The sequence below is a fragment of the Pseudomonas sp. B21-017 genome, from assembly GCF_024749245.1.
Lineage (GTDB): Bacteria > Pseudomonadota > Gammaproteobacteria > Pseudomonadales > Pseudomonadaceae > Aquipseudomonas.
Genome location: NZ_CP087194.1, coordinates 5,756,162 through 5,812,425 on the forward strand (window position 1 = coordinate 5,756,162; position 56,264 = coordinate 5,812,425).

Here is a 56,264-nt window from a genome sequence, read left to right on the forward strand (position 1 = left end):
GCGTGTTCCAGGAAGAAATCTTCGGCCCGGTGGTGAGCATCACCACCTTCAAGGACGAAGCCGAGGCCCTGGCCATCGCCAACGACACCGAGTTCGGCCTGGGTGCCGGCCTCTGGACCCGCGACATCAACCGCGCCTACCGCGTGGGCCGCGCCATCAAGGCCGGTCGCGTGTGGACCAACTGCTACCACCTGTACCCGGCACACGCCGCGTTCGGTGGTTACAAAAAGTCCGGCGTCGGCCGTGAAACCCACAAAATGATGCTCGATCACTATCAGCAGACCAAAAACCTGCTGGTGAGCTACGACATCAACCCGTTGGGCTTCTTCTAAAAACCGGGGGCGATACAGGTATTTCTGTGTCGCCCTTCAGAAGGCCATCGCGGGCAAGCCCGCGATGGTGCCCTTAAACGCCTCCTTCATCGCTCTGCCGGTCTGGCATTGGCTTTGCATTCCCGCTCTACACACTGAATGCCATACCCGAAAGTCCAACAAATCAAACAATAAAAAAGACAGAGAGGACTTATGACTTCTACTACGCAGAGAGGACCTATGACTTCTACTACACAGCTCAAACCCACACTCGGCACCCTGCATCTATGGGGCATTGCCGTCGGCCTGGTGATTTCCGGCGAGTATTTCGGCTGGAGTTATGGCTGGGGCACCGCAGGTACCCTGGGTTTTCTCGTCACCGCATTGATGGTGGCGACGATGTACACCTGCTTCATTTTCAGTTTCACCGAATTGACCACCGCCATTCCCCACGCTGGCGGGCCGTTTGCCTACAGCCGCCGAGCCTTCGGCGAGCGAGGCGGACTGATCGCCGGCATCGCCACCCTGATCGAATTCGTCTTTGCGCCACCGGCAATTGCCATGGCCATCGGCGCCTACCTCAATGTGCAATACCCGGAACTGGACCCGAAGATCGCCGCTGTTGGCGCCTATTTCGTGTTCATGACCCTGAATATCCTCGGCGTGAGCATCGCGGCCACCTTCGAACTGGTGGTCACTGTGCTTGCCGTCGCCGAATTGCTGGTGTTCATGGGTGTGGTCGCACCGGGCTTCAGCTTCAGTAACTTCGTGCTCAACGGCTGGTCAGGCGCCAACGAATTCAGCATGGCCTCGATTCCCGGCATCTTTGCGGCCATCCCGTTCGCGATCTGGTTTTTCCTCGCCATTGAAGGCGCAGCCATGGCCGCCGAAGAGGCCAAGGACCCGAAACGCACGATTCCCAAGGCTTACGTCAGCGGCATTCTGACCCTGGTGTTCCTCGCCATCGGCGTGATGGTCATGGCCGGCGGTGTCGGCGACTGGCGCCAACTGTCGAACATCAACGACCCGCTGCCTCAGGCGATGAAAGCCGTGGTCGGCAACAACTCGAGCTGGATGCACATGTTGGTGTGGATCGGTCTGTTTGGCCTGGTGGCGAGCTTCCACGGGATCATTCTGGGTTATTCGCGGCAGTTCTTCGCCCTGGCTCGCGCCGGTTACCTGCCGGCTTCCCTGGCCAAACTGTCGCGCTTCCAGACCCCGCACCGGGCGATCCTGGCGGGCGGAGTGATCGGCATCGCGGCGATCTACAGCGACGGCCTGGTCAACCTGCAAGGCATGACGCTGACGGCTGCAATGATCACCATGTCGGTATTCGGCGCCATCGTGATGTACATCATCAGTATGCTGAGCCTGTTCAAACTGCGTAAAACCGAACCCAACCTGGAGCGCACCTTCCGCGCGCCGGGCTACCCGATCGTACCGGGGATCGCGCTGTTTCTGGCGGTGGTGTGCCTGGTGGCGATGGCCTGGTTCAACGCGCTGATCGGCTGTGTGTTCCTCGGTTTCATGGTGGCCGGTTACCTGTATTTCCAACTGACCGCCAAGCAACGCGCCGATGCGCCGGCAGATTCGATGCTCGAAGGCGTCTGAAATGCACCGGCGCCGGGCTGACTCCCGGCGCCTGCCCTATTGAAGTGCACCAGAACCCGCTCCCACAGGGGTTTTAGTGGTGCATTTGAGATATTTATTGAATCAGGAGGACACCGTCCCATGGCCGTATTTGCCCATACCGTCGGCGCCCAGACCTACCGCTTCGACAGCCTCAAGGAGGTCATGGCCAAAGCCAGCCCGGCGCGCTCCGGGGACTTTCTGGCCGGCGTTGCAGCCCTCAACGATGGCGAGCGGGTGGCCGCGCAGATGGCCCTGGCCGACACCCCGCTGGCCCACTTCCTGGAGGAAGTGCTGATTCCTTACGAGGCCGATGAGGTCACCCGACTGATCATCGACACTCACGACAAACAGGCTTTTAAAGCGGTCAGCCACCTCACCGTCGGCGGTTTCCGCGACTGGCTGCTCAGTGAAGCCGCCGATGAACAAAGCCTGCGCGCCCTCGCCCCCGGCCTGACCCCGGAAATGGTCGCCGCCGTGTCGAAGATCATGCGCGTGCAGGATCTGGTGCTGGTGGCGCAGAAAATCCGCGTGGTCACCAAGTTCCGCGGCACCCTGGGCCTGCGCGGCCGGCTCTCGACGCGCCTGCAACCCAATCACCCCACCGACGAACCGGCCGGCATCGCCGCCAGCATTCTCGACGGCCTGCTGTACGGCAACGGCGACGCGATGATCGGCATCAACCCGGCCACCGACAGCATCGCTTCGATCTGCGCCATTCTGGAAATGCTCGACGCGATCATCCAGCGCTACGACATTCCGACACAGGCCTGCGTGCTGACCCACGTCACCACCTCCATCGAGGCGGTCAATCGCGGGGTTCCGCTGGACCTGGTGTTCCAGTCAATTGCCGGCACCGAAGCGGCCAACGCCAGTTTCGGCATCAACCTCAACGTTTTACAGGAAGGCTACGACGCGGGCTTGAGCCTGAATCGCGGCACATTGGGCCAAAACCTGATGTATTTCGAGACCGGCCAAGGCAGTGCCTTGTCGGCCAACGCCCACCACGGCATCGATCAACAGACCTGTGAAACCCGCGCCTACGCCGTGGCACGGCATTTCAAACCGTTTCTGGTGAACACCGTCGTAGGCTTCATCGGCCCGGAATACCTCTATAACGGTAAACAGATCATCCGCGCCGGGCTCGAAGACCACTTCTGCGGCAAGCTGCTGGGCGTACCCATGGGCTGCGATATCTGTTACACCAACCATGCCGAAGCCGACCAGGACGACATGGACACTCTGCTGACCTTGCTGGGCGTAGCCGGGATCAACTTCATCATGGGCATCCCCGGCTCCGACGACATCATGCTCAATTACCAGACCACCTCGTTCCACGACGCCCTCTACGCCCGGCAAACCCTGGGCCTGAAACCGGCGCCGGAGTTTGAGCAGTGGCTGGCGAACATGGGCATCTTCACCCAGGCGGACGGCAAAATTCACTTCGGCAACAGCCTGCCACCGGCGTTCCGCCAGGCATTGGCGCAACTGGGATGAGTGTTTATATGGATAAGCCCCCCGTCGATCCGCAAAATCCGTTGCTGGAACTGCGTCGCCTGACCCCGGCGCGCATTGCACTGGGTCGCACCGGCACCAGTATGCCGACCCGCGCGCAGCTGGATTTCCAGTACGCCCATGCCCAAGCCCGGGATGCGGTGCACCTGCCATTCGATCACTCGGCGCTCAGTTCGCAACTGACCGAGCGTGGGCGTGAGAGTTTGCTGCTGCACAGTGCCGCCACGGATCGGAACAGCTATTTGCAGCGCCCCGATTTGGGGCGCAAGTTGAGTGATGAGTCAGCGCAGACTCTGCGTGATTACTCGCGAGCCCATCCAGGCGGGGTGGATCTGGCTGTTGTGGTGGCCGATGGTCTCTCGGCACTGGCCGTTCATCGCCACACCTTGCCGTTTCTGGCACGCATGGAAGAACAGACAGCTATCGAAGGCTGGTCCCTGTCGCCGGTGATTCTGGTGGAACAAGGCCGGGTTGCGGTGGCTGACGAGATTGGCGAGCTGCTGGGCGCAAAAATGGTGGTCATTCTGATCGGGGAACGCCCTGGATTAAGCTCTCCAGACAGCCTGGGGCTGTATTTCACCTATAATCCCAAGGTCGGACTGACGGATGCCTACCGCAACTGCATCTCGAATGTCCGGCTCGAAGGCTTGAGTTACGGCATGGCGGCACACCGTTTGCTGTATTTGATGCGCGAAGCCTGTCGGCGGCAGTTATCGGGGGTCAGTCTGAAGGACGAAGCCCAGATTCAGACGCTGGAGTCGGACACAGGAGCAGGTTTGAAAGGTAATTTCCTACTCAGTCCGTCGGATGCCTGAACCGTTTCCGCATTGCGTTTCTATTCTGGTTTGAGGCAGGATCGATGCACGGCCGCCAAGGGTTTCCTGTCGCCGTCACCACGTAAGACAGCCACTTGAAGACGAGACCTACCATGCGGATTATTCAAGCGACCCTCGAACACCTGGACCTGCTGACCCCGTTGTTCGTCAAATATCGCGAGTTTTACGGTTCCCTGCCGTATCCGGACTCGTCCCGAGCGTTCCTCGAAAAGCGCCTGCGGCGCAAAGAGTCGGTGATCTACCTGGCCCTGGCCGATGACGACAACAACAAACTGCTGGGTTTCTGTCAGTTGTACCCGAGCTTTTCGTCTCTTTCGCTCAAACGCGTATGGATCCTCAACGACATCTACGTCGCCGAAGACGCCCGACGCCAGTTGGTGGCCGACAACCTGATCCGCACCGCGAAGAAAATGGCCAAGGAAACCAATGCCGTGCGCATGCGCGTTTCCACCAGCAGCAACAACGAAGTCGCGCAGAAAACCTACGAATCCATCGGATTCAGGGAAGACACCGAGTTCAAGAACTACGTGTTGCCGATCAGTGACGAACTTTAAGGCCCCCAAAAAGATCGCAGCCTTCTGTAGGCGCTACCGAAGGCTGCGATCTTTTCCGACAAACCTCGTAACACATCGACATTCCTCGCTACAAACTCGACGCGTTTTTCACTTTTCCCCCCGTATAATGCCCACACCTCACGACTCGTAAGAAAAATCACACCCCGCTGTAGTCTTACGCGAAGCTATCCGCACAGGCCTGCTGAGTCGGGCCATCACCACAGGTGCTTTCCATGGATTTCAACCCGATCGACGTTATTCTGCATCTCGATGTTTACCTCGAGATGCTGGTGAACAACTACGGAGCATGGATCTACGCCATCCTGTTCATGGTGATCTTCTGCGAAACCGGACTGGTGGTGATGCCGTTCCTGCCGGGCGATTCCCTGTTGTTCATCGCGGGCGCCGTGGCGGCCGGTGGCGGCATGGATCCGGTACTGCTGGGCGGTCTGCTGATGCTGGCGGCGATCCTCGGCGACAGCACCAACTACGTGATCGGCCGCACCGTCGGCGAACGGCTGTTCAGTAACCCGAACTCGAAAATCTTCCGCCGCGATTACCTGCAACAAACCCACGACTTCTACGACAAACATGGCGGCAAAACCGTGACCCTGGCGCGCTTCATGCCAATCATCCGTACCTTTGCCCCGTTCGTCGCCGGCGTTGGCAAAATGCCTTACCCGCGTTTCTTTGCCTTCAGCGTTTTCGGCACCATCCTCTGGGTGGGTGGCCTGGTAACCCTCGGTTACTTCTTCGGCAACGTACCGTTCATCAAGAAAAACCTGTCGCTGCTGGTGGTGGGTATCATCCTGGTGTCGCTGCTACCGATGATCATTGGCGTGATCCGCAGCCGTCTCGCTAATGCTGCATCCAAAGCCGAACCCCGCTGACTGACGATGTGGTCCCTTAGCGCCTGGCGACGCCGGCGCACCCTGGCCAGGCATCCGATTGCCGACGACATGTGGCAACGGGTGCGCCATCACCTGAGCTTCCTCGATGGCATCAGCGCGGCCGAAGACCAGTGGCTGCGCGAAGCCAGCGTGCTGTTCCTGCAAGACAAACACCTGACCGCCCTGCCCGGCGTCGAACTCCACCAGGAGCAGCGCCTGCTGCTCGCCGCCCAGGCCCAATTACCGCTCATGCATTTGGGTGATCTGAACTGGTATCAGGGCTTTCACGAAGTCATCCTCTACCCCGACGACTTCCTCAGCCCCCAGCGCCATCGCGATGCCAGCGGCGTAGAACACGAATGGGATGGTGAACACAGCGGCGAAGCCTGGCAGCAAGGCCCGATCATCCTCGCCTGGCCCGGCGTGATGGCCAGCGGTGGCTGGGAAGGCTACAACCTGGTGATCCACGAACTCGCGCACAAGCTCGACATGCTCAACGGCAACGCCAATGGCCTGCCACCGCTGCACGCCGACATGCGCGTCAGCGACTGGGCCAAGGTCATGCAGGAAGCCTATGACGACCTCGACCGGCAACTGGAGCGCAACCCGGACGCTGAAACCGCCATCGACCCGTACGCCGCGGAAAACCCCGCCGAGTTCTTCGCGGTCACCAGCGAATACTTCTTCAGCGCCCCGGATCTGCTGCACGAGGCTTATCCACAGGTCTACGAGCAGTTGAAGTTGTTTTACCGTCAGGATCCGCTGGCCCGTCTACGGCAACTTCTGGCCGAAGACCCGGTCTATCAGGCACGCGACTAAGGTCTCTACGACCCTTAGGTGCATGGCATCAACGGCGGAATATGCCTATAATCGCCGCCACTTTTTGGTCAATCCGGCCAAGTATTTTTGGTCAACTAACGGGGGCACCGCCCAATGAGCTACAGCAAGATTCCGGCTGGCAAAGACCTGCCGAACGACATCTACGTCGCGATCGAGATCCCGGCCAACCACGCGCCGATCAAATACGAAATCGACAAAGACAGCGATTGCCTGTTCGTTGACCGTTTCATGGCCACCCCAATGTTCTACCCGGCCAACTACGGTTACATCCCGAACACCCTGGCTGACGACGGTGATCCCCTCGACGTGCTGGTCGTGACTCCTTACCCGGTTGCTCCAGGTTCGGTGATCCGCGCGCGTCCAGTCGGCATCCTGAACATGACCGACGACGGCGGCGGCGATGCCAAAGTCATCGCAGTCCCACACGACAAGCTGTCCCAGCTGTACGTGGACGTAAAGGAATACACCGACCTGCCAGCCCTGCTGATCCAGCAGATCGAGCACTTCTTCGCGAACTACAAAGACCTCGAAAAAGGCAAATGGGTGAAAATCGAAGGCTGGGACGGCGCAGACGCCGCCCGCGCCGCGATCACCAAGTCGGTCGCTGCCTACAAAGGCTGAGAAGCAACGGTTAGTTTCTAGCCTCACGCTTCAAGAAAAACCCCGGTTGATCCGGGGTTTTTTGTGCCTGCCTGGAACGCTTTTAACAATGAGTTTTGAGCATTTCGGCCTGGGTGTTTGCCTGTTTATTTTTTACGAAAAGCGTCTTACATCCGGTCTTAAATTTCCCTCGAAATTTGAACGGGTCGTTTATTCAAACCCCCATCCTGCGCCCGTAGACTCGTGTTTATGAAAAAGAACACTAGCGGCCCACGGTTCAGAGCGCTCCTCGAAGCAGCCAACATCACAACGACAGGATTTGCCGCTTTCTTCGACACGGAAGCGCAAAACATCCATAACTGGTACACCCGTGGTGTGCCCGCTTATCGCATGGAAGAAGTCTCCCGACTTCTGTCTGTAAACAGTGACTGGCTGAAAACCGGCGAAGGCCCGAAAGAGTCCTCGCGCCTGCGTGTGCTCGACGAGTCCGGCAACACCTTCGACGCCCAAGCCATCCGGGGCATCTACACGGTGATCGAACCCATCGACGTCGAACTGCCCTTCTTCAAAGAGATCGCCACCGCCCCAGGCTCCAACAAAACCCACGTCGTCGAGGACCCCGGCCAATCCATCCGCCTGCCCCACAGCTACCTCGACTCCCTGGAAATCAAACATGCCAATGCCATCTGCACCCATATGATCGGCAACAGCATGGCCGAAAAGATTGAAGACGGTTCTACCCTCGCCATTGATCGCGGGCTTACGCAGATTATCGATGGCGAGATTTATGCGATCGAGCATGACGGCATGTTGCGAATCAAATACCTGCACCGGATGCCGGGAAATGCGCTGCGGTTGCGCAGCCACAATCGTGCCGAGTATCCGGATGAGATCTTCAACGCCGAGCAGATCGACAAGCAGAACATCAGGGTATTGGGATGGGTGTTCTGGTGGTCGACGCTCAACAAACGCAGACCGTCCGTACCGTTCCTGTAAATACGAAGCCCTGCAGCCTCAGCGCAAAGCTCTACCCCGCACGCCAAGCTGGGAATTCCTCAAAAAAATCAGTATGCTGCGCCCCACATTTGCGCATCGACCCTTTCCAAGGCTCAGATCGCACCGACAAGGCAGATCACTTTCTCGCCAAGTCCCACAGCCGGACGCAAGATCCGGGTGTACGTTTTGAAGGCTGGCGCGGTTTACCAAAAATAAACCAAGCCAGTCCCCGAGAAGCCGGCCACAAGCCGGCTTTTTAATGCCCGGAATAATCCCGCGCCCTCCTCCTCGAACCAACCTCAGCCGCCTCATCAAGCGCCGCACTCCTTGTAGCAGCTGGCGAAGCCTGCGTCCGGCCACGAAGCAGTCGTAAAATCAGGCAACCGGTTCTTTCAGGAAGACCGTGTACAGCGGATATGCGAGGACTTCGGTCGAGCGCGACCCCGGCTCGAACGCAGCCTCGCAGGCTCGGCAGCTGCTACGGATTGGATAAAGGCCTCAGCAGTGCCGAGACGATTTCCCCTCACGGATAACTAAACCCCTTAACCAACGTCAACTCCCCCACCGCCCGCATCGGCACCAGGAACGTCTCCATTTTTTCATCAGGCGTCCCCTCCTCCGTAATCACCGTCACTTGCGCGGTGGTCAGCGGCTGAACCGCATCCTCCTGCCCTTCGTCATCACCGCGATACCCACCACCGTAGTAGTTCACGTACACCAGGTACTGCCCCTTGATCGGCGCCGGCATGGCGAAGATTTCCGGGCCGTAGCCAGTGGTCACGTCCACATCCAGCGCCGCACCATTGGGCGCGACACGGTCGCCGTACCAGATGTGTGCGCCATCGGGGGTGATGAGGTGCAAGTCCAGGTCCGTGCCGTCGCTGTCCCAGGCCAGCAGCACGCGCAATTTGGCTGGGGTGGCGCCGCCGTTGGCATTGAGGAACTGCGTGCGGTGGCGTTGTTGGCCATCGGGGCTGCGGACTTCAACGCTGTTGCTGCCTTTGGGGAATGAGAACGGGCGGTCGAAGTGACCGGCGGGATCGATCTTCAGTGGCATGCTGACGCCGTTGACGATCAGCTTGCCGGGCTCATTGCTCTTGGGGGTGGATTGGATCTGGCCGGTAATGCGCGCCGTGTTGGCCTGGCCCACCGGGGTGTTGACCGACGAGGCCGGGTAATTGACCGTCTGACGAAAGCTTTCGCCTTCGCCTTCAGGGGCGCCGGTACGCCAGCCGCCAATGGGCGTATCAAGTTTGACGGCGGCAAATGTCGCTGGCAGTACGCAAAAAGCGCAAAGCAACAGCAAGACCTGTGGATAACGGAGTTTCATGGCCTATTCCAGCAAGAGGTGACGGGCGAGCCCTTCGATGTAGGTTTCATCCTGGCCGTTAGGGTGTGCTTCGAAGGCCAGGTGCAGGTATTCGTGGGTCAGGTCGAGGCGGTCTTGCAACGACAGCACGCCGCGTACGTAGATGCGCTGGCGTTCGCGGTCGACAAACGGACGACCAAAGGCCAGGCGGCAGACCGCAAAGGTGCTGACTTCGTTGTAGCCGACTTCGCTTTCGAGTCGTTGGCGCCAGCCGCGGCGCTGGTTTTGCAGCCAGTCTTGCGCGGCGGGCAGCGCTTCGCAGGAGGCGACCGGGTTGTCCCAGCGACTGAGGCTGGCGCGCGGGTAGGCATGCAGCAGGATGGCGTCGTAGCGTTGGCCGGCATTGGCTTGTTCGACGGCTTGCTGCCAGGAGAGTTTGTCCGGCCCCGGTTGGTCAGAGTGATAGGTGACGTTGCTGCCTGCGAGAACCAGATCGCTGGTCCACGAGGCGATATTGCGCGACTCAGTGGCGGCCGGACGTGGCGCGACGCGCTGTCGACTGCTGCTGTCATCGATGCTCAAGCAGTCGCCGTTGCGAGTAGCGTTTTGCAGCAGGTAGGTGCGGATCGCAACGGCCAAGGCTTTGGCCGCCTCGACGGGTTCAGGCCTGGCTTCGCGCTGCAGGACCCGGGCGACGTATTCTTCACGATCGAGGCGGGCGATGAGTTTGTCTTTGAGCAAGAACAACTCGCCGTCGCTGTGGATATCGAGTTGATTGCCGTTGGCGAACTCGACGCGGTAGTCGCCTTGCAAAGGGCCGGGCGCTATAACGCGATCCCCCGACAACACGCGTTTCAGTGGATAACGCGCGAACAGACCGACCTCAACGCACTTCCCTGCCTCGGCTGGCCACGACGAGGGCAGCACCGTCGCCAGCGACTGACCATAATGGCGCAACACCATTTGGCTGGTGCCACGCCCACCGGCCCAGATCGGCGTGCCGTCTACCGTCCAGCCCGCGAATCCGCCTTGGCGCGACGAAGGATCCTGATCCCCCAGCCAGCTCCAGGTTTTCACCCGCAACCGACCACCGAGTTCACCCACGACATTGCCATCCGCGGCATTGAGCACCACATCGAGCAACACCCTTCGCGCCTGATCCTGCGCCGGCATCACGGCCAACACCTTCAACAACTCCGCCACCGAAACCCGGGTCTGCGGTTGCAACGACGGCAAATCCAGCAACCATTTCGGCGCTTGTCTGGCCTGCCAATACTCGCGCCACTGTGCGCCGGCAATGCCCAGGCGCGCAGGCTCAAAGTACAAGCCGCAAGACTTCACCAATGCCTGATCACGCCCGATCGTGCCGCCCGCCGTGCAGCAATAAACTTCTTCCTTCGATTGCCCGCGACATTCATAAGCGGGCTCGCGCGCGCCGGTGTCCACCAGCCAGCCGTAGACAAACAGCTTCCACAAGCTGCCCAACGGCGTCTGCAAATCATCAGGCAATGGCTCACGCGAGATCACCTGAGTCTGGCTCAACGCAAGCAATTCACCCTTGAAGCCCAGGCGCAGCGGCTCGTCCTGCGCTGTCGCCAGCGCAGGGATCAAACACAGCAACCACCAGACCAGACACCGGGTCATGTCAGTTGACCGTGACCTGACCGAGCGCCGGTTTCTGTTCCTGAGCCTGATGCTGCGGCGCGTAGACCTGCGTGAAACGCACCGGCGGCAGGTTGAACTGGCCTTTTTGGGAGAAGCGCACCAGATGACGCAGGCGCAACTCACCGCTCAGCGCATCCACTGGCACCGCATACGCCATTTGCCCCGGCTCGAAACGGGCTTTCTCCAGCGCGGTCGGCTCGGTGCCGGCCTTGCCCATCAGCTTGATGCCCCACGTGGTGCGCTCGACGTCCGCACCCGGTGGCAGCGGCACTTCGAGCATGCCGTAGCGCAGCGGTTTCGCCGCTTTGCTGGTGATGATCACTTCGTCCAGGTACAGGCTGTCGCTGGACAACGGCTTGGTGCCGACCGCTTCGAGTTTGAATTCGAACGCCTCATCACCCGGCACCAGACGCGACAGGCGACGGGTGATGGTCACCGCCATCGGATCGATTGCCGGTTGTTTGGTCTGGAAGCTCAACATGGCCCGTAGCGGGCGCTCTTGCGTTCCGGTCAGCGACAATGCCGCCGGCACTGGCGAAGAGCCCTGCCACGTCCAATACATCTCACCGGTATCACTGTAACGTTTCTTCCAGCCCTCACCCGGTGCCAATGCGATGGTCGGAGAAGCCTGCTCGATGCTGCGCTGCAACCAGGTCAGCGCCAACGCGCGTTCCAGGGTCGATTGCTGTGGCAACAGGCGTTGCAACAACGCTTGTGCATGAGCCTGATCGAAAGTCTGCAGCGACAGGTTCAGGGCTTCGACAAACGGTTGAGCGCTGGTGGCCACTTGCTGTTGCGCAGCATCCACTTGACGACTGAACGCCGGCGGCAGATTGACCTTGGCCTGACGCGCCAAAGACGCGGTCAACACCCGAGCACTGGCCAGCCCCAAGGCCGAATCCGGATCGTTCATGACCAGGCTCTCTGCACCATCGTCCATCACGCTCGCGGCATTGCCTTCGCCGGCTTTCACCAGGTCGTCGATCAAACCGCTGAGCAGCGTGTTCACCGGCAATTGCATCTGTTTGGCAAACGACAGAATCAACGCCCGCTGCAACAGTGGTGTGTTCTGCGCCTGTTTCGCGTACACCTCCAACACCCGCTGCCAGTGCTCCGGCGGCAGGCTCAGTTCCAGCACTTTGCTGGCGTGCCAGTCGGCGTAATAGGCGTAAGCGGTGAGGAATGCATCCGGCTCGCCGTCAAAGCCCCACCAAGTGAAGCACGCCGACGGCCCGGCCATTTGCACCAGACGCAGGCGGCTGTTCTGCATGATCAAACGCAAGCGATCACGGATCTGCGGGTTCGACGACAGCGTTGGATAGGCGATGCTCAGCGGCAGCAGACGGCTGGCGGTTTGTTCGACGCCGCCATACGGATAGCTCAGCAGATCGTCGAGGGCCGAACGGAACACCGCTTGCGGGCTGTCATCCAGACGCAGGCGAATATCCGTGGCGTCCGCCGGCAAGGTCAACGGCGTGTCGCCGCTGACCGCGTCCAGGCTTTGGCTCTGGGTCACCTGCCAGCCTTCGCCAGTCGCGGTCAGGCGAACGGCCAAGGCGTCAGCGGTTTTACCGTCCTGCACCAGCTCGGCGGTCCAATCGCCATTGGCCAATGTGAATGCTGGCAATGGGACATAGTTGACGCCGTTGTTCAGTGTGACCGGCACACGTTGCTCGGCACCCGCGTAATGAATCACCAGCTCAGCCTTGACCGGTTTCTCGGCCTGACTGAAAGCGAATACGCCAAGATCCGGTTTGTCGCCATTGCGGAATTTGGTCGGGCCGCTCCACTTCAGGTACAGCGGTTTTTCCGAGCGCACGAATTGCTTCTTCTGCCCGACCTGACCGTCATCGGCGATGGCGCGGGCGGTGATGCGCCAGCGGGTCAAGGAGTCCGGCATCTTGAAGGTGAAGCGGGTCTTGCCGTTGGCGTCGGTGATCAATTCCGGCTGCCACGCGGCGGTGTCGACGTCTTCACGACGCGGCCGCTCCAGCACTTTCACCCCACGCTCGCTGCGGTTGGCTTTGCCCGGCGCGCCCGGGCTGCCCGGCAGTGCCACGTCGTAGCTGATGAACGACAAACTGGCGCTGGTGCGCACGTTGTTGCGGCGCGGATGGTAGAAGAACTGGTCGATGGTCGGCGCCACTTCCGGTTGCAGCGCGTAGATCATTTCGTCGACCACGCTGACCGTCAGGTGAGCCGGAATCGGCTTGCCGGCGAACAGGGTGGTGAGGTCCACGGACACGGTATCGCCGGGCTGATACGCCTCTTTGTCGGTAGTGATCGCCACATCGATCTGTGGCGCGACCACCTTGATACCGGCGTTCTGGAAGCTGTACTGACCGCCCTTGGTGTAGAGCACGGAGAACGTCAGGTTCGGCGCGAAGTTGTCCTTCACCGCGATGCGCGCGCGGTATTGGGTGTCGCTGAGTTTTTCCATCTTCAGCCAGTCGCCGCCCTTGGACAGCAACGCCGTGGCCTCGACCTTGTCGCGCTCGAGCGACAACAACGCATCGCTGACCGGCTCGGGGAAAGTGATCAACGCGAGGGCTTCGTCGCCAGCCTTGTACTCGGGTTTGTCGAGGACGATTTCCACGGTGCCGGGCACGGCTTTGACGCCATCACCCGTGACCGAATGACCGGTCGCGCCAAGCACCCGGCCATGATCATCCTTCAGCGTCAGGTTGTAAGTGCCCGGACGGTCGAAGGCCAGGCTGAAGCCTTTGTCCTTGGCGGCGAGTTTTCCTTCGCCAGTGGTCTGATCTTCAAGTCGCACCCAGCTGTAGCTGCTCGGGTTGACCGCTTTGCTCTGCTCGCTGCCACCTTCATTGGCGTAGCTGAAGGCAACCTTGTCGCCCACCGCGCTGAACCGTTGCGGCGCGCTCAGGCGGAAACTGGCGGCACCACGGTCGATGAGGATTTCCTTGGTGGTCTTGACCCGGTACGCCGCGCCATCACTGGCGAACACGGTGAGCATGTAGCGGCTCGGTTTTTCGGCGGCGGGCAGGTCTAGCGTCGCGTTGCCCTTGGCGTCGGTGGTCAGTTCGGCGCTGGTCAGCTCCACCGGGAATTGCCCCAGATATTGCAGTTCGTTATCGACCATCGACAGTTGTTGGGCGCGCAGGCTCAGGCTCACCTTGGCGTCGGCCACCGGTTTACCGTCCGGGTACAACAACACCAGGCTGCCTTTGACCGGTTCGCCGGTACGGTAATCCTGCTTGGCCAGGTTCAGGGAGATCTCGAAGTGCGGTTTGATGTACTCAGCCACGCGGAAGGCGCTGCTGTAGGCCTGATCCTTGTAGCTGAAACGCAGCTCATAACCGCCCGCCACCGCATTGTCCGGCAACTGGAAACGGCCCTGGGTGCCGGCCTTGGAATCGAGCTTCAACGCCAACGACTGCAGCGCAGTACCGGTGGCATCGAGCACCGTCACATTGACATCGGCAGCGGTCGGCGCCACGGAATCCCGGGCATTCTTGAACTCGCGACCGACGATTTTCAACGACACCCAATCACCCGGCCGGTACAGCGGTCGATCGGTAAACGCATAGAGTTTGGTGTCGTAGATTTCGCTGTCGTAATAGAAGTTCTCGGAGACGAACACCCCGCCCTCTTCGTCCTCGCCGATCACGAACGAACGCTCGGGGCTGACGTGTTTCAGGCGCAGCAAACCATCGGCATCGGTAGCGCCACTGCTCATCACGCCCAGGCCGTCGGTCCATAGCACATTCACTTTTGGCACCGAACTGCCTTCGTGTTTGCGCGCAGCCCACACCAGCAATTCATCACCGGCAATCTTGCTCACGGCCACGGTGTTGGAGACGAACACCATAGTGGTCGCGCGGTACTTGCCGATCAGCGCTTCCACCAGATACAGGCCCGGTTTCAGGTTGCCCAACGGGATGTACACGTTGCCCGGCGAGGCGCTGACGAACTCACTGGAAGAACCAACCAGTTTCACGCCTTCAGGCGGCTGGATCGGTTTGGCTTGCCATAGCGGATAACGGAATTGGCTGACCACCGGCAGGCCCGGAATCAAAGCAAATTGTGGCTGTGCATCGTAGGGCGTTGGCGCGGCGATGGCGGTGCCCATCTTCAGTTCCGGCACTTCCTCGGTGACTTGTTTACGCGACTCGTAGGAAAACGCCCGCTGCATCACCCGACGGGATTTGCGGTACCAGTTGTCCCACAGGTACGCGAGGGTGTTCGACAGGCCTTCGCCCTTGAACTGGCCGTCGCTGACCACACGGTGCAAGTTCTTCTGGCGCTTGAGGAAATCCAGCGGCTTGTCGATGCGATACACCCGAATGTCCGCACCGCCGTAAGGCTCCATGCGGAACCGGCGATAGTCACGACCCGGCGCTTCGAGGCGTACCACCGCTTGTTCATCGCTGGCGAAACTACTGTCGGCCAACAGGAAAAAGCTTTCACCGGCTACCGGCGTATAGCCGCTCGGCTCGACGGTGTCTTCGGCGTTGACTGCCGACAGCGGCAGAACCAACGCAAGCAAAAGAGGCAGTTTTGAGCAAATGCGCAGCATGCGGGCACCGATCATTGGGAGAGAAAGTTCAGTCGATAGACGCCGATGAAGTTGGGGTTGGCTGCGTCGGGTATCCATCGGGTGTCCTTCCATGTCATGAGTTGCTGCAGGCTTGCGGAGCGCATGCCGTTGTCGGTGGGGGTGGTGGTGCCGGTGTGATAGGCGATGAAGCGGCCCATCCAGATCATCAGGTGCTGGTCATCGCCCTGATCGAAAAACATCAGGTCGCCGGGCCGGGCCTGGGCCAGGTCGCGGCCGACCAGATGGCTGTTGAACTGAATCAGTTTGATCGCGTTGACGTAGGGCCCGACCTTGCCGCCGCCCTGCTGCCATTGCTGGGCGAGGCCGCGTTGGGCGTCACTCAGTTGCAACTCCGGCGGCAGGTAGCGGTTGGACAGGCCATTGCTGCGCAGCCATTTGTCGTCATGGACTTTCAGCGCTTCGTTGGCGGCAAACCGCACCAGCCCGGCGCAGTCCTGCTGATACCAGCGCGGGCTCGGGCCTTGGGTCAATTGTTCCTGGGCGATGCGCACGAACCAGGCGCGGAATACCTGGGATTGCTGCGGGTCGAGCGCGGCGGCTTCGCTGGCGAATGTGCGGGTCCCCAGCAGCAACGCCAGCAAGCCGAGGCCTCGGATGAGTGCGGTCACAGAGCTTTCCACTCCAGCGGCAGCCATTGCCAGTGGCCGTCGGGCTCGCTGCCTTTGGGCAAGGTCAGGGCGTATTTGCCATAGCCGCCGAGGGTGCGCAGTTTCGGGATCAGGTAGGTTTGCGCGGCGTTGTAGAACACCGGCTCCATGTCCTGCGGCAGGCTGTCGAGGGTTTCCTGCTGTATTAGTTGCGCCATGGAATCGGGGCCGAAATAGATCGGCATCAGCAGGTCTTTCGGCAGCACGTCAGCCAGCGGCGGGAAGCGTTTGTCGAGGGTGCCCAGCGCTTTGTCGACGAGTTTGTCATCGAGGGAGAACAGCAGCGTCGAACCATGGCGCGCCAGGCTGACGCGCATGAAGGCTTTGCCGGTGATCGCGTCCGGCTGCTCGGCATCCTTGGCCTTATAGGGACCGAAGTTGGAGCTGACCTGGCGCTGCCACTGATGGGTTTTACCGTCCTGTTTCTCGACCACCGGGAATGCGTGCTCGGCAACATTGCCTTCGTAGGCACCGACCATCGAGCCGAACAGGTTGCCCAAGTCACCGTCGAGTTTGGCACTGTCATCGTCATTCAGGCTGGCCACCAGCAGCGGCGTGTACAGCCGCGAATCGGAGTACCAGCACAGGCCGGCGGCACCGGCCATATGTTCGGTCAGGGCCTGGGCCACGGACTCTTCGGCGCCAAGTTTCACCAGCAGCGGTTTCTGTTGTTCGGCGGCCAACGGCAAGGCCACGCAAGCGCTGGCGCCCATCGGCATGGCTTGCCAGATCGGTTTGAAGTCGAAGTCCGGCTGCTTGTCCAGTTCGTCCATGGCGAGGAAGCTGTGCCAGCCCTTGTCATCCATGTCGAAACGCAGGCCGGCAAAGTTCGGGATGAAGCGCTGATACCCCATGGCCAACACGCTGGAGTTGACCGAGAGGCGTTGTTTTACCTCGGGCGCACGCGGCGGCAGGCCGAAGGCTTCGGGGAACAGTTTGTCGCCGTTGAGCAAGGCGGCGATCGCCTTGGTCGAAACGCCGCCGGTTTCCTCCAAAGCCCCGTTATCCGGGTCGTAGAGTTTGGCCGGATTGGACAGCACCACCAATTTGTCGCCATGGGAAGCAAACACCAACGACTTGCTGGCGTTGTAGTTGAGCTGATAGAGGGTGACGGCGTCGGCACCGACTTTCACTTCGCCGAGCTTGCTCAGTTGCGAATCATCCAGCGCCACTTTCGCCAGCGGCTCCAGCACCTTGGCCAGTCCGCCGCGATCCATCACCAACAGGAAATCCTTGAGACGCCCATCCGCCCCACGCCACAGCGCCACATCCGCCGGTTGGTCGAAGAGCTGCTCGATCAGGCTGTCCTGCAGCTTCAGGTCATGCTCGTAAATAATCCGCCGCAGACTGCCAATCAAACCGAGACGGTCGGCGTGAGCTTCGTAATAGAAGACGAAATCTTCGGTCAGGGTTTCCTTGAGGAACGGCACGGCCAGCAAATCCTTGGGCAGCTGACTCAAGGAATGGGTTTCGAGCAGACCGTCCGGCCGGCTCATGCCCAGTTTGTCGCTGGCCAACTGCGCAGGCGGAGCCTTGGGTTTGTGCAGGAACCAGCCTAACCCGCCCGCTACGCCTGCCGCCAGGCACAGCCCGATCAGCAACGCCGGCCAACGACGTGGGGTTTTGGCTGCTGGTATGTCGGCGGCCGGAGTCACAGTGTTATCGCTCATGTTCACAAAACCCGATTTCATCCGTGGTGCGGGATGTTTAATAGTTGAAAGTCTTGACCAGCAGCAGGTCGCCGATCGCCCGCAAGGGCACGATGAACGTCTCGCGTTTTTCGTCGACGGTGTTTTCGTTGAGCACCAGATTGATTTGCGAGGTGATCACCTCGTTCTGGTTGCTGTTCTCATCGAAGTTATAGCCGCCGCTGCCGTAGTTGCCCCAATAGTTCACGTAAACCAGATAGGTGCCGTGCATCGGCGCAGTCATGGTGAACATTTCAGGGCCAGGGCCATCGACCCCGTCCGGGTCCAGCCCACCGCCGTTGCTCAGCGCCGGGCTAGCCCAGAACGCGTGCTGGCCGTCGGGGGTAATGATGTGCAGGTCGAGCTCGGCCTTGGGATCGTCCCAGCCCAGCACCACGCGAATCCGCGCCGGGGTGCGCAGGTTATTGGCTTCATAGAATTGAACGCGCTTGAGCGACTTGCCCTCGGAACTGCGCACTTCGACGCTGTTGGAACCGGCGCCGAACGCATACGGGCGGGCAAAACGCCCTTGATCGTCGGTGTACAGATTCAGGGGATTGCCGTTGACCGCCAGGCTGTGGGGCGGACGGAGCGTGCCGAGGGCCTTGAGCTGGCCTTCGATCATTGTGCGATTGCGCTGCACGCCCCGGTCGATGGGCGGTGTGGGATAGGCGACGCGAGGGTTTTCACTGCGGTCCAGCAAGCCGTGATAGCGCCAACCACCCACCGGTTCCGATAGCTCGGCCGTGGGCTCGGCCCGCGCCACTTGAGCGCAGACCAGCGTAATCAGCAGTGAAAGAACCCAACGCATGTGACGCCTCCTGCCATGCATAACGAAACCTGGCGCCTGATCCTCGGCGCGTTACAGATCAAAAAAACTGCGTTTCGTCAGAAGACCCTGAATATAGGGTCGTTGAAGGCGCGAAGATTAGCCATTCGGCAGTTTTTTAACAATCGGATACATCTATATTTGCGGTGGGAATCACGGTGTTTGTTGGATGTGAGCCGAATAGCGATCTTATTCGGCTCATAAAGTGAGCCGAATAAGACTATTATTCGGCTCATTCACCTTGGAGCACCCGAGTTCATGGCACCTCACTGGATCTGGCAACGGCCTGATTGGCCAAATTTCAACTGGCAAGCCGAGCGCCTGACACCGTTATTACGCGAGTGTGTGCAGGCACAAGGTCGGTTGATGGGCATGGCCAGTTCCGTAGATAGCTCACTAAGCGCGCAGAACGAACTGGATGCGTTATTGCAGAATATCGTGACGTCTTCAGCTATCGAGGGTGAACAACTTAACGTCGGCTCCGTGCGCTCTTCACTGGCGCGACGACTGGGTTTAAATCTGGTCGACGGGGATAAGGTGAGCCAACGCAGTGAAGGTCTGGCGCAATTAATGCTCGACGCCACACAGCATTTCGCTGAACCACTGACGTTGCAGCGACTACTGGATTGGCACGAGTGGCTATTTCCTGATCAAGATTCCGACTTCGCCGCCCGGCCCATCCACATTGGAGCGTTACGCGGCGATGAACCCATGCAAGTGGTTTCGGGGCGACTCGACAGGCCAACCGTTCACTTCGAAGCGCCGCCTCGCCAAGGCCTTGAGCAGCAACTGGACACATTCCTCAAATGGTTTGAAGTCAGCCGAAATCAAGCCGGCCTCGATCCATTGCTGCGGGCCGGTATCGCGCACTTCTGGTTCGTCACTTTGCACCCCTTCGACGATGGCAATGGCCGTCTCACGCGAACCATCACCGACCTGGCGCTGGCCCAGAGCGAGGCTCAGGCTATCTGCTTCTATGCCATGTCGGCGAGCATCCTGGAGGATCGTTCAGGCTATTACCGAGTGCTGGAAACCAGCCAGAAAGCCACGCTGGACATCACACAATGGCTGGAATGGTTTCTACAAACTCTCCTGCGTAGTTTGCAGCAAGCCATGAACCGTATCGAGTTGGTGCTGGCCAAAGCGCGCTTCTGGCAGGCACATCGGGAGTCCGAGCTGTCAGTTGAGCAGATCAAAGTGTTGAATCGTTTACTCGATGGCGGAGAGCGTGGTTTCGAGGAGGGAATCAGCGCCGCTCAATACCAGGCAGTGGCAAAGGTTTCCAAAGCTACCGCGACCCGTCATCTGACCGAGCTGCTGGAGAAGGGCTGCCTGAAACGCCTGCCCGGTGGCGGGCGCAGCACTCGGTATCAGATCCTTCACCCTGAGCTTGAGGCATTCTGAGTCCGGTTTTTCCGACGCGGCGACAGGGGTTTTCAGGCCCGCTCATTTGCCCATACCCCCCATGTCTGCTAGTGTCGCGCCGGTTTAACGTCAACCGGAAATAGCCGCCATGGCCCGCAAAAAAGCTGCACTGGATTTCGAACAATCCCTCGCCGACCTGCAAACGCTGGTGGAGCGTCTGGAGAACGGCGAATTGTCGCTGGAAGACTCGCTGACCGCTTTCGAGCAGGGCATCGGGCTGACCCGTGATTGCCAGGCGGCGCTGGCCCAGGCCGAGCAGAAGGTTCAAGTGCTGCTCGAGCGTGATGGCGAGTTGGCCGAGGAACCCTTCGACGCGGATCAGCCAGAATGATTGCAGCGTATTCGGCAGCCAGCCAGGCCCGCGTCAATGCAGCACTGGAAACCCTGTTCAACCCGCCGAGCCCTGAGCTCGCCCGCCTCTATGAAGCCATGCGCTACAGCGTGATGAATGGCGGCAAGCGCGTACGTCCGCTGCTGGCCTACGCCGCGTGTGAAGCGCTGGGCGGCAAGGCCGAGCAAGCCAACGGCGCAGCCTGCGCGGTTGAGCTGATCCATGCCTATTCGCTGGTGCACGACGATTTGCCGGCCATGGACGATGACGACCTGCGTCGCGGCCAGCCGACCACCCACAAGAAATTCGACGAAGCCTGCGCGATTCTCGCCGGCGACGGTTTGCAGAGCCTGGCCTTCAGCGCCCTGCTCGACCCACGCCTGAGCTCGTCGGATACCGAAACCCGGCTGCAGATGGTCAGCGCCCTGGCGCTGGCGGCAGGCCCGGCGGGCATGGTCGGCGGGCAAGCCATCGATCTTGGCTCGGTGGGGCTGAAGCTCGATCAAAAAGCCCTTGAATACATGCATCGGCACAAGACCGGCGCGTTGATCGAAGTCAGCGTCAAACTCGGTGCCCTGGCCAGTGGCCGTGCCGAGAAGGACGAACTGAAGTCGCTGCAAAGTTATGCACAGGCCATCGGCCTGGCATTTCAGGTCCAGGACGACATTCTCGACGTCGAAAGTGACACCGCCACCCTAGGTAAACGCCAGGGCGCCGACATCGCCCGGGACAAGCCGACCTACCCGGCACTGCTCGGTCTCGACGCGGCCAAGGCCTACGCTCTGGAACTGCGCGACCAGGCCCTGCACGCACTGCGACCGTTTGACGCGGCAGCCGAGCCCTTGCGCGATCTGGCCCGGTACATCGTTGACCGCCGCAACTGACGGCGTATCCGCCAAAAAAGACCAACGCGTGGGCAGGGGGCGATGCATCAGGTAAACTGCCGCATCTTTTATACCTATAACGATTCGCCTGATGCCCACGACGTTTCATGAGATTCCCCGTAAGCGCCCGACCACGCCCCTGCTCGACCGTGCCAACACGCCGGAAGGCCTGCGCCGGTTAGGCGAAGCCGAGCTGGAAACCCTGGCTGATGAGTTGCGCCTGGAATTGCTCTACACGGTCGGCCAGACCGGTGGGCATTTCGGTGCTGGCCTGGGCGTGATCGAGCTGACCATCGCGTTGCACTACGTTTTCGACACCCCGGACGACCGGCTGGTGTGGGACGTGGGTCATCAGGCCTATCCGCACAAAATCCTCACCGGCCGTCGCGCGCGCATGAGCACCCTGCGCCAGAAGGATGGCATCGCCGCCTTCCCGCGTCGTTCCGAGAGCGAGTACGACACCTTTGGCGTCGGCCACTCCAGCACCTCGATCAGCGCAGCGCTGGGCATGGCCATTGCCGCCCGCCTGCAACACAGTGATCGCAAGGCGATCGCGGTGATCGGCGACGGCGCACTGACCGCCGGCATGGCCTTCGAGGCGCTGAACCACGCGCCGGAAGTGGACGCCAACATGCTGGTGATCCTCAACGACAACGATATGTCGATCTCGCGCAACGTCGGCGGGTTGTCGAACTATCTGGCGAAAATCCTTTCCAGCCGCACTTACGCAAGCATGCGCGAAGGCAGCAAAAAGGTCCTGTCGCGCCTGCCCGGCGCCTGGGAAATCGCCCGTCGCACCGAAGAATATGCCAAAGGCATGCTGGTCCCTGGCACGCTGTTCGAAGAGTTGGGCTGGAACTACATCGGCCCGATCGATGGCCACGACCTGCCGACCCTGATCGCCACCCTGCGCAACATGCGCGATCTGAAAGGCCCGCAATTCCTGCACGTGGTCACCAAAAAAGGCAAAGGCTTCGCCCCGGCGGAAGTCGACCCGATCGGTTACCACGCCATTACCAAACTCGAACCGCTGGACGCTCCGGCCGCCGCGCCGAAAAAAGCCAGCGGGCCGAAATATTCCGGTGTGTTTGGTGAGTGGCTGTGCGACATGGCCGCAGCCGATCCGCGCCTGGTCGGGATCACCCCGGCGATGAAGGAAGGCTCCGACCTGGTGGCCTTCAGCGAACGCTTCCCGACGCGCTATTTCGACGTGGCGATTGCCGAGCAACACGCCGTGACCCTGGCAGCCGGCATGGCCTGTGAAGGCGCCAAACCGGTGGTGGCGATCTATTCGACCTTCCTGCAACGCGGTTACGACCAGCTGATTCATGACGTCGCGGTACAAAACCTCGACGTACTGTTCGCCATCGACCGCGCCGGCCTGGTGGGCGAAGACGGCCCGACGCACGCAGGCAGCTTCGACCTGTCGTTCCTGCGTTGCATCCCCGGCATGCTGGTGATGACCCCGAGCGACGAAAACGAACTGCGCAAAATGCTCAGCACCGGCCACCTGTACAACGGCCCGGCGGCGGTGCGTTACCCGCGTGGCACCGGCCCGAATGCACCGATCGCGAAAGACCTCGAACCGATCGAAATCGGCAAGGGCGTGGTTCGTCGTCAGGGCAGCACAGTCGCCCTGCTGGTGTTCGGCGTGCAACTGGCCGAGGCACTGAAAGTCGCCGAGAAGCTGGATGCAACGGTCGTCGACATGCGTTTCGTCAAACCGCTCGACGAAGCACTGGTTCGCGAAATCGCCGGCAGTCACCAATTGCTGGTGACCGTCGAAGAGAACGCGATCATGGGCGGCGCCGGTGGCGCGGTCAGCGAGTTCCTCGCCCGCGAGAACATCCTAAAGTCGGTGCTGCACCTGGGCTTGCCAGACATCTACGTCGAACACGCCAAGCCTGCGCAAATGCTCGCCGAATGCGGGCTGGATGAAGCCGGGATCGAAGAGGCGGTGCGTCAGCGCCTGCAATTGCTGAATATCTGATCCTCTGGCTGCATGCAAAACCCTGTGGCGAGGGAGCTTGCTCCCGCTCGGCTGCGCAGCAGCCGCAATCCAAGCCGACATGGCCACGTGGAAAGAACTCGTTGCCAGGTTTTGGGGCTGCTTCGCAGCCCAACGGGAGCAAGCTCCCTCGCCACAGGTTAAAGATCGGGGGCGATCAACTGACAGAGCTTGGCCGTCGCTTCGATCATCTGCCCACTCGGTCGTTCCAGGCCTTTATCCGTCACTAACAGCAATTGCCCCTGCGCCACCGCCGTCACCTGGGGCCAAGCCTTCCACGCCTCGAGCTGCGCCTGATCGCTGGCCAGAATCACCTCGGGGTTGCGCTGCAACACCGCCTCCACACTGACCTGCGCTGCAGGCTGTGGCAGATCGGTAAACACATTGCTTGCCCCGCAAACCTGTAGCGCATCACTGATGATCTGCCTTCCGCCCACGGTGTACAGCGGCCGATCCCAGACTTGATAAAACACCCGCAGCGGCTCATCCCTTCGATAGCGCTGGCGCAGGGAGTCGAGTCGCTGACGCAGTTTTTTGGCCAATGCAACGCCCCGCTCCGCTCGCCCTAGTTGCGCGGCTATCGCTTCGATCTGCACAGTGAGTTGTTCGAGGTTATGCGGTTCAGCGACGTAGGTGGGGATGTTCAGCCGTTTGAGCTGTTCACGCTGAGCCGGCCCCACACTGCCCGGCCAGAGCAGCAGTAAATCGGGCTTGAGGCTGAGCAACCGTTCGATGTCCAACTGACCGTAGCGGCCCACCGAAGGAATGTCTTTGAGCTCGGCCGGACGCTCACCGGCATCCAGCACACCGACCAGCAGGTCAGCCGAATTCAGTTCAATCACGATTTCGGAAAGCGACGGTGCCAGGCTGACAACCCGCTCGGCCGCAGCTGCCGGACCACCGATGGCCAGCAACAGGACTGCCAACCAGACGCAGCGCATCAGCCGAGTTGACGCGGGATACGGTAGAGGTAGAACAGCACCGCCGTCGACAACGCCAGCAGCATCAGCGGCACGGCTTCCAGACCAACGAAGACTGCCAGTGCGCCGATCCAGGCGGGCAGGCCGGCGACCAGAAACGCAGCACGGCGTTTCGCGGCCAGGGCGATCCAGGCGGCGGGTTCTTCAGGGGTATCGAGGGCTTTTTGGGTCGCGATCAGCGCATGTTTGTAACCGCCAAAGAACTTCAGGCTGACAAACATCGACGCCACACCGGCAATGAAAAACGGCATGGCCAACACCGGCAGAATCGCCTCGCTTTGGCCGAATAAGCCATTGACCACGAACAGCGGCAGCAAGGCCAACGCCAGGTATTGCCACCAGCTGACGGACAGTCGCCGTCGTACCTGACCGCGGGTCACGCCCTGTCAGCCTCGCCCTGGTGCTCGTTGCCCATCATGTGGTCGAGCTTGCTGGCCTTGGTCGCCAGGTAGAGTTTGTTATGCGGGTTGTGCCCTGTGTGCAACGGCACGCGCTCGGCAACCACGATGCCCATGTCAGTCAAGGCTTTGACCTTGCGTGGGTTGTTGGTCATCAGTCGCAGGGATTTCACGCCCAGATGCTCCAGCATTGGCAGGCACATGGCGTAGTCGCGCTGATCGGCGGCGAAACCCAGACGCTCGTTGGCTTCAACGGTGTCAGCACCGCCGTCCTGCAATTCATAGGCGCGGATCTTGTTCAGCAGGCCAATGCCGCGACCTTCCTGACGCAAGTAGAGCAATACGCCACGGCCTTCACGGGCGATCGCCTGCAACGCCGCCTCGAGTTGCGAACCGCAGTCGCAACGCTGGCTGAACAAGGCATCGCCGGTCAGGCATTCGGAGTGCAACCGGCCGAGTACCGGCGCACCGTCGGCGATCTCACCCAGACTCAACACCACGTGCTCGCGCCCGTTCTCTTCATCGAGAAAGCCGTGCATGGTGAATTGCGCAAAAGGCGTTGGCAGCTTGGAAGCGGCGACAAAAACGACAGGCACCGGTGTGCTCCTGATCTATAAGTACTGAAGATTCGCAGAGGCGGCATTGTAACAGCACGTTCCTACAGACGCTTAGGCTGAATTATCGGCCATAACGATCAAAAAGTTTGATATCTGCCCCGCGCCCGCATTGAACGTTTTCATTTCGAGCCGAACGGATAGGGCTGTTTCCAGCGTTCGAAGACCGGTTTCAGCTGACCGCTTTTTACCAGCAATTCCATACGCTGGTCGAACAGCACCATCAACTGCCGTGCCCGAGGGGTATCGGCGAAGCACAGGTACAGCGGTAAATCCGCGATGTGCGTGCGGCGGAACTGCGACGGATCCTTGGCTCGGCTGACGATAGAGTTAACCTCGTCCAGCGCGTCAATGTAGTAGTCGACGTGGTTGTGGATCAGCATCGGCAGAATCCCGGTACGCCGCGCGACTTCGTTATAGCGCTGCACGTTGGGCAGGTAAGCCTGGTACTTGTAGCCGCGTACCCAGGCCAAACGGTAATTGCCAAGATTTTCCGGGGTCGGCGCCGGATTGGTGGCCAGGCCCAGTGCATAGATCGGATCGGTATCGAAACTCCAGCGCGGATAGAGCACGTCACTGACTTCATCCCGATAGGCACCGACACACGCGTCCACTTCGCCACGCTGTGCCAGGCCCGTGGCGCGTGTATACGGTTCGATTCGAATATCCAGTTTGACGCCCGCAGGCTCGAACACTTCGCGCAACACGTCCCAGCCCAAACCACGACCATCGGCGGCGGTAAAGTCTTCCCACGCTTCGCTGGCCAGGTGAATCACGGACGGCGTCGTCGGTGCATCCCCCGCCTGGGCGAACGAGCAAAACGTCGCGAAAACCATCACCATCAACCAGCGGGCCATCTTTCGTCCTCGACTGTAGCCTTCAGGCGAAAAGCCAGACCAGCCCTTGCATCGCCAACCACGCGAACACCCCCGCCAGCACGTCGTCGAGCATGATCCCGACGCCACCGTGCACATGCCGGTCGATCCAGCGAATCGGCCACGGCTTGAGGATGTCGAAGAAGCGGAACATCAGGAACCCCGCCAACAACCAATACCAACCTTGCGGCACCAGCCACAGGGTGATCCACATCCCGACCATTTCGTCCCAGACGATGCCTTCATGGTCGTGCACGCGCAAATCGTCGGCGACCTTGCCGCACAGCCAGAAGCCGAACAGCATGGTGATGCCGAGCATCAGCCAGTAGCCCCAGTCGGGCAGCATCTGCCACAGCGGAATGAAGGGTAACGCCACCAACGAACCCCAGGTGCCCGGCGCTTTTGGCAGAGTGCCCGAGCCGAAGCCGAACGCCAGGAAATGCCACGGATTGCGCCAGACCGACGGTGGTACGAACTCCGACGGAACCTGTTTGGGATGATCTGTCACGGTGTCTCCCGAAAATGTTGGTAACCCCGGATTGGCGGGGTGATGTCGTGTCCGTCGGCGTCCAGCAGAATCACGCCCTGCCCTGCAACCACCTGCCCGAGCACATGGATCGGCCAGCCGTCCGCCAGTAACGATGGCAACTCGGCAGGCGGTAAGGTGAAGGCCAGCACGTAATCATCACCACCACTCAGGGCAGCCTGCTCAGCGCCGGATTGACCAAGGAAAGCCAGCAGCGCCTTCGACAACGGCAGCCTGCTGCGCTCTACCCGAATCCCGACTTTCGACGCCAGGGCAATATGCCCGCAGTCGGCGAGCAGGCCGTCGGAGATGTCCAGCGCGGCGGTGGCCTTGCCACGCAAGGCCTGGCCCAACGCCAGTTGCGGTTGCGGCGACCAGTAGTGGGCCAGCAATGGATCGGCGATGGCCGCTTCGGCAGTCCGCTGGCCGAGCACCAGCGGCAATGCGCCCGCGCCGTTACCCAGTTCACCGCCCACACAGAGTAAATCGCCCGGCCGTGCGCCGCTGCGGGTCAGCGGCAGACCGGTCGGCACCCGGCCGAACACGGTCATGGTCAGGCTCAACGGCCCGCGAGTGGTATCGCCGCCCACCAGTGCCACACGGCAATTCTGCGCCATGAGGTTCAAACCACGAGCGAACGCTTCCAGCCAATCGGAAGTCCCGGTCGGCAAGGTCAAGGCAAGGGTAAAGGCAACGGGGGTGGCGCCCATGGCGGCCAGGTCACTGACGGCCACGGCCAGCGAGCGCTGGCCGAGCAGAAACGGATCGCAGGGGTCGGCGAAATGCACACCGGCCACCAGCGTATCGGTAGAAATCGCCAACTGCTCCCCGGGAGGAACAGCCAGCAAGGCGCAGTCGTCGCCGATCCCGAGGGCAACGCCTTCACCGCCCTGCGCGCAAGGCGCGGCGGCGAAGAAGTTGCGGATCAGCTCAAACTCACCCATGGCAATGGCAATTCAAGCGCCGATCAGCGCTTGAACGCCTTCACTTCGGCTTCACGCAGACGCGGGGCCAGCTTGTCGAGCACACCGTTGACGAACTTGTGGCCGTCGGTGGAACCGAAGACCTTGGCCAGTTCGATACCTTCGTTGATCACCACGCGGTACGGCACGTCGACACGCTTGAGCAGTTCCCAGGTGGACAGGCGCAGAACCGCCAGTTCAACCGGGTCCAGCTCTTCGATGGTCAAGTCCAGGCAAGGCTTGAGCGCGGTGTCGATCTCGGTCTTGAACTGCGGAACCCCGTGCAGGATTTCGCGGAAGTACGCGCCATCGACATCGGTAAAATCGTTATCGACCCGGAACTGCGCTTCGATCTCGTTCAGCGACTGCTTGGCCATGTGCCATTGGTACAGCGCCTGGGTCGCGAGCTGACGGGCCTCGCGACGCTTTGCGCTTTTCGATGGCTTGCCGGCATCCGCAGGCTTTGGATCGCGCGGGTTGAAACGATCGCTATCGTCGCTAATCACTTGGCCTCCAACTGCGCCAGCAGGCTGACCATTTCCAGAGCGGACAGGGCAGCTTCAGCACCTTTGTTACCGGCCTTGGTGCCGGAACGTTCGATGGCTTGTTCGATGGAATCAACGGTCAGTACGCCGAAAGCGACCGGTACGCCGAACTCCATGGACACCTGGGCCAGGCCCTTGGTGCACTCGCCAGCCACGTATTCGAAGTGCGGAGTGCCGCCACGAATGACCGCGCCCAGGGCGATGATTGCCGCGAACTCGCCCTTCTGAGCGACTTTCTGCGCAACCAGCGGGATTTCGAAGGCGCCAGGCGCACGGATGATGGTGATGTCGCTTTCGCTCACGCCATGGCGAACCAGGGCATCAACTGCACCGCTGACCAGGCTTTCAACCACGAAGCTGTTGAAACGGCCCACTACCAGAGCGTAGCGGCCTTTAGGGGCGATGAAGGTACCTTCGATGGTCTTCAGGGTCATTCGTTAGATCTCTTAAAGAGCCGGGACGCGTTTTCTACGCATCCCTCAGTGATGTGTTAGCCGCGAATCAAGGACTGGAAACAACCGGTCATTATTCGGAGGGCACGTATTCTACAACTTCCAGATCGAAACCGGATATCGCATTAAATTTCATCGGCGCACTCATCAGGCGCATTTTGCGCACGCCCAGGTCCCGAAGGATCTGCGAGCCGGCACCGACGATGCTGTAGGTGGTCGGTTTTTTCACTGCGCTGTGGTCGGCGGTTTCGCGGATATGCGCCAGCAACACGTCGCCATCGAGCGGGTGACCGAGCAACAGCACCACACCGCTGCCAGCCTCGGCAACCGCGGCCATGGCGGCGCGCAGGCTCCAGCGGCCCGGTTGCTTGACCATCAGCAGGTCACGCAGCGGGTCCATGTTGTGCACCCGAACCAGGGTCGGTTCTTCGGCGCACACGTTGCCCAGGGTCAGGGCCATGTGCACGTCGCCTTCCACCGAATCACGATAGGTCACCAGGTTGAACTGGCCCAGTTCGCTGTCCAATGGCTGCTCGGCAATCCGCTGAACGGTACGTTCGTGGATCATCCGGTAGTGGATCAGGTCGGCAATGGTGCCGATCTTGATGTTGTGCTCGGCGGCAAACGCTTCGAGTTCGGCGCGACGGGACATGGTGCCGTCGTCATTCATCACTTCGCAGATCACACCGCTCGGTTCAAAACCGGCCATGCGCGCCAGGTCGCAGGCCGCTTCGGTATGGCCGGCGCGGGCCAGGGTGCCGCCGGCCTGGGCCATCAGCGGGAAGATGTGGCCAGGGCTGACGATGTCTTCAGCCTTGGCGTCTTTGGCGGCAGCGGCTTGTACGGTACGCGCACGGTCGGCCGCGGAGATACCGGTGGTCACGCCTTCGGCGGCTTCGATGGACACGGTGAACTTGGTGCCGAAGCCGGAACCGTTGCGTGGCGCCATCAATGGCAGCTTGAGCAGTTCGCAGCGCTCGCGGCTCATTGGCATGCAGATCAGGCCACGGGCGTGCTTGGCCATGAAGTTGATGTGCTCAGCCTTGCAGCACTCGGCGGCCATGATCAGGTCGCCTTCGTTCTCGCGGTCTTCGTCATCCATGAGGATGACCATCTTGCCTTGGCGGATGTCTTCAACCAGTTCTTCGATGCTATTGAGCGCCACAAGGCACCCCCTTGAGTCAGGATTTGAGGTAGCCGTTTTGGGCCAGAAAGCTTTCAGTAATAGTGCCGCCAGACTTCTGCGAAGAGCCAGGCTCAGCAGCTTTGTCACCCAGCAGCAGGCGCTCCAGATAACGGGCCAGCAGATCGACCTCCAGGTTCACCCGGCGACCTGGCTTGTAAGAAGCCATGATGGTTTCACTCAGGGTGTGCGGAATGATCGTCAGCAGGAATTCGGCACCATCGACCGCGTTCACCGTCAGGCTGGTGCCGTCGACGGTAATCGAACCTTTATGGGCGATGTACTTGGCCAGTTCTTTCGGCGCACGGATGCGAAATTCCACGGCGCGGGCATTGTCGGTGCGCGAGACCACTTCGCCGACACCATCGACGTGACCGCTGACCAAGTGCCCACCGAGGCGGGTGGTCGGGGTCAGGGCTTTTTCCAGATTCACTGGGCTGCCGCTCTTGAGGTCATTCATGGCGGTGCAGTCGAGGGTTTCGCGACTGACGTCCGCCGCAAAGCCATTGCCCGGCAGTTCAACCGCCGTCAGGCACACGCCGTTGACGGCAATGCTGTCGCCCAGTTTGACGTCGCTCAGGTCGAGCTTGCCGGTTTCTACGTAAACCCGCACATCTCCGCCTTTTGGGGTCAATGCACGAATACTGCCGATGGATTCGATGATGCCGGTAAACATGGAGTCCTCCTCGAGAACAGGGCCTTCTGGGCTGCAGCCGGGAATTATACGCTGACCGTTGGGACAGGTATGGCAATGACTCGCCAGTCATCGCCAACCGCGCGGATTTCGGTAATTTTGAGCTCGGGCGCATCTTTCATCTGCGCCAGCGGCCAGTCCAGTAACGGGCGCGCCGTGGAGCCGAGAAACTTGCCGGCAATGAAAATCTGGAACTCGTCCACCAACCCTTGCTGAGCAAACGCCCCGGCCAGACGCGGACCGGCTTCGACCAGCACCTCGTTGACGTCACGGGCAGCCAGTTCAACCAGCAACTTGCGCAGGTCGACCTGGCCATCGTCGCCCGCCACGATCAGGCACTCCGGACCGTTGGCGTATTGCTCTTCGATCGCCATGCACGTCGCAACCAACGCCGGACCAGCCTTGAAAAACGGCGCGTCCAGCGGCACCCGCAGGCGACCGTCGATCAGCACGCGCAGTGGCGGACGGCTCATGGCCAAGGCGGTTTGTTCGGGATCGAGGCCCAATTCATCGGCACGCACGGTCAAACGGGCATTGTCCGCCAGCACCGTGTCGGCGCCGGTCAGCACCACGCTGGCCTGCGCGCGCAGCCGTTGTACCGCCGAGCGCGCCGCCGGGCCGGTAATCCATTGGCTCTCGCCGCTTTCCATCGCTGTGCGACCGTCGAGGCTCATGGCCAACTTGACCCGCACGAACGGCAAGCCGTGTTCCATGCGCTTGAGGAAGCCTTCATTGAGCTTGCGCGCCTCACCTTCCAGCACGCCGCTTTCGGTGGCGATTCCCGCCTGGGCCAGACGTTGCAGACCGCGACCGGCAACTTCCGGGTTCGGGTCCTGCATCGCCGCAACGACGCGCGCCACACCGGCATTCACCAGCGCATCGGCGCAGGGCGGTGTACGTCCGTGGTGGCTGCACGGTTCCAGGGTCACGTAAGCCGTGGCGCCTCGCGCCTTGTCACCGGCGGCACGCAAGGCGTGGACTTCGGCATGGGGCTCGCCGGCGCGCACATGCCAGCCTTCGCCGACAATCTGCCCGTCACGCACCACCACGCAGCCAACCCGCGGGTTGGGGTGCGTCGTGTAATGACCTTTGCGCGCCAGTTCCAGGGCACGGGCCATGTAATGGGCGTCGAGGATGGCTTGTTCCGGGGAGGTGGTCATTCTTTCACCGGTTCACGGGCGAGGCGATCGATCTCTTCGCGGAACTCGTTGAGGTCCTGGAAGCGTCGGTACACCGAAGCGAAGCGGATATAGGCGACTTCATCAAGCTTTTTCAGCTCGGCCATCACCAGTTCGCCGACCACGAGGGATTTGACCTCGCGCTCGCCAGTGGCGCGCAGCTTGTGTTTGATGTGCACCAGCGACGATTCCAGGCGCTCGACACTCACCGGGCGCTTCTCCAGCGCTCGCTGCATGCCGGCACGAAGTTTTTCTTCGTCGAACGGCTGGCGACTGCCGTCGGTTTTGATCAGGCGCGGCAACACCAGTTCAGCGGTTTCGAACGTCGTGAAGCGTTCGCCGCAGGCCAGGCATTCACGCCGGCGGCGCACCTGTTCGCCCTCGGCGACCAGACGCGAGTCGATGACCTTGGTGTCGTTGGCACCGCAGAAGGGACAGTGCATGGTGGCAGGCAACAAAAAATGGGAGGGCCATGGTAGCGCATCCCCGTGGCAAGACAAGCCATAGGGTTTGCGGTATACAGACGGGCTATAATGTTTTCACCTTGCTGGAGCCGCCAATGTCGTTACGACCGCTCGTTTTGCTCAGTCTTTTCAGCCTGCTGGTGGCCTGTGGCAGCGATGCACCCAAGCCCCAGCCACCAACACCAGGCCCAGCGCCGCAACAGGCGCAGAAGAAAGCCAAGGCGTCTGCCGAGCTCGGCCCGCTGCCGGCTTACCAACGTGAAATCAGTGGCACCCTGATGGGCGTGCCGGCCGACGCCGAAGTCGAACTGGCGCTGCTGGTGATCGACGAAAAGGATCGCCCGCAACAATTGCTCGCCAATGCCAACCTGATCGGCACCAATCAGGTGTTGCCGTTTCGCCTGCGTTTCAACCCTGAATCCTTCCCGGTTGGCGCTCGCGTTGAACTGCGCGGCCGCGCCAGCCAGTCCGGGCAGTTGATTCTGCATCTGCCGGCGCAACTCATCACCCAGCCGACGACCCAGGCCCTGGGTCAGTTGCAATTCGTCAAAGCGCCATGATTGCACCGCTCGACCTGCAACAGGCGTTGGGTGAACTGCTCGGTGACGCACAGCTTGTAGCCTGTGAATTGCCGGGCACCGAGCTGAAACTCTGGCTGATCGACGGCGACAACATGGATCGCGCCTTCAGCCCCGAAGAAACCCGGCGGATTCTCCACGAGCCGCCGTACTGGAGTTTCTGCTGGGCCAGTGGGCTGGCCGTGGCCCGCTATCTCGCCGAACACCCGCACTGGGTCGTAGGCAAACGGGTGCTGGATTTCGGCGCCGGTTCCGGCGTGGCTGCGATTGCGGCCGTGAAGGCCGGGGCGCTGGAAGTGGTGGCCTGTGACCTGGACCCGCTGGCGATTGCCGCGTGTCGGGCGAACGCCGAACTCAATGATGTGCAGCTGCGCTACTCGACGGATTTTTTCGCCGAAGCGGATCGATTTGATCTGGTTCTGGTGGCCGACGTGTTGTACGACCGGGAGAATCTGCCGCTACTCGACGAGTTTCTCAGCCGTGGCCGGGAAGCGTTGGTGGCGGATTCACGGGTGCGGGATTTTCGCCATCCGCTGTATCAGCGCATCGAGATGCTGCAGGCGATGACCTTGCCGGACCTGGCCGAACCCGAAGAGTTTCGGCATGTGAGCCTTTACCACGCGCGGCGCGGTTAGCAAAAAGCTTCGCGGGCAAGCCTCGCTCCTACAGGGTTGGGTGGCGATTTCGAAATCAGCGCGGACCTGTAGGAGCGAGGCTTGCCCGCGAAGACGTCCTGCCTGGCAGCACATCACTCAATGATCACCCCGCTTTCAGCCGCCCCCCACCAAGCCTTATAGTGGCCTCATCCACGCTTTTACGAGATCCCCCATGAGTCAGGAAACGCCGTACATCTTCGACGCCACGACTGCCGATTTCGACCAGTCGGTGATCGAGAACTCTTTCCACAAACCGGTACTGGTGGATTTCTGGGCCGAATGGTGTGCGCCGTGCAAGGCCTTGATGCCGATGCTGCAAACCATCGCCGAGAGCTATCAGGGTGAGTTGCTGCTGGCCAAGGTCAACTGCGACATCGAGCAGGACATTGTTGCGCGTTTCGGCATTCGCAGCCTGCCGACCGTGGTGCTGTTCAAGGACGGTCAGCCGGTGGACGGTTTTGCCGGTGCGCAACCGGAATCCGCAGTGCGCACGATGCTCGAACCTCATGTGCAAATGCCGCCTCCAGCCGCCGCCGACCCGTTTGAACAGGCTCAGGCGCTGTTCGATGAAGGCCGTTTCGCCGACGCCGAAGCCACACTCAAAGTCTTGCTGACTGAAGACAACACCAATGCCAAGGCACTGATCCTCTACGCCCGCTGCCTTACCGAGCGCAGCGAGCTGAGTGAAGCGCAAACCGTACTCGACGCGGTCAAGACCGACGAACACAAGGCCGCGCTGGCCGGCGCCAAGGCGCAGATCCAGTTTCTCGGTCAGGCCAGGGATTTGCCGGATGCGGCAGACCTGAAAGCACGCCTGGCGAAAAACCCGCAGGACGATGAGGCGGTCTATCAACTGGCGATCCAGCAACTGGCCCGTCAGCAATACGACGCGGCGCTGGATGCGTTGCTGAAACTGTTCATCCGCAATCGCAGCTACAACGAAGGCTTGCCACACAAGACCTTGCTGCAAGTGTTCGAACTGCTGGGCAACGATCACCCGTTGGTGACCACGTACCGTCGCAAGCTGTTTGCCGCGCTCTATTAAGCTCTTTTTTGCGGCTTACTCGATCCAGCTGTAGAGCGGTGTATCCCCGCCGCTCACCACTTTGACATCTGCGCAGTGGCGCAAGCGCACCAACAAGCGCTTGCCCGCCGCTGCGCTGCCGGTCAGCCCTTCCAGTTGCTCCAGCAAATCCGGCCCACTCAATTGCCTGGCCTTGCGCAGCAATTCTTTGGCAATCTGCCATAGCGCATCATCCTGATTCACCGGTTTGACCGGTGTTGCACTCGCCTCGGGTTTGGCAGCCTGCAACTGCGCACCGAGCTGCGCCCAGTCGCCCTCATCCAGTTCAAGGGTCAAATCCACCGGCCAGTCGCCGATGCTTCCGCGTATTCGCAACATAAGTCTGCTCCAGCACATACCTGACTCGCATGCTCCCATGGGTCTTGCACAACGCCAAGCAGACGGTCAAACTCTCGGCACTTTCGTTATAAGATTACATAACAAATTTTTCATTTTACTTTTCGGAGACCCGTCATGCGCCGTCTGCTGCTCGCTTTGCCGTTTGCCTTGTTACCGCTGGCTGTCGCCCACGCGGCTGTCGAGCAAGATCACGACCATGAGCACGGCAGCCTCGGTGCCCACGAACACGGCGTCGGTCGCTTGAATGCGGCGCTGGACGGCCAGACCCTGGAGCTGGAGCTGGAAAGCCCGGCAATGAACCTGGTGGGGTTCGAGCACGCCGCCACCACCGATGCCGACAAGGCCAAAGTCGCCGCCGTCCGTGCTCAACTGGAAAAACCACTGACACTGTTCAACCTGCCGAAAGCCGCCGGTTGCGTGGTCGCGACCCAGGAGCTGGAAAGCCCGTTGTTCGGTGACAAACCGGATGCCGACGATGAGCATGAAGAAGCCAAGGATGGTCACGAGCATCAACATGACCACAGCGAAATCCACGCCCGTTACCAATTCAGCTGCTCGGCCCCGGGCGCGCTGAAGACCCTGGACCTGGCGACTGTCTTCAACACGTTCCCGGCTACCCAGAAGATTCAGGTACAACTGATCAGCCCGAGCGGACAGCAAGGGGTTGAAGTGACGGCCAAAACCGCCGCCCTGAAATTCTGATCCGACACCGCTCCCACAGGGTTCACCATCAACCTGACCGGTTTCACATGACCCAAGCACTCATCGAACTGTCCGACCTGGGCTTCAGCTGGCCCGGTCACCCGCCGCTGCTGGACATCCCGGCGTTTCGCCTGGAGCCTGGTGAAACCCTGTTCCTCAAAGGCCCCAGCGGCAGCGGCAAGACCACGCTGCTCGGCTTGCTCGGCGGTGTGCAAAAGCCTGATCGCGGCAGCATCCGGCTGCTCGGCCAGGAATTGACCGAACTGTCTGCCGGGGCTCGCGACCACTTCCGTGTCGATCACACCGGCTACATCTTCCAGCAATTCAACTTGCTGCCGTTTCTGTCGGTGCGGGAGAACGTCGAATTGCCCTGTCACTTCTCGAAACTGCGCGCCGAGCGGGCGAAACAGCGCCACGGCAGCGTCGATCAGGCCGCCGCCACCCTGCTCGCCCATCTGGGCCTGAAGGACGAAAACATTCTGGGCCGCCGCGCCGATTCACTGTCCATCGGCCAGCAGCAGCGGGTCGCTGCCGCGCGTGCACTGATCGGTCAGCCGGAACTGGTGATCGCCGACGAACCGACCTCGGCACTGGATTACGACGCTCGCGAAAACTTCATTCGCCTGTTGTTCGCCGAATGCCGCGAAGCCGGCTCGAGCCTGTTGTTCGTCAGCCACGATCAGAGCCTCGCGCCGCTGTTCGATCGCCACCTGTCGCTGGCCGATCTCAATCGCGCCGCCACCCCGTCCGAGGTTTGAGATGTATTTGTTTCGTCTAGCCATGGCCAGCCTCGCTAACCGTCGCTTCACCGCGATCCTCACCGCGTTCGCCATCGCCCTGTCGGTCTGCCTGCTGCTGGCGGTGGAGCGGGTGCGCACCGAGGCCAAGGCCAGTTTCGCCAGCACCATCAGCGGCACCGATCTGATCGTCGGCGCGCGTTCCGGCTCGGTGAACCTGCTGCTGTATTCGGTATTCCGCATCGGCAACGCCACCAACAACATCCGCTGGGACAGCTTCGAGCAGTTCGCCAACAACCCGAAAGTGAAGTGGGCGATCCCGATGTCCCTCGGCGATTCCCATCGTGGTTATCGGGTGATGGGCACCACTGAGGCGTACTTCGAGCATTACCAGTATGGCCATCAACAGCATCTGGAACTGGCCGACGGCCGTGCCTTCGCCAGCGATCCATTCGAAGTGGTGCTCGGCGCCGAAGTGGCCGACGCGCTGCACTACAAACTCGGCGACAAACTGGTGCTGGCCCATGGCGTGGCGGCGATCAGCCTGGTCAAGCATGACGACAAACCGTTCACCGTGGTCGGCATTCTCAAACGCACCGGCACCCCGGTGGACCGCACGCTGCACATCAGCCTCGGCGGCATGGAAGCGATCCACATCGACTGGCACAACGGTGTACCGGCGCGGGGTAACGGTCGGGTCAGTGCCGATCAGGCGCGTAACATGGACCTGACGCCGCAAGCGATCACCGCGTTCATGCTCGGCCTTAACAACAAGATTTCGACCTTCGCGCTGCAACGTGAAATCAACGAATTCCGTGGCGAACCGATGCTGGCGATCCTGCCAGGTGTGGCGTTGCAGGAACTGTGGAGTTTGATGAGCACGGCGGAAAAAGCCTTGTTCGTCGTCTCGCTGTTCGTGGTGCTGACCGGGTTGATCGGCATGCTCACGGCGATTCTCACCAGCCTCAACGAGCGGCGCCGGGAGATGGCGATTCTGCGTTCAGTGGGCGCGCGGCCTTGGCATATCGCGACTTTACTGGTGCTGGAAGCGTTTGCCCTGGCGCTGTCGGGAGTGATTGCCGGCGTGGCGCTGCTGTATGTCGGCATCGCCGTGGCGCAGGGTTACGTGCAGTCGAATTACGGTTTGTACCTGCCACTGGCCTGGCCAAGCGAATATGAATGGACGCTGCTCGGTGGCATCCTGATCGCCGCGCTGCTGATGGGCAGCGTGCCGGCCTGGCGCGCTTATCGCCAATCCTTGGCCGATGGCCTGTCGATCCGCCTGTGAGGACGTTGAACATGCCCCGCGCTCTGCTTGCGCTGTTGATGCTGGTCGCTTTGCCGCTGTGGGCGGCCGAGCCGAAAGACCTGACCTGGTCGGAAATGATCCCGCCGGATGCCCCGCCGGAAGTGCCGAACATGACGCCGCTGCACGACCTGTCGAAGATGAGCGATGCGTTGTCCGCGGAGTCGGCCCCGGCCGCCAAACAGGACATGCCGAACGCGCCGGTGGTGAAAAGTCTCGATGGCCAGAACATTCGCTTGCCGGGGTACATCGTGCCGCTGGAGGTCAGTGAAGAAGGCCGCACCACGGAGTTTCTGCTGGTGCCGTATTTCGGCGCCTGCATCCACGTACCGCCTCCGCCGTCGAACCAGATCGTGCACGTCAAAAGCGAAGTCGGCGTGAAGCTCGATGAGCTGTATCAGCCGTACTGGGTCGAAGGTGCGTTGCAGGTCAAGGCGTCCACCAGCGAATTGGCGGATGCCGGGTATCAGATGGAGGCGCAGAAGATTTATGTGTATGAACTGCCGGAGTGAACACCGGTAGTTCGGTGTTGAATGAAAGGACGCCTTCGCGGGCAAGCCTCGCTCCTACAAGGCAATGTTGAACCTGTAGGAGCGAGGCTTGCCCGCGAAGAGGCCCTCGAAGGTTCCGCAAAAATCTGGGCCATCACTGTTTCGTTGAGCTGAGTCAAAAGACCGTATCAGTTGGATCCCTACCATTGGACATCAAGCATTTTTAACGTCCTTTGGAGCCCCCATGCACAAGTCCCTGCTCAGCGCTTCGCTGCTTGCCCTCGCGCTCGCAGCCCCGCTCACCCATGCCCATGAGGCTGGCAATATCATCGTTCGGGCCGGTGCGATCACCGTCAATCCGACAGCCGACAGCTCCAGCGTCAAGGTCGATCAAGGCCCGCTGAAGGGCGCCGACCTGGGTGGCAAGGCCACCATGAGCAGCGACACGCAACTGGGCCTGAACTTCGCCTACATGATCACCAACCACCTGGGGATCGAACTGCTCGCGGCCTCGCCGTTCGAGCATGACGTGAAGCTCAAAGGCACCGCGCTAGGCGCCGCCAACGGCAAACTCGGCACCCTGAAACACCTGCCGCCGACCCTGAGCCTGGTCTACTATCCGATGGATGCCAAGTCCGCATTCCAGCCGTATGTCGGCGGCGGGATCAACTACACCTGGATCTACGACGAGCACGTCAGCAGCGAAGCCAGCGCCAATGGCTTCAGCAACTTCAACGCGAAAAACTCCTGGGGCCTGGCCTGGGAAGTCGGTGCCGACTACATGCTCACCGATAAGGTGATGATCAACGCCCAGGTGCGCTACATCGACATCGACACCCGTGCCACCGTGGAAAACAACGCCGTGGCTCCGGGCACCCGCGCACGGGTGAACGTGGACGTCGATCCGTTCATCTACATGGTCGGTCTGGGTTACAAGTTCTAAGCAACATGTGATCAGCTTTTGTGGCGAGGGAGCTTGCTCCCGCTGGGCTGCGAAGCAGCCCCAAGATTGATGGCGACTGCTGCGCAGTCGAACGGGAGCAAGCTCCCTCGCCACGGAACTGCATCGGTCATATTCGACACACAAAAAAGGCGCTTCAAGGCGCCTTTTTCACAACTGTGTAAAACCTCAGCGCCCCAACAACCGCGCCAGGCCAACGCTCATCGGCGTCTGCTCCGGGTAGGTGAACCGCTCCAGCAAACGCCGGTTATTCGCTCGTGAATGGCGGATGTCACCGGAACGCGCCGGGCCATAGCTAACGGGCGGCAGCTTGCCCACTACGGCTTCAAGGGCTTCAAGCATTTGCTTGAGGGTCGTCGCCTGATTCCAGCCGACATTCACCGCGCCGACCTCGACCTGCGGTTTCTCGATGGCTTGCACCAGCACGTCCACCAGATCCTCGACGTAGACAAAATCCCGAGTCTGCTCGCCATCACCGAACACGGTGATCGGCAGGCCTTTCTGCGCGCGCTCGCTGAAAATGCTGATCACCCCGGAGTACGGCGAGGACGGATCCTGGCGCGGGCCGAAGATGTTGAAGAAGCGGAAAATCACCGGTTCCAGACCGTGCTGGCGGCGATAGAAATCGAAGTAATGCTCGCTCGCCAACTTGTCCACCGCATACGGCGTCAACGGTGCCTTGGGCGTGTCTTCGTCGATCGACTCGCCCTCGCCATTGTTGCCGTAGACCGCTGCGCTGGACGCGTACAACACGCGTTTGACACCGGCCTGACGCATGGCCTCGCAGACGTTCAGCGAGCCGATGAAGTTGCTCTGGTGAGTTTTCACCGGGTCATCCACCGAAGCCTGCACCGAAGCCACCGCGGCCAGATGCGCCACCGCGCTGCAACCGAGCATCGCCTGCGCCACCAGGGCGGCATCAGCGACATCGCCTTCGATCAGTTCAACGAGGGGATTGTCCATCGGCAGGTTGCTGCGCTTGCCGGTGGACAAGTCATCGAGAATTCGCACCGAATGCCCTTTGGCAAGCAAGGCGTCGGTCAGGTGCGAACCGATGAAACCGGCGCCGCCGGTGATTAAAACAGGGCCGTCAGCCATGGCGATAAAACCTATCCAGTAAGCCCGGGAGTGCCGCGCGCCAGGCGCGGGGCTTGATCCCGAAAGTGTGCAGAATTTTCTTGCAGGCCAGCACCGCGTGTTGCGGTTCTTCGGCAGCGTCGGGCCGCGCGGCGTGAGCCTGGGCGGTCGGCGCTTCGATGGCCAGCGGATGCAGGGCGCGCGCTTCAGTGAGAATCGCCTGCCCCAGTGCCAGCGGTGTGGTCGCCTCATGCCCGGCGTAGTGGTAGGTGCCCCACAGCGGCGCAGCACAATCGAGTTGCTTGAGCACCGAAATGATCACTCGGGCAGCGTCGTCCACCGGCGTCGGATTACCGCGACGATCATCCGCCAACAGCAGTTCTTCCGCTTTCTCGGCCCGGGCGAGGAATCGCCCGAGGGTGCCCTCGGGGCTGTCATCGAGCAGCCAGCCGAAACGCAGCAACACATGCTGTGGACAAGTGGCGCGCACGCTTTGCTCGATGCGCCACAAAGCTTGACCGCGCAGGCCCAACGGTACCGGTTCGTCTTTTTCGCTGTAGGCGGTCGCCCGGGAGCCATCGAACACGCGATAACTCGACGGTTGCACCAGCACGATGTTGTGATGCTGGCACAATTCGGCCAGACGCTCGATGGCGCGCTCCTGCCCGGCCAGACGCTGTTCGCTGACGGTCTCCGCCTGGAACCAGTCGAAATAGTAGGCGAGATTGATCAACGCATCCGGACGGGTATCGTCGAGCAGTTGCGTCAGGCTCGCGGCGTCCCAGCCGTCTTGTGGTGGGCGGGGGGCGAGGAAACCGATGTCTTCCTCCGCACCGAGGCGAATCAGCGCCTGCCCAAGGGCATTTCCGCCGCCCAGTAACATAAGGCGCATTCGCATAGAGTCAGCAGGCCCAGTCTGATTGGAACGATGGCTTTATCGACAGCGCCCGCAGGCGATGTCCTCAATAATTGCCGGAATCGTTGCATTTTGCGGGTTTAGTGCGCAACCGTCACCCGTAAAGTGTAGTTCCCGGAGATTTGTGGTGCCGCTACTGGCCTCAGGAGCAACACAGAGCCTGAGCGGTACTTGCAACTTCCCGTCCCCACCCGCATAAATTGGTTCATGAACCTGCCCATCCCCGCAGACAGCGCGCTGAACGGTTTCCACCCCGCCGTCAGCGCCTGGTTCAGCAACACCTTCGCGACGGCTACCGCCGCCCAGGCCCGGGCGTGGCCGTTGATCCGCCAGCGCCGTTCAACGCTGATTGCCGCGCCCACCGGCTCCGGCAAAACCCTCACCGCGTTTCTGGCCGTGCTCGACGATCTGGTCCATCGCGGCCTGGAAAACCCGGATGGCCTGCCGGACGAAACCCTGGTGGTCTACGTTTCGCCGCTCAAGGCCCTGTCCAACGACATCCGGATCAACCTGCAAAACCCGCTGGCCGGCATCACCGAGCAGTTACGCCTGATGGGCCTGCCCGACGTGCCGATCAGCACTGCCGTGCGCACCGGCGATACGCCGCAAAAAGACCGCTCGGCCATGCGCAAAACCGCGCCGCACATTCTGGTGACCACTCCGGAATCCCTATACGTGCTGCTCGGCTCCGACTCCGGCCGGAAAATGCTCGGCACCACGCAAACGGTGATCGTCGACGAAATCCACGCCATCGCCGCCAGCAAACGCGGCAGTCACCTGGCCCTGAGCCTGGAGCGCCTGCAAGCGCTTTGCCCGCAACCGTTGGTGCGGATCGGCCTGTCCGCCACGCAAAAACCCATCGAGGCGGTATCGCGTTTTTTGGTTGGCGGTGATCGCGACTGCGAAATCATCGACATCGGCCATGCCCGCCCACGGGATCTCGATATCGAAGTGCCGCCCGTGCCGTTGTCAGCGGTGATGGCCAACGACGTGTGGGAGCTGGTCTATGACCGCCTCGCCGCCCTCGCCCGCGAACACCGGACCACGCTGATTTTCGTCAACACCCGGCGCCTGGCCGAACGCCTGAGCCGACACTTGAGCGAACGCCTCGGCAAAGACGCGGTAGCCGCCCACCATGGCAGCCTGGCCAAGGAATTTCGCCTGGACGCCGAGCAACGGCTCAAGCGCGGCGAGCTGCAAGTGCTGATCGCCACCGCCTCGCTGGAACTGGGGATTGATATCGGCGACGTCGACCTGGTGTGCCAGATCGCTTCGCCACGCTCGATTGCCGGTTTTCTGCAACGGGTCGGCCGCTCCGGGCACCAGGTCGGCGGCACACCCAAGGGCCGATTGTTCGCCACCACCCGCGACGACCTGATCGAATGCGCCGCTTTGCTCGATTGCGTGCGCCGTGGCGAACTCGACACCTTGTTGATCACCGAAGCGCCGCTGGACGTGCTGGCCCAGCAGATCATCGCCGAGGTCAGTTGCCAGGAATGGCACGAGCAGGCGTTGCTGGAGATGCTGCGTAAAGCCTCGCCTTACGCCAAGCTCGACGAAAAGCATTATCAGGCGCTGCTGCACATGCTCGCCGAGGGCTACAACGGTCGCCAGGGCATGCGTAGCGCGTACCTGCACCGGGACGCCGTAAGCCGCACCTTGCGCGGTCGTCGGGGCGCCAAGCTGACCGCCGTGACCAGCGGCGGGACGATTCCCGACAACGCCGACTACAGCGTGTTGCTGGAGCCTCAGGGGCTGAACATCGGCAGCGTCAACGAAGACTTCGCGGTGGAAAGCATCGCCGGGGATATCTTTCAGCTGGGCAATACGTCGTATCGAATCCTGCGGGTCGAAACCGGCAAGGTCCGGGTCGAAGATGCTCAGGGCCAGCCGCCGACCATTCCGTTCTGGCTCGGTGAAGCACCCGGTCGCAGCAATGAACTGTCGTTCGCCGTGGCCCGCCTGCAAGCGCAACTCGATGAACTGCTCGCCGCCACACCCGGCGATCTGCAACCGGCCCTCGACTGGCTGACCGACACCCTCGGCCTGAACCTCGCCAGCGCCGAGCAACTGGTCGACTACCTGGCCCGGGCCCGCCTGACCCTCGGCGCCTTGCCGTCCCAGGACACACTGGTGATGGAGCGTTTTTTCGACGAGTCAGGCGGTACGCAACTGATCATCCACTCACCGTTCGGCAGCCGCATCAACCGCGCCTGGGGCCTGGCCCTGCGCAAGCGTTTCTGCCGCACCTTCAACTTCGAATTGCAGGCCGCCGCCAGCGAGGACGCCATCGTGTTGTCGCTGTCCACCAGCCACAGCTTCGAGCTGGACGACGTCTGGCGCTACCTGCACAGCAACAGCGCCGAACATATCCTGACTCAAGCGGTGCTCGAAGCCCCGCTGTTCGGCGTACGCTGGCGCTGGAATGCCGGGGTCGCCCTCGCGCTGCCACGCTACAGCGGCGGCCGCAAAGTGCCGCCGCAGATCCAGCGGATGAAAAGCGAAGACCTGATCGCCAGCGTGTTTCCCGATCAGATCGCCTGCGTGGAAAACCTCGCCGGCGAGCGCGAGATTCCCGACCATCCGCTGGTGGAACAAACCCTCGACGATTGCCTGCACGAGGCCATGGACAGCGAAGGCTGGCTGGCGTTGTTGCGGCGCATGGAACAGGGCGATATACGCCTGATCAGCCGCGACCTGCCGGCGCCTTCGCCACTGGCGGCGGAAATCCTCAGTGCCCGCCCCTACACCTTCCTCGACGACGCGCCGCTGGAAGAACGCCGTACTCAGGCGGTACTCAACCGTCGCTGGAGCGATCCGCAGTCCACCGACGACCTCGGTGCGCTGGACGCCGACGCGATTGCCGCGGTGCGCGACGAAGCCTGGCCAACGCCAACCGGCCTCGATGAAATGCATGAGGCCTTGATGAGCCTGGCGTGCATCACCGACGCCGAGGCCCGGGCCAACCCCAATTGGCTCGAATGGCTGAACACCCTGGCCAACAGTGGCCGCGCCAGCCGTTTGCAGATCAACGCCAAGCAATCGCTGTGGCTGCCACTGGAGCGACTGACCTGCCTGCGGGCGATTTATCCACAGGCCACGTTGTTTCCGTCGTTGGAGGCGTTGCCCGGTTTCAATGAAATCTGGGAGCCGGACGAAGCGGTGCTGGAAGTGGTCCGTGCGCGACTCAGTGCGTTTGGTCCATTGCCGCTGAAAGCGATTGCCGAACCGCTGGGATTACCGGCGCTTCAAGTCACTCAGGCCCTGGCCCAACTGGAACGTGAAGGTTACGTGCTGCGAGGGCAATTCAGCCCGGGCGCCCGCGAAGAGGAATGGTGCGAACGGCATCTGCTGGCGCGGATTCATCGCTACACGGTCAAACGGCTGCGACGGGAAATCGAGCCAGTGGCGTTGCAGGATTTCATGCGCTTCCTGTTCGACTGGCAGCATCTTTCCAGCATGAGCCGAGGCCAGGGCAGCGCAGTGTTGCCGGCGATCATCAGCCAGTTCGAAGGCTACCCCGCCGCCGCTTCGGCATGGGACAGCGACATTCTGCCGGCGCGGCTCAAAGACTATTCGGCGAGCTGGCTGGATGAGTTATGCCGCAGCGGCAAACTGGTCTGGACCCGCCTGACCGCGCGCAACAAGAGCACCGGCACGGCATTGCGCAGCACGCCGATTCTGCTGCTGCCGCGTAATCAGGTCGGGTTGTGGAGCAGCTTGACCGAGCAGACGCCGGTCAACGAGTTGTCGCCCAAAACACAAAAGGTCCATGCAGCACTCAGCCAGCACGGCGCGCTGTTTTTTGATGAGCTGATGCACGAGGCCCATCTGCTGCGCTCGGAACTGGAAATCGCCTTGCAGGAACTGGTCGGTGCCGGACTGGTCAACGCCGACAGTTTCGCCGGGTTGCGGGCGCTGATCACCCCGGCCAGCAAACGCCAGAATCGCAGCAGCCGACGCGGGCGTGGAGCGTTTGTCGGCGGGATGGACGACGCCGGGCGTTGGGCGTTGCTGCGCCGCAGTGCGGTCGCGCCGGTTGTGGATAAGCCGGTTGTGGATAAACAACGCCCGACGTCCACACCCACAGAAACCCTGGAACACATCGCCATGACCTTGCTGCGCCGGTACGGCGTGGTGTTCTGGCGCTTGCTGGAGCGCGAGGCGGACTGGTTGCCGAGTTGGCGGGAATTGCTGCGCACGTTCCATCGGCTGGAGGCCCGGGGCGAGATTCGTGGCGGGCGGTTTGTCAGTGGCCTGGCCGGCGAACAGTTTGCCCTGCCCGAGGCGATCCCGTTGTTGCGTGAAGTCAGGCGGCGCCCCCATGACGGTAGCTTGATCGCGGTGTGCGGGGTCGATCCGCTGAACCTCGCCGGCACCCTGCTGCCGGGCGCGAAAGTGCCGGCGCTGGCGAGCAATCGGCTGGTTTATCGCGACGGCTTGCCGGCCGCCGCTGAAATCGCCGGGAAGCAGCAGTTCTGGCTGGAGCTGGATCAGCAATCGACTACAGAAGTACGCAATACACTGATCCGCCACTCCCCCCTGTAGGATTCAACCTCCTGTGGCGAGGGAGCTTGCTCCCGCTGGGGTGCGAAGCGCCCCCAAAACCTGTAAACCAATTTCTCCCGGATGCACCGCGCTGTATGGCTTTGCGACTGCTCCGCAGCCGAACGGGAGCAAGCTCCCTCGCCACAAGGTTTAATACCAGCCGTGAGATATTTGACCTGCACGCAAATATCAAATGCCCATCCCTGTATTTTTCCGCACGCCCCAAACCCCGACACTGCGCTCCATCAATCAATCCACCGGAGTTGCAGCCATGCCCATTGCCTTGCTGGCGCTGACCCTTAGCGCTTTCGCCATCGGGACGACGGAGTTCGTCATCGTTGGCCTGTTACCCACCATCGGCGCCGACCTCGGCGTCAGCCTGCCGTCCGCCGGTTTGCTGGTCAGTTTGTATGCACTCGGGGTGGCCGTCGGCGCGCCGGTGCTGACCGCCCTCACCGGCAAGGTCCCGCGTAAATTGCTGCTGTTGTCGCTGATGGTGCTGTTCACCCTCGGCAACTTGTTGGCCTGGAAAGCGCCGAGCTACGAGTCGCTGATCATTGCGCGGATCGTCACCGGCCTGGCCCACGGGGTGTTTTTCTCAATTGGCTCGATCATCGCCACCAGCCTGGTGCCTAAGGAAAAAGCCGCCAGCGCGATTGCCATCATGTTCACCGGCCTGACTGTGGCGCTGGTCACTGGCGTGCCGCTGGGGACGTTTATCGGTCAGCATTTCGGCTGGCGTGAAACCTTCCTCGCGGTATCTGCACTGGGTGTGATCGCCTTCATCGGCAGCCTGCTCTACGTACCGAAGAACATCGCCCACAGCAAACCGGCTTCGCTGTTGCAGCAGTTGCAAGTGCTCAAGCAACCCCGCCTGTTGTTGGTGTATGCCATGACAGCGGTCGGCTACGGCGGCTCGTTCATCGCCTTCACCTTTCTGGCACCGATTCTTCAGGACATTGCGGGCTTCAGCGCCAGCACCGTCAGCCTGGTGCTGCTGGTGTACGGCATCTCGGTGGCCGTCGGCAACATCTGGGGCGGCAAGCTGGCGGATAAACGCGGCCCGATCGGCGCCCTGAAAATCATCTTCGCCCTGCTCGCCGCCGTACTGTTCGCACTGACCTTCACCGCCGCCAATCCATGGCTGGCCCTGGCCACTGTGCTGGTCTGGGGTGCGGTGGCGTTCGGTAACGTGCCGGGGCTGCAGGTGTATGTGGTGCGTCAGGCCGAACATCACACCCCGCATGCGGTGGACGTGGCGTCGGGCCTGAACATCGCGGCGTTCAACCTCGGCATTGCCGGTGGTGCGTGGGGTGGTGGTTTGATCGTGGCGCATATGGGCCTGATCCATACCGCGTGGATCGGTGGCCTGGTGGTGTTGGTGGCATTGGCACTGACCGCCTGGAGTGGTCGTCTCGATCGATTGGGTCCGGTGTATGCCGAGCCGGCTGAAGGTTCGGCCCGGATCGTCGCCGGGCACTGATAGATCAAAAGATCGTAGCCTTCGGCAACTCCTGCACGCCTGTGGGAAGCTGCCGAAGGCTGCGATCTTTTGCTTTTACCGTCCGTAGCCCCGTCGAAACTTTCTCGCACGCCTGGCAGTCATCAAAAGACAGGGCTGTCCGAGGATGGGAGGCGACATGGCGGCGATTCATATCGGCATTTCAGGCTGGCGCTACACGCCCTGGCGGGGAGGCTTCTACCCGAAGGGGCTGACCCACAAACGCGAATTGCAATTCGCGTCACGGGCAGTCAACAGCATCGAAATCAATGGATCGTTCTACGCCCTGCAACGGCCCGAACGTTACGCCCAGTGGTACGCCGAAACCCCGGCGGGCTTCGTGTTCAGCGTCAAGGCGCCGCGCTTCATCACCCACATCAAGCGCTTGCGGGAGATCCATAAACCCCTGGCGAATTTCTTCGCCTCCGGAGTGTTGGAGCTCAAGGAAAAACTCGGCCCGATCCTCTGGCAGTTTCCGCCCAGCTTCAAATTCGACCCGGAGCTGTTCGAACACTTTCTTGAACAACTGCCCCACGACACCGAACAGGCCGCCGCCCTCGCCCGCCAGCACGAACCACGTCTGAACGGTCACGCCAGCATGAAGGCCTACGGCAAAAAACCGGTGCGCCATGCCGTGGAAATTCGCCACGAAAGCTTCGTCGATCCGGCCTTCGTCCGGCTGCTCAAACGCTACAACACCGCGTTGGTGATTGCCGACACCGCCGGCAAATGGCCGTACCGCGAAGACCTCACCAGCGATTTCGTCTACCTGCGCCTGCACGGCGCCGAAGAACTCTACGCCAGCGGTTACACCCCTCAAGCGCTGCAACGCTGGAGCGAGCGGATCGAGGCCTGGCATCACGGCCAGCAACCGGCAGATCCGCAATTGATCGCGCCCCGGCAAAAACCCAAGACTCGCAGATCCCGGGAAGTGTTCTGCTATTTCGATAACGACATCAAAGTCCGCGCGCCCTTCGATGCCCGCCACCTGCTTGAGCGTTTGCATCTCGACAAAGACCTGGTCACGGCCCCCGGCGAGCCGGTTGCCGAAGGAGCGCTGCCATGAGCATTCCCGAACCGGTCGGCGGAACGGATGAACAGCAACCCATCATCAATGCCGTGAGCCGCTTCACCGTGCTGACGGTCAACACCCACAAGGGGTTCACCGCACTCAATCGGCGCTTCATCCTGCCCGAGTTGCGCGAAGCGGTGCGCAGTGTGTCCGCCGATGTGGTGTTTTTGCAGGAGGTCCACGGCACCCACGAACAGCATCCCCAGCGCTACAACAATTGGCCGGCGATGCCCCAGTACGAATTCCTTGCCGATAGCCTGTGGCCGCAATTCGCCTACGGGCGCAACGCGGTCTACCCGGCGGGCGATCACGGCAATGCACTGTTGTCGAAATTCCAGATCATTCGCCACGACAACCTCGACGTGTCCATCAGCGGCCATGAAAACCGTGGAGTCCTGCATTGCGTGTTGCGGATGCCCGGCGATGGCCGGGAAGTGCATGCCATTTGCGTCCATCTGGGTCTGCGCGAAAGCCACCGGACGGCACAGCTCAAGCTGCTGATCCGACGCCTGGAAGAGTTACCGCAAGATGCCCCGGTGGTGGTCGCCGGCGACTTCAACGACTGGCGCCAACGCGCCGATGCGTTGCTCAAGCCTTGCGGTTTGCGTGAGGTCTTTGCCGAGCAGCATGGCAAACCGGCGCGCAGTTTCCCCGCGCGTTTGCCGGCGTTACGCCTGGACCGCATCTACGTGCGCCATCTCAAGGCCAGCCATCCACAAGTACTGGCGGCACGCCCCTGGTCACACCTTTCCGACCATGCGCCCCTGTCGGTGGAGATCGAGTTATGAGCAGCCCATCGATGGAAAAAACCACGGTCGAACACGTCTCCCCTCCTCCCCCCGTGCGCGAGCCTGCGGTGACTGAAGTTGAATACGGCTGGCACGGTAACAACCGGGTCGAGTTGCTGGAAAACGGTGAGGCGTACTTTCCACGGGTGTTTGAAGTGCTGCGCCAGGCCCAGAGGGAAATCCTCCTGGAAACCTTCATTCTGTTCGAAGACAAGGTCGGCAATGAGCTTCAACAGATCCTGATTGAAGCGGCGCAACGCGGTGTGCGTATCACGGTCAGTCTCGACGGCTTTGGTTGTGGCGAACTGAGTACGGCGTTCCTCGCCGCCCTGAGCAACGCAGGCGTGCACCTGCAAATATTCGACCCTGCCCCGCGTCACCTGGGCATCCGCACCAACTGGTTCCGCCGTCTGCACCGCAAGATTGTGGTGGTCGACGGCACGATTGCGTTCCTCGGCGGGATCAATTTTTCCGCCGACCATCTGGCCGACTTCGGCCCCGAGGCCAAGCAGGATTATTCGGTTGAAGTGCAAGGCCCGGCAGTGGCCGATATTCATCATTTCGCCCTGCTAAAAAGCGGTCGACCGGCTCGGGCCAAATACTGGTGGCAGCGCCGCCGGCAGCGGCACGCTGAACTGGCGGTCAGCGATCATGACGGTCAGGTGCGGCTGGTGTATCGCGACAACGCAGAACACCCAAACGATATCGAAGAGGTGTATTTGCAGGTGCTGCGCAGTGCCCGGCGTCGCGTGGTGATCGCCAATGCCTACTTCTTTCCAGGCTATCGGCTGCTGCGCGAGATTCGCAATGCGGCACGCCGGGGGGTCGAGGTGCGCCTGATTCTTCAGGGACAACCGGACCTGCGGGTGGCCAGGCTCGCCGCGCGCATGACCTACGATTACCTGCTGCGGGCCGGGGTGGTGATCTACGAATATTGCGACCGCCCCCTGCACGGCAAAGTCGCCCTGGTCGACGAGGACTGGAGCACTGTCGGCTCAAGCAACCTAGATCCGCTGAGCCTGTCCCTGAACCTGGAAGCCAACGTGCTGATCCGCGACCGTATCTTCAACCGCGATCTGTACGAGCGTCTCGACGAGTTGAGCAGCAACCATTGCAAGGTCATGTCGGTGGACACAGCCCCTCGCGGGCGGATCTGGGACATGACCATCGGCTTTCTGGTGTTTCACTTCCTGCGGCATTTCCCCGCATGGGCCGGTTGGTTGCCGGCGCATAAACCGCGCCTGAAGCCCTTCATCCACCCACCCGGGAGCGCCAAGGCATGAGCCATTCCGAAGCGCAGCCTGCGTCGCACTCCGACACGCCGGGCAAACACCACTGGCACCGCTGGAAAAGGCCGCTGACGATGCTGTTTTTCCTGGCGCTGATCGTATTGTTCACGATGCTCGCCCAGCGCATCGAATGGAACGAAGTGTTCGATACCCTGGCTGATTTCAAAGCACGCACGTTGATCATTGCGTCAGGTGTGACCCTGGCAAGCTTTCTGGTCTATGCCTGTTTCGACCTGATCGGGCGCACCTACATCCGGCAGAACCTGACTTGGCGGCAGATCCTCCCGGTGGGGATCATCAGCTATGCCTTCAACCTCAACCTGAGCGCCTGGGTCGGCGGCGTCGCCATGCGTTATCGGCTGTATTCGCGGCTCGGCGTGAGCAAAGGCAACATCGCAAAAATCCTCGGGCTGAGCCTGGCGACCAACTGGTTCGGCTACATGGTGATTGCCGGCGCGGTGTTCAGCAGCGGCCTGATGCGAATGCCGCCGGGCTGGAAAGTGAGCAGCAATGCACTGCAGGACGTGGGGATTTTGTTGCTGTTGTTGAGCATGGGATATCTGGCGGCCTGCCGGTATTCCAGGCGCCGGAAATGGTCGGTTCGCGGCGTAGATATCATTCTGCCGTCGCTACGCATGGCAATCCTGCAACTGGCCCTCGGCGCACTGAACTGGGCGCTGATGGCGGCGGTGATCTTCACGTTGCTGCCGAGCAAACTGGACTATCCGCCGGTGCTTGGTGTGTTGCTGATCAGCGCCATTGCCGGGGTCATCACCCATATCCCGGCCGGGCTCGGTGTGTTGGAGGCGGTGTTCGTGGCGCTGCTGCAGCACGAAGTATCGCGGGGCAGCCTGGTGGCGGGGTTGATCGCTTATCGGGCGATCTATTTCATTCTGCCGCTGCTGATAACCGTGGTGATGTACCTGGTGGTGGAAGCCAAGGCCAAGTCGTTGCGGATCTCGAAGAAACCTCGGTGAGATGTGGTTTGCCCGCGAACGACCGCAAGACCACCGCCTCTCTCAACTCGATTGAATGATGCTCAACCGCTCACCCACCACCATCTCGGTGATCCAACCCACCAGGATCGAGGTGTACGCCTGCTGCGAAACCGGGTCGCTCAAGGCGTGATCCGCACCATCGATGATCCGGTGAGTCAGCGAGTGAGTCTGTTGGCACGCGGCGCGGTAACTCATGATCGTCGCATGGGGCACATAGGCATCGGTCTCGGACTCCACCAGCAACACATCCCCGGTGAATTGCGAGCAGGCGTGCAACGCGCGATTGCTGTCGGCGCGCACCAGCGTGCCGCGATAGTCGCGCAAGTCGGCTTTGTCCAACTCACGCTTGGGCGTGTGCCACAAGTCGTCGCGATACAACGCCGGCACCCGCAGCGCCAACCAGCGCACCGGACGCAACGTCGTCAGGATCGCCGCCAGATAACCGCCATAACTGGTGCCGACCACCGCGATCGCAGAGGTGTCGAGCGCCGGGTGGGCGAGCAAGCGGTCGTAGGCTGCCAGCAGGTCGCGCAGGTTGTCTTCGCGGGTGACCCTGGACAACGGAATGCCGGTCCCGCCGGTATGGCCACGCAAGTCGAACGTCAGGCACACACAACCCAACCCGGCAATGCCTTTGGCCCGCTCCAGGTCGCGCTCCTGGCTACCGCCCCAGCCGTGGACGAAAAGCACCCCCGGGACTTTCGATTTGGGGCTTAGGAAGGTCCCGCTCATCTGTTCATCGTCGATGTCGATCTGAATGGTTTCGCTTCTAGCCGTCATAGGATTTGACCGTCACGTACTTGAGAAGAAAATCACTGTGTTCCGCCGGCCCGCGGTACACCTCGATAGCGTTCGCCGGCAGCGTTTGATCGCTATAGGTTTCGACCGACGACACGCGAATCGCACGCAGGCCGGGGTCGTTGACGAAGCTCTGCAACGCTGCGACTTCGGCGCTGCTGGCACCGCCCAAACGCCAGGATTGTTCGAGCACGCCGCTGCGTTGTCGGCCGTTGCAGTCCAGCCCCTGGGCGATGTCGTAGTTGCGCCGCGAAGCATAGAAACCGGGGTAGGCTTCATCCGCCGCACTGTCGAATACCTGTGCCTGCTGGATCGCCAGCCTCACGTCATCCGGCAGTTCCAGCGCCAGCAGGTCCTCGTAATAACCCTGCACCACCAACAGATTGGACCCTCCATAAACCTGCTCGCCCTGAGCGTCTTCGGTCAAGTATTGATCACCGCAATAACTCAGCACTTTGTCGCCGATGAAGCTTTGGCCGACGCTGTGGGTGATCACCTCGGTCAAGTCCTGTTCCAACACCACGCCTTCGGTGAACAGTGTCTTGGCCTCGGGGCGAGCGAGGATGGCGTCGAACTGGTCGAGGCTCTTGATCACTTCCTGACCGCGTCCGGCGCAGGCGTGAATAGGCTTGATGCGGATCGGGCCGCTGTAGAGCAGGTGCTCCGCCGCCGGGCGCGCATCGTCCAGGGAGAACACGCTGAGGCCATCGAGCACGACGCTGCGCACCCGTTCGCAAAACAACGTTGCCCAGCCTTCGGGCGCGAACGCATAGCGGTTCAACAGCCCATGACTGATGGCTTTGGTGCAGATGAAATCGTGGTCGACGTAACCGCCCCACAAATCCTCCGGCCCTTTGACGCCCAGCTTCCGGGCGATAGCGGCGCCCACCAGCGTCTGGGTCGGCAACAGATAGCGGTCACGACCGCTGTGCAGTTGCGGGTCGTAACTGCCGCCGTATTCGAGCCCGACGATCTGCGCCAGCCAACGAGCCAGCGCCCGATTGGTTTCAACTTCGTGCAGCGGGGCATCGGGCCGTACCGAATGGGCGAGTACCAGTTTCTTGCGATTTGTTGGGGTCATGCGTCCCCCTTCAATCTGCGTTGGATAAATGTAGCTGGAGGGGTGCAGGGATCAGGCCAATGGCGGCTGATGAAGAACGACTGTTAAATCAGCCGGTTGCCCAGACAGTAATGGCATTACGCCTGTTTGATTATGCACGACGCCCTTCAGGACTCCGGCATTTTGCACGACTCAAACCTCCCACATTTTCTTGATCTGGCGTGCTCTGGCTACCGGGCCACAACAGCTGGCGGCGTCACGCCAAACCGCGTCCGGTAATCACTCGGCGCCAGCCCGGTAATCTTTTTGAAGGTCGCACGAAACGCACTCGGGTCCTGATAACCCACGGTCCAGGCAATGTGATCAATGGTGCCGTTGGTGAATTCGAGCATCTCGCGCGCCTTGCCGACGCGCAGGTGCTGGCAGTACTCGGTGGGTTTCAACCCGGTCGCCGCGCGGAATCGCCGCAGGAAGGTGCGCTCTTCCAGCCCCGCCCGTTCGGCCATTGCCGCCAGCGAGACATCGACCGCCCCGGTGCTTTGCAGCCAATGCTGGACCTTGAGAATCGAGGCATCGCCATGGCTGAGAATCGGTGAAAAATTACTGCCGCATTCGCTCGCGCTGTCGCTGTGCTCCACCACCAGAAAGCGTGCCGTGCTAGTGGCAATGCTCGGCCCCAGCAAGCGGTTCACCAGCCGTAACCCCAGCTCTGACCAGGCCATCAGCCCGGCGGTGGTAATCAGATCGCCGTCATCGACGATGGGCGTGTCAGCCTTGAGCTTGATCGCCGGGTAACGCTCGGCGAAGGCTTTGGCCGAGGTCCAATGAGTGGTGGCGCTACGGCCGTCGAGCAGGCCGCTTTCAGCCAACAGGATCGACCCCACGCAAACCCCGCCCAACGTCGCACCACTGGCGTGTTGCTGACGAATCCAGCGGATCAGCCCTTGCGATGCCTGGCCCGCGGAAAAGCCGCCAATCGACGGCGGGATCAACACCGCGACCAACGCTTCGGCCGGGCCGGGTTGACTGTCATAGACCCGCTCTGGCACCTGATCGCCCTCGACCCGCCAATGGCTGATCCGCAACAACGGCAACTGCGCCGTCTGATGCTCGGCGGCAATCCGGTTGGCCACCCCGAACAGATCCGTCAGCCCATGCACCGCCGCCATCTGCGCGCCGGGATAGATCAGCACGCCCAATTCGACGACTGCCCTTTCTACGCCCATTGTCAGTTTTCCCCCTTCTATTGTCGGTGCGGCCAATCCTCGGACGGCCTGCAGAACCTGATACTTGAATCACACCCAACAAGCACTTCGAGGAAACACTCATGGCCAAGCAAGCACTCATCGTAGTCGATATCCAGAACGACTACTTCCCCCAGGGCAAGTGGCCTTTGGCGGGCGCCGATGCCGCCGCAGACAACGCTGCACGGCTGATCCAGGCCTTTCGCGAGGCCGGTGACGCGGTGGTGCACATCCGCCACGAATTCACCTCCGACGCCGCGCCGTTCTTCACCCCGGGCTCCGACGGCGCGAAGCTGCACCCCAAAGTCCTGAACCGCGCCGATGAACCGGTGGTGCTCAAGCACTTCGTCAACGCGTTCCGCGAAACCGAACTCAAGGCCATCCTCGACCAGCAAAGTATCGAACACCTGGTGGTCGTCGGCAGCATGAGCCACATGTGCATCGACGGCGTCGCCCGTGCCGCAGCGGACTTCGGCTACACAGTCACGGTGATCCACGACGCCTGTGCCACCCTCGACCTGGAGTTCAACGGCGTCACCGTCCCGGCCGCCCATGTGCATGCCGCGTTCATGTCGGCTTTGGGTTTTGCCTATGCCAGCGTGGTGTCCACCGATGACTTTCTGGCTGGTTAGATGAGAAGCTCGTTCCACAGGATTGCGCTTAACTGATCGGAATCATGTTGCTTCCCTTCTTTTTCATACACCTGCGCAACCGTCGAAAAAATCTCACGCGTGAGCTATTGAGGGCTGCAAAAATAGCCTGTAGTGTTATCACGCGTGAGTTTTTCACAACGGGATCAGCACCATGAAAAGCAGCTCTCCATCAGATCCGCCTACCGGGTCTGTTACCGATTCAGCGAGCCGCAAAGGAGAGCGCTCGAAACCCTCCGCAAAAAAACCATCGAGCTTCTACATGAAGCAGATGCGCGCGGGCCTGGGTGCCGCCGGCTATGTGAAACACGAGACTTGGGTGCTTCCCGAAAATCGAAGCCTGCTCAAGCAGATGGAGAAACAGCTACGCCAACCGATTCTGGCTGGCTCATTCATGTCGGAGAATTACATGAGCGCAGGTAATAACTGGAACATCGATCGCCTCTACAGCGCCCTCCAGGCCCTCGACGAAGTGGTTGCGAACGAAATCACCCTCTCCCTCGTTCAAGGCTCCGAATCCAGCATCAAGCTGGAAATGAACGATTTCGGTGGCTTGCCGATTTACATCGCGGTGGTTGGCGATCAGATCATCGTCGATACGGTCCTGGTCGATGTCGAATCGATCAACAACGTCCCGGCCTTCAACGATGCCGTTCTGCGCAGCCGGGAAATGTTCCCGCTGTCCTCGATCGGTATCGAGTCCATGCCCAACGGGCAGGTCGTTTACAACATGTTCGGCGCGCTGAGCTCCGACTCCAGCCTGACCAACGTCGTGACTGAGATCAAAACCCTCGTCGACAACGTCCAGCGCGCCAGCGAAGCCTTTGAACGCTTCTTCAATTAATTATTCGGGAACAGGATATATCCAATGACTCAGTCCATCTGGAGCAAATTGTTCACCGCGCTGCGTGGCGGTGCCAACGAAGTCGGCGAATCGATCGTCGACCAACAGGCCCTGCGCATTCTCGACCAGGAAATTCGCGATGCTGACAGCGCGCTGGCCAACGCCAAGCGTGAGCTGGTCACCATCATGGCCAAGCACAAACTGTCGGCTGACCG

The 56,264-nt window shown here is 61.2% G+C and carries 54 protein-coding genes (2 of these 54 running past the window's edge); 30 read left to right on the forward strand and 24 right to left on the reverse strand.

From position 1 onward, the window contains the following. From LOY28_RS26165 to LOY28_RS26205, 9 genes are all read left to right on the forward strand, one after another. Window positions 1-332, forward strand: the 3' end of a protein-coding gene (locus tag LOY28_RS26165; RefSeq protein ID WP_018925737.1) for an aldehyde dehydrogenase family protein. Its footprint begins 1,189 nt before the window's first position; the window shows 332 of its 1,521 coding nt (coding positions 1,190-1,521); its start codon lies beyond the left edge, outside the window; the stop codon is at window positions 330-332. 219 nt (window positions 333-551) lie between these two features. Further along, a complete protein-coding gene (eat, locus tag LOY28_RS26170) occupies window positions 552-1,922 on the forward strand; it encodes an ethanolamine permease (protein ID WP_258612720.1) in 1,371 nt (456 codons plus the stop codon). 120 nt (window positions 1,923-2,042) lie between these two features. Continuing rightward, window positions 2,043-3,437, forward strand: a complete 1,395-nt coding sequence (locus tag LOY28_RS26175; RefSeq protein WP_018925735.1) for an ethanolamine ammonia-lyase subunit EutB — start codon at window positions 2,043-2,045, stop codon at window positions 3,435-3,437. A gap of 8 nt (window positions 3,438-3,445) precedes the next feature. Further along, window positions 3,446-4,270, forward strand: a complete 825-nt coding sequence (gene eutC / locus LOY28_RS26180; RefSeq protein ID WP_258612721.1) for an ethanolamine ammonia-lyase subunit EutC — start codon at window positions 3,446-3,448, stop codon at window positions 4,268-4,270. Window positions 4,271-4,383: 113 nt separating this feature from the next. Then, window positions 4,384-4,845: an N-acetyltransferase gene (locus LOY28_RS26185; protein ID WP_018925733.1), complete on the forward strand. Its 462-nt coding sequence runs from the start codon at window positions 4,384-4,386 to the stop codon at window positions 4,843-4,845. A gap of 233 nt (window positions 4,846-5,078) precedes the next feature. Next, a complete protein-coding gene (locus LOY28_RS26190) occupies window positions 5,079-5,735 on the forward strand; it encodes a DedA family protein (protein ID WP_019650877.1) in 657 nt (218 codons plus the stop codon). 6 nt (window positions 5,736-5,741) lie between these two features. Beyond that, window positions 5,742-6,554 (forward strand): zinc-dependent peptidase, encoded by an 813-nt coding sequence (locus LOY28_RS26195; protein ID WP_019581362.1) that lies wholly within the window; start codon window positions 5,742-5,744, stop codon window positions 6,552-6,554. A gap of 114 nt (window positions 6,555-6,668) precedes the next feature. Next, window positions 6,669-7,196 carry an inorganic diphosphatase gene (gene ppa, locus LOY28_RS26200; protein ID WP_007933577.1) on the forward strand — a complete coding sequence of 176 codons (528 nt, stop codon included), beginning with the start codon at window positions 6,669-6,671 and terminating at the stop codon, window positions 7,194-7,196. Between the two features lie 228 nt (window positions 7,197-7,424). Further along, window positions 7,425-8,171, forward strand: coding sequence for a helix-turn-helix transcriptional regulator (locus LOY28_RS26205; protein WP_258612722.1), 747 nt, complete (start codon window positions 7,425-7,427; stop codon window positions 8,169-8,171). Window positions 8,172-8,694: 523 nt separating this feature from the next. Here the strand turns inward: LOY28_RS26205 and LOY28_RS26210 are convergent. From LOY28_RS26210 to LOY28_RS26235, 6 genes are read right to left on the reverse strand one after another with little or no spacing between them, the layout of a single operon-like run. Next, on the reverse strand, window positions 8,695-9,501 hold the full coding sequence (locus LOY28_RS26210; RefSeq protein WP_258612723.1) for a YfaP family protein: 807 nt from the start codon (window positions 9,499-9,501) through the stop codon (window positions 8,695-8,697). 3 nt (window positions 9,502-9,504) lie between these two features. After that, the gene (locus LOY28_RS26215) at window positions 9,505-11,124 is read right to left on the reverse strand and encodes a DUF2300 domain-containing protein (RefSeq protein WP_258612724.1); all 1,620 of its coding nucleotides are present in this window, start codon (window positions 11,122-11,124) and stop codon (window positions 9,505-9,507) included. 1 nt (window position 11,125) lies between these two features. Further along, window positions 11,126-15,685, reverse strand: coding sequence for an alpha-2-macroglobulin family protein (locus LOY28_RS26220; RefSeq protein ID WP_408981026.1), 4,560 nt, complete (start codon window positions 15,683-15,685; stop codon window positions 11,126-11,128). Window positions 15,686-15,696: 11 nt separating this feature from the next. After that, on the reverse strand, window positions 15,697-16,362 hold the full coding sequence (locus LOY28_RS26225; protein ID WP_032833720.1) for a DUF1175 family protein: 666 nt from the start codon (window positions 16,360-16,362) through the stop codon (window positions 15,697-15,699). Then, window positions 16,332-18,044 (reverse strand): DUF2138 domain-containing protein, encoded by a 1,713-nt coding sequence (locus LOY28_RS26230; RefSeq protein ID WP_258612726.1) that lies wholly within the window; start codon window positions 18,042-18,044, stop codon window positions 16,332-16,334. Before LOY28_RS26230 ends, LOY28_RS26225 begins: the two co-directional genes overlap by 31 nt. Window positions 18,045-18,081: 37 nt before the next feature. After that, on the reverse strand, window positions 18,082-18,873 hold the full coding sequence (locus LOY28_RS26235) for a YfaP family protein (RefSeq protein WP_258612727.1): 792 nt from the start codon (window positions 18,871-18,873) through the stop codon (window positions 18,082-18,084). Between the two features lie 276 nt (window positions 18,874-19,149). On the opposite strand from LOY28_RS26235, the gene LOY28_RS26240 reads away from it, so the two are divergent. The 4 genes from LOY28_RS26240 (at window position 19,150) to dxs (ending at window position 23,521) form a co-directional block, all read left to right on the forward strand. After that, entirely contained in the window at window positions 19,150-20,295 is a 1,146-nt protein-coding gene (locus LOY28_RS26240; protein ID WP_258612728.1) for a Fic family protein, read from the forward strand. Between the two features lie 109 nt (window positions 20,296-20,404). After that, window positions 20,405-20,647 carry an exodeoxyribonuclease VII small subunit gene (locus LOY28_RS26245; protein ID WP_007894317.1) on the forward strand — a complete coding sequence of 81 codons (243 nt, stop codon included), beginning with the start codon at window positions 20,405-20,407 and terminating at the stop codon, window positions 20,645-20,647. Then, window positions 20,644-21,531: a (2E,6E)-farnesyl diphosphate synthase gene (gene ispA, locus LOY28_RS26250; protein WP_111454196.1), complete on the forward strand. Its 888-nt coding sequence runs from the start codon at window positions 20,644-20,646 to the stop codon at window positions 21,529-21,531. Before LOY28_RS26245 ends, ispA begins: the two co-directional genes overlap by 4 nt. 91 nt (window positions 21,532-21,622) lie before the next feature. Further along, on the forward strand, window positions 21,623-23,521 hold the full coding sequence (dxs, locus tag LOY28_RS26255; RefSeq protein ID WP_258612729.1) for a 1-deoxy-D-xylulose-5-phosphate synthase: 1,899 nt from the start codon (window positions 21,623-21,625) through the stop codon (window positions 23,519-23,521). Window positions 23,522-23,679: 158 nt separating this feature from the next. Here dxs and LOY28_RS26260 read toward each other — a convergent pair whose 3' ends face one another. From LOY28_RS26260 to nrdR, 12 genes are all read right to left on the reverse strand, one after another. Further along, window positions 23,680-24,480, reverse strand: coding sequence for a cobalamin-binding protein (locus tag LOY28_RS26260; RefSeq protein ID WP_258612730.1), 801 nt, complete (start codon window positions 24,478-24,480; stop codon window positions 23,680-23,682). After that, window positions 24,480-24,899 carry an MFS transporter gene (locus LOY28_RS26265; protein ID WP_258612731.1) on the reverse strand — a complete coding sequence of 140 codons (420 nt, stop codon included), beginning with the start codon at window positions 24,897-24,899 and terminating at the stop codon, window positions 24,480-24,482. Before LOY28_RS26265 ends, LOY28_RS26260 begins: the two co-directional genes overlap by 1 nt. Continuing rightward, window positions 24,896-25,513 (reverse strand): GTP cyclohydrolase II, encoded by a 618-nt coding sequence (ribA, locus tag LOY28_RS26270; protein WP_018925694.1) that lies wholly within the window; start codon window positions 25,511-25,513, stop codon window positions 24,896-24,898. The genes LOY28_RS26265 and ribA overlap by 4 nt, the downstream gene beginning before the upstream one ends. Window positions 25,514-25,653: 140 nt before the next feature. Further along, window positions 25,654-26,388: a transporter substrate-binding domain-containing protein gene (locus LOY28_RS26275; RefSeq protein ID WP_064620650.1), complete on the reverse strand. Its 735-nt coding sequence runs from the start codon at window positions 26,386-26,388 to the stop codon at window positions 25,654-25,656. A gap of 22 nt (window positions 26,389-26,410) precedes the next feature. Further along, window positions 26,411-26,914, reverse strand: a complete 504-nt coding sequence (locus LOY28_RS26280; protein ID WP_018925692.1) for a phosphatidylglycerophosphatase A — start codon at window positions 26,912-26,914, stop codon at window positions 26,411-26,413. Beyond that, window positions 26,911-27,876 carry a thiamine-phosphate kinase gene (thiL, locus tag LOY28_RS26285; RefSeq protein WP_258612732.1) on the reverse strand — a complete coding sequence of 322 codons (966 nt, stop codon included), beginning with the start codon at window positions 27,874-27,876 and terminating at the stop codon, window positions 26,911-26,913. The genes LOY28_RS26280 and thiL overlap by 4 nt, the downstream gene beginning before the upstream one ends. Window positions 27,877-27,899: 23 nt before the next feature. Beyond that, complete coding sequence (nusB, locus tag LOY28_RS26290; RefSeq protein ID WP_007933632.1) at window positions 27,900-28,400, reverse strand: transcription antitermination factor NusB; 501 nt, start codon at window positions 28,398-28,400, stop codon at window positions 27,900-27,902. Beyond that, window positions 28,397-28,873 (reverse strand): 6,7-dimethyl-8-ribityllumazine synthase, encoded by a 477-nt coding sequence (gene ribE, locus LOY28_RS26295; protein ID WP_003228649.1) that lies wholly within the window; start codon window positions 28,871-28,873, stop codon window positions 28,397-28,399. The genes nusB and ribE overlap by 4 nt, the downstream gene beginning before the upstream one ends. Window positions 28,874-28,964: 91 nt before the next feature. Beyond that, window positions 28,965-30,056, reverse strand: coding sequence for a bifunctional 3,4-dihydroxy-2-butanone-4-phosphate synthase/GTP cyclohydrolase II (ribBA, locus tag LOY28_RS26300; protein WP_018925690.1), 1,092 nt, complete (start codon window positions 30,054-30,056; stop codon window positions 28,965-28,967). 16 nt (window positions 30,057-30,072) lie between these two features. After that, the gene (locus tag LOY28_RS26305; protein ID WP_064620656.1) at window positions 30,073-30,750 is read right to left on the reverse strand and encodes a riboflavin synthase; all 678 of its coding nucleotides are present in this window, start codon (window positions 30,748-30,750) and stop codon (window positions 30,073-30,075) included. A 44-nt stretch (window positions 30,751-30,794) separates the two neighbouring features. After that, window positions 30,795-31,928: a bifunctional diaminohydroxyphosphoribosylaminopyrimidine deaminase/5-amino-6-(5-phosphoribosylamino)uracil reductase RibD gene (gene ribD / locus LOY28_RS26310; RefSeq protein ID WP_018925688.1), complete on the reverse strand. Its 1,134-nt coding sequence runs from the start codon at window positions 31,926-31,928 to the stop codon at window positions 30,795-30,797. After that, window positions 31,925-32,389: a transcriptional regulator NrdR gene (gene nrdR, locus LOY28_RS26315; RefSeq protein WP_007906838.1), complete on the reverse strand. Its 465-nt coding sequence runs from the start codon at window positions 32,387-32,389 to the stop codon at window positions 31,925-31,927. Before nrdR ends, ribD begins: the two co-directional genes overlap by 4 nt. A gap of 116 nt (window positions 32,390-32,505) precedes the next feature. Between nrdR and LOY28_RS26320 the strand changes: the two genes are divergently transcribed. From LOY28_RS26320 to trxA, 3 genes are all read left to right on the forward strand, one after another. After that, the gene (locus tag LOY28_RS26320) at window positions 32,506-32,970 is read left to right on the forward strand and encodes a YbaY family lipoprotein (protein WP_258612733.1); all 465 of its coding nucleotides are present in this window, start codon (window positions 32,506-32,508) and stop codon (window positions 32,968-32,970) included. After that, window positions 32,967-33,623 (forward strand): methyltransferase, encoded by a 657-nt coding sequence (locus tag LOY28_RS26325; RefSeq protein ID WP_018925686.1) that lies wholly within the window; start codon window positions 32,967-32,969, stop codon window positions 33,621-33,623. Before LOY28_RS26320 ends, LOY28_RS26325 begins: the two co-directional genes overlap by 4 nt. Before the next feature lie 193 nt (window positions 33,624-33,816). Continuing rightward, window positions 33,817-34,689 carry a thioredoxin gene (trxA, locus tag LOY28_RS26330; RefSeq protein ID WP_018925685.1) on the forward strand — a complete coding sequence of 291 codons (873 nt, stop codon included), beginning with the start codon at window positions 33,817-33,819 and terminating at the stop codon, window positions 34,687-34,689. 15 nt (window positions 34,690-34,704) lie between these two features. Here trxA and LOY28_RS26335 read toward each other — a convergent pair whose 3' ends face one another. Continuing rightward, the gene (locus LOY28_RS26335; protein ID WP_018925684.1) at window positions 34,705-35,046 is read right to left on the reverse strand and encodes a hypothetical protein; all 342 of its coding nucleotides are present in this window, start codon (window positions 35,044-35,046) and stop codon (window positions 34,705-34,707) included. 135 nt (window positions 35,047-35,181) lie between these two features. Here LOY28_RS26335 and LOY28_RS26340 point away from each other — a divergent pair, with 135 nt between their 5' ends. The 5 genes from LOY28_RS26340 (at window position 35,182) to LOY28_RS26360 (ending at window position 39,246) form a co-directional block, all read left to right on the forward strand. Beyond that, the gene (locus LOY28_RS26340) at window positions 35,182-35,769 is read left to right on the forward strand and encodes a DUF2796 domain-containing protein (protein ID WP_018925683.1); all 588 of its coding nucleotides are present in this window, start codon (window positions 35,182-35,184) and stop codon (window positions 35,767-35,769) included. Window positions 35,770-35,816: 47 nt separating this feature from the next. Beyond that, window positions 35,817-36,527, forward strand: a complete 711-nt coding sequence (locus tag LOY28_RS26345; RefSeq protein ID WP_019650853.1) for an ABC transporter ATP-binding protein — start codon at window positions 35,817-35,819, stop codon at window positions 36,525-36,527. 1 nt (window position 36,528) lies between these two features. Continuing rightward, window positions 36,529-37,794, forward strand: a complete 1,266-nt coding sequence (locus tag LOY28_RS26350) for an ABC transporter permease (RefSeq protein ID WP_007933653.1) — start codon at window positions 36,529-36,531, stop codon at window positions 37,792-37,794. An 11-nt stretch (window positions 37,795-37,805) separates the two neighbouring features. After that, window positions 37,806-38,324: a DUF3299 domain-containing protein gene (locus LOY28_RS26355; protein WP_018925681.1), complete on the forward strand. Its 519-nt coding sequence runs from the start codon at window positions 37,806-37,808 to the stop codon at window positions 38,322-38,324. 223 nt (window positions 38,325-38,547) lie between these two features. Then, a complete protein-coding gene (locus LOY28_RS26360) occupies window positions 38,548-39,246 on the forward strand; it encodes an OmpW family protein (RefSeq protein ID WP_064620668.1) in 699 nt (232 codons plus the stop codon). A 186-nt stretch (window positions 39,247-39,432) separates the two neighbouring features. Here LOY28_RS26360 and LOY28_RS26365 read toward each other — a convergent pair whose 3' ends face one another. Both LOY28_RS26365 and LOY28_RS26370 read right to left on the reverse strand, forming a co-directional pair. After that, on the reverse strand, window positions 39,433-40,362 hold the full coding sequence (locus LOY28_RS26365; RefSeq protein ID WP_019650850.1) for an NAD-dependent epimerase/dehydratase family protein: 930 nt from the start codon (window positions 40,360-40,362) through the stop codon (window positions 39,433-39,435). Further along, the gene (locus LOY28_RS26370) at window positions 40,355-41,239 is read right to left on the reverse strand and encodes a sugar nucleotide-binding protein (protein WP_032833719.1); all 885 of its coding nucleotides are present in this window, start codon (window positions 41,237-41,239) and stop codon (window positions 40,355-40,357) included. The genes LOY28_RS26365 and LOY28_RS26370 overlap by 8 nt, the downstream gene beginning before the upstream one ends. A 225-nt stretch (window positions 41,240-41,464) precedes the next feature. Here LOY28_RS26370 and LOY28_RS26375 point away from each other — a divergent pair, with 225 nt between their 5' ends. The 6 genes from LOY28_RS26375 to LOY28_RS26400 all read left to right on the forward strand — a co-directional run bounded on the left by LOY28_RS26375 (window position 41,465) and on the right by LOY28_RS26400 (window position 51,432). Then, the gene (locus LOY28_RS26375; RefSeq protein ID WP_258612734.1) at window positions 41,465-45,805 is read left to right on the forward strand and encodes a DEAD/DEAH box helicase; all 4,341 of its coding nucleotides are present in this window, start codon (window positions 41,465-41,467) and stop codon (window positions 45,803-45,805) included. A gap of 271 nt (window positions 45,806-46,076) precedes the next feature. After that, window positions 46,077-47,288: an MFS transporter gene (locus LOY28_RS26380; RefSeq protein WP_019581394.1), complete on the forward strand. Its 1,212-nt coding sequence runs from the start codon at window positions 46,077-46,079 to the stop codon at window positions 47,286-47,288. 157 nt (window positions 47,289-47,445) lie between these two features. Next, entirely contained in the window at window positions 47,446-48,372 is a 927-nt protein-coding gene (locus LOY28_RS26385) for a DUF72 domain-containing protein (RefSeq protein ID WP_258612735.1), read from the forward strand. After that, complete coding sequence (locus tag LOY28_RS26390; RefSeq protein ID WP_018925674.1) at window positions 48,369-49,166, forward strand: endonuclease/exonuclease/phosphatase family protein; 798 nt, start codon at window positions 48,369-48,371, stop codon at window positions 49,164-49,166. The genes LOY28_RS26385 and LOY28_RS26390 overlap by 4 nt, the downstream gene beginning before the upstream one ends. Continuing rightward, on the forward strand, window positions 49,163-50,449 hold the full coding sequence (clsB, locus tag LOY28_RS26395) for a cardiolipin synthase ClsB (RefSeq protein WP_064620680.1): 1,287 nt from the start codon (window positions 49,163-49,165) through the stop codon (window positions 50,447-50,449). The genes LOY28_RS26390 and clsB overlap by 4 nt, the downstream gene beginning before the upstream one ends. Further along, complete coding sequence (locus LOY28_RS26400) at window positions 50,446-51,432, forward strand: lysylphosphatidylglycerol synthase domain-containing protein (protein ID WP_258612736.1); 987 nt, start codon at window positions 50,446-50,448, stop codon at window positions 51,430-51,432. The genes clsB and LOY28_RS26400 overlap by 4 nt, the downstream gene beginning before the upstream one ends. Before the next feature lie 42 nt (window positions 51,433-51,474). Here LOY28_RS26400 and LOY28_RS26405 read toward each other — a convergent pair whose 3' ends face one another. The 3 genes from LOY28_RS26405 to LOY28_RS26415 all read right to left on the reverse strand — a co-directional run bounded on the left by LOY28_RS26405 (window position 51,475) and on the right by LOY28_RS26415 (window position 54,537). Then, a complete protein-coding gene (locus LOY28_RS26405) occupies window positions 51,475-52,233 on the reverse strand; it encodes a S9 family peptidase (protein ID WP_019581399.1) in 759 nt (252 codons plus the stop codon). After that, window positions 52,223-53,332 (reverse strand): DUF3182 family protein, encoded by a 1,110-nt coding sequence (locus LOY28_RS26410; RefSeq protein ID WP_111454182.1) that lies wholly within the window; start codon window positions 53,330-53,332, stop codon window positions 52,223-52,225. Before LOY28_RS26410 ends, LOY28_RS26405 begins: the two co-directional genes overlap by 11 nt. 209 nt (window positions 53,333-53,541) lie before the next feature. Beyond that, on the reverse strand, window positions 53,542-54,537 hold the full coding sequence (locus LOY28_RS26415; protein ID WP_258612737.1) for a GlxA family transcriptional regulator: 996 nt from the start codon (window positions 54,535-54,537) through the stop codon (window positions 53,542-53,544). Window positions 54,538-54,638: 101 nt separating this feature from the next. On the opposite strand from LOY28_RS26415, the gene LOY28_RS26420 reads away from it, so the two are divergent. From LOY28_RS26420 to LOY28_RS26430, 3 genes are all read left to right on the forward strand, one after another. Continuing rightward, on the forward strand, window positions 54,639-55,187 hold the full coding sequence (locus LOY28_RS26420; protein WP_258612738.1) for a cysteine hydrolase family protein: 549 nt from the start codon (window positions 54,639-54,641) through the stop codon (window positions 55,185-55,187). Between the two features lie 280 nt (window positions 55,188-55,467). Further along, a complete protein-coding gene (locus LOY28_RS26425; protein ID WP_086945165.1) occupies window positions 55,468-56,049 on the forward strand; it encodes a YjfI family protein in 582 nt (193 codons plus the stop codon). 24 nt (window positions 56,050-56,073) lie between these two features. Then, on the forward strand, window positions 56,074-56,264 hold the start of the coding sequence (locus tag LOY28_RS26430) for a PspA/IM30 family protein (RefSeq protein WP_007933675.1). It continues 508 nt past the right edge of the window; 191 of the gene's 699 nt are visible here — the first part of the coding sequence; its start codon is at window positions 56,074-56,076; its stop codon lies off the right edge, out of view.

What these genes read in the sequence shown, in the direction of transcription:
- eat (WP_258612720.1), top strand. Translation starts at nt 552, where the DNA reads ATGACTTCTACTACACAGCTCAAACCCACACTCGGCACCCTGCATCTA.
- LOY28_RS26175 (WP_018925735.1), top strand. Translation starts at nt 2,043, where the DNA reads ATGGCCGTATTTGCCCATACCGTCGGCGCCCAGACCTACCGCTTCGAC.
- eutC (WP_258612721.1), top strand. Translation starts at nt 3,446, where the DNA reads ATGGATAAGCCCCCCGTCGATCCGCAAAATCCGTTGCTGGAACTGCGT.
- LOY28_RS26185 (WP_018925733.1), top strand. Translation starts at nt 4,384, where the DNA reads ATGCGGATTATTCAAGCGACCCTCGAACACCTGGACCTGCTGACCCCG.
- LOY28_RS26190 (WP_019650877.1), top strand. Translation starts at nt 5,079, where the DNA reads ATGGATTTCAACCCGATCGACGTTATTCTGCATCTCGATGTTTACCTC.
- LOY28_RS26195 (WP_019581362.1), top strand. Translation starts at nt 5,742, where the DNA reads ATGTGGTCCCTTAGCGCCTGGCGACGCCGGCGCACCCTGGCCAGGCAT.
- ppa (WP_007933577.1), top strand. Translation starts at nt 6,669, where the DNA reads ATGAGCTACAGCAAGATTCCGGCTGGCAAAGACCTGCCGAACGACATC.
- LOY28_RS26205 (WP_258612722.1), top strand. Translation starts at nt 7,425, where the DNA reads ATGAAAAAGAACACTAGCGGCCCACGGTTCAGAGCGCTCCTCGAAGCA.
- LOY28_RS26210 (WP_258612723.1), bottom strand. Translation starts at nt 9,501, where the DNA reads ATGAAACTCCGTTATCCACAGGTCTTGCTGTTGCTTTGCGCTTTTTGC.
- LOY28_RS26215 (WP_258612724.1), bottom strand. Translation starts at nt 11,124, where the DNA reads ATGACCCGGTGTCTGGTCTGGTGGTTGCTGTGTTTGATCCCTGCGCTG.
- LOY28_RS26220 (WP_408981026.1), bottom strand. Translation starts at nt 15,685, where the DNA reads ATGCTGCGCATTTGCTCAAAACTGCCTCTTTTGCTTGCGTTGGTTCTG.
- LOY28_RS26225 (WP_032833720.1), bottom strand. Translation starts at nt 16,362, where the DNA reads ATGGCTGCCGCTGGAGTGGAAAGCTCTGTGACCGCACTCATCCGAGGC.
- LOY28_RS26230 (WP_258612726.1), bottom strand. Translation starts at nt 18,044, where the DNA reads ATGAGCGATAACACTGTGACTCCGGCCGCCGACATACCAGCAGCCAAA.
- LOY28_RS26235 (WP_258612727.1), bottom strand. Translation starts at nt 18,873, where the DNA reads ATGCGTTGGGTTCTTTCACTGCTGATTACGCTGGTCTGCGCTCAAGTG.
- LOY28_RS26240 (WP_258612728.1), top strand. Translation starts at nt 19,150, where the DNA reads ATGGCACCTCACTGGATCTGGCAACGGCCTGATTGGCCAAATTTCAAC.
- LOY28_RS26245 (WP_007894317.1), top strand. Translation starts at nt 20,405, where the DNA reads ATGGCCCGCAAAAAAGCTGCACTGGATTTCGAACAATCCCTCGCCGAC.
- ispA (WP_111454196.1), top strand. Translation starts at nt 20,644, where the DNA reads ATGATTGCAGCGTATTCGGCAGCCAGCCAGGCCCGCGTCAATGCAGCA.
- dxs (WP_258612729.1), top strand. Translation starts at nt 21,623, where the DNA reads ATGCCCACGACGTTTCATGAGATTCCCCGTAAGCGCCCGACCACGCCC.
- LOY28_RS26260 (WP_258612730.1), bottom strand. Translation starts at nt 24,480, where the DNA reads ATGCGCTGCGTCTGGTTGGCAGTCCTGTTGCTGGCCATCGGTGGTCCG.
- LOY28_RS26275 (WP_064620650.1), bottom strand. Translation starts at nt 26,388, where the DNA reads ATGGCCCGCTGGTTGATGGTGATGGTTTTCGCGACGTTTTGCTCGTTC.
- thiL (WP_258612732.1), bottom strand. Translation starts at nt 27,876, where the DNA reads ATGGGTGAGTTTGAGCTGATCCGCAACTTCTTCGCCGCCGCGCCTTGC.
- ribE (WP_003228649.1), bottom strand. Translation starts at nt 28,873, where the DNA reads ATGACCCTGAAGACCATCGAAGGTACCTTCATCGCCCCTAAAGGCCGC.
- LOY28_RS26305 (WP_064620656.1), bottom strand. Translation starts at nt 30,750, where the DNA reads ATGTTTACCGGCATCATCGAATCCATCGGCAGTATTCGTGCATTGACC.
- ribD (WP_018925688.1), bottom strand. Translation starts at nt 31,928, where the DNA reads ATGACCACCTCCCCGGAACAAGCCATCCTCGACGCCCATTACATGGCC.
- nrdR (WP_007906838.1), bottom strand. Translation starts at nt 32,389, where the DNA reads ATGCACTGTCCCTTCTGCGGTGCCAACGACACCAAGGTCATCGACTCG.
- LOY28_RS26320 (WP_258612733.1), top strand. Translation starts at nt 32,506, where the DNA reads ATGTCGTTACGACCGCTCGTTTTGCTCAGTCTTTTCAGCCTGCTGGTG.
- LOY28_RS26325 (WP_018925686.1), top strand. Translation starts at nt 32,967, where the DNA reads ATGATTGCACCGCTCGACCTGCAACAGGCGTTGGGTGAACTGCTCGGT.
- trxA (WP_018925685.1), top strand. Translation starts at nt 33,817, where the DNA reads ATGAGTCAGGAAACGCCGTACATCTTCGACGCCACGACTGCCGATTTC.
- LOY28_RS26335 (WP_018925684.1), bottom strand. Translation starts at nt 35,046, where the DNA reads ATGTTGCGAATACGCGGAAGCATCGGCGACTGGCCGGTGGATTTGACC.
- LOY28_RS26340 (WP_018925683.1), top strand. Translation starts at nt 35,182, where the DNA reads ATGCGCCGTCTGCTGCTCGCTTTGCCGTTTGCCTTGTTACCGCTGGCT.
- LOY28_RS26345 (WP_019650853.1), top strand. Translation starts at nt 35,817, where the DNA reads ATGACCCAAGCACTCATCGAACTGTCCGACCTGGGCTTCAGCTGGCCC.
- LOY28_RS26350 (WP_007933653.1), top strand. Translation starts at nt 36,529, where the DNA reads ATGTATTTGTTTCGTCTAGCCATGGCCAGCCTCGCTAACCGTCGCTTC.
- LOY28_RS26355 (WP_018925681.1), top strand. Translation starts at nt 37,806, where the DNA reads ATGCCCCGCGCTCTGCTTGCGCTGTTGATGCTGGTCGCTTTGCCGCTG.
- LOY28_RS26360 (WP_064620668.1), top strand. Translation starts at nt 38,548, where the DNA reads ATGCACAAGTCCCTGCTCAGCGCTTCGCTGCTTGCCCTCGCGCTCGCA.
- LOY28_RS26365 (WP_019650850.1), bottom strand. Translation starts at nt 40,362, where the DNA reads ATGGCTGACGGCCCTGTTTTAATCACCGGCGGCGCCGGTTTCATCGGT.
- LOY28_RS26370 (WP_032833719.1), bottom strand. Translation starts at nt 41,239, where the DNA reads ATGCGAATGCGCCTTATGTTACTGGGCGGCGGAAATGCCCTTGGGCAG.
- LOY28_RS26375 (WP_258612734.1), top strand. Translation starts at nt 41,465, where the DNA reads ATGAACCTGCCCATCCCCGCAGACAGCGCGCTGAACGGTTTCCACCCC.
- LOY28_RS26380 (WP_019581394.1), top strand. Translation starts at nt 46,077, where the DNA reads ATGCCCATTGCCTTGCTGGCGCTGACCCTTAGCGCTTTCGCCATCGGG.
- LOY28_RS26385 (WP_258612735.1), top strand. Translation starts at nt 47,446, where the DNA reads ATGGCGGCGATTCATATCGGCATTTCAGGCTGGCGCTACACGCCCTGG.
- LOY28_RS26390 (WP_018925674.1), top strand. Translation starts at nt 48,369, where the DNA reads ATGAGCATTCCCGAACCGGTCGGCGGAACGGATGAACAGCAACCCATC.
- clsB (WP_064620680.1), top strand. Translation starts at nt 49,163, where the DNA reads ATGAGCAGCCCATCGATGGAAAAAACCACGGTCGAACACGTCTCCCCT.
- LOY28_RS26400 (WP_258612736.1), top strand. Translation starts at nt 50,446, where the DNA reads ATGAGCCATTCCGAAGCGCAGCCTGCGTCGCACTCCGACACGCCGGGC.
- LOY28_RS26405 (WP_019581399.1), bottom strand. Translation starts at nt 52,233, where the DNA reads ATGACGGCTAGAAGCGAAACCATTCAGATCGACATCGACGATGAACAG.
- LOY28_RS26410 (WP_111454182.1), bottom strand. Translation starts at nt 53,332, where the DNA reads ATGACCCCAACAAATCGCAAGAAACTGGTACTCGCCCATTCGGTACGG.
- LOY28_RS26415 (WP_258612737.1), bottom strand. Translation starts at nt 54,537, where the DNA reads ATGGGCGTAGAAAGGGCAGTCGTCGAATTGGGCGTGCTGATCTATCCC.
- LOY28_RS26420 (WP_258612738.1), top strand. Translation starts at nt 54,639, where the DNA reads ATGGCCAAGCAAGCACTCATCGTAGTCGATATCCAGAACGACTACTTC.
- LOY28_RS26425 (WP_086945165.1), top strand. Translation starts at nt 55,468, where the DNA reads ATGAAGCAGATGCGCGCGGGCCTGGGTGCCGCCGGCTATGTGAAACAC.